We start from the raw sequence: 57,671 nt of genomic DNA on the forward strand, positions 1-57,671 counted from the left end.
CAGCCGGTCATATTCAAAGCCCGGCACCGCATCGCGCAGCCCGTCCAGAATCGCCCCGAGAATCGCGGCGGCATCGTGTACCAGGGTGTTTGCTTCCTGCCCGCTGACGGTCTGCTCCACCATCGCCACTAAGTAATTAGTGATTTTCGCCGGTGCGGAAAGCACCATGGCGAGCTGTCCCTGTGCGAGTTTTTTCTCCGCGATTCCTGCGATGTTCAGTATACGATCCGCGTTTGCCACGGATGTGCCGCCAAATTTAAGTACACGCATGTGTCACCTGCTCCTGCCGTTTTTAGTCCAAAAAAAAAGCCCGCACAGTCATTGTGCGGGCTTTTTTCGTGATTTCAGATATGCGTCAGCCCGCACCGCCGGTGGTAATGGTGGTGGTGGTGGTAATAATAATCATGGTCAGGCTGTGATTACGCATGGGGTTCCTGTCTGTCATTTGTCTGGTTAACCCTATTACGGTTAAAGGAAAGGCAGGTTGATGTCAAATTATTCTTCAGATTTGCCCGCAGAATCAGACAATTTGAATCTGATCACATATCAGTATAAAAAGAAATTACGGCAAATTAACGCCGTTATCATATCATCAACCGGCATTTAATTTTACAGAACCAGGAGTTTCTGTATTTTTTCACTTTTATCATACAGGTTGCGTTTTTCGCTGTTTACCCGGCAGAAAAATGTACAATAATCAGACAAGTCAGATATAATGCTTAACATTGTATTTCTATTTATTTGACAATCATTAAAACCGGCAATTAACAATTGAAAATTGTGTTAACGTGCTACAATTGATTTTGATATGTATCAACAAAGGTTAGATTTCCGGATGGTAAATGATTGGGTTGCTGTTATATTGGTGTTAATAGACTAATATTGGTACGAATCGTTTCAATTCCTTACGTTCTGAGTTGAGTGATTGTTAAAATGCGGTCTGAACAAGATTTTTTTCTGTCTGTGGTGATGTGCCGGACATAACCACAACGATACCGGCACAGGTTACACAGGCAGATAATCAGATTTCTTATTATTCTAAGTAATTTAGGTAGCGACTATGCAAACCCCGCATATTTTAATTGTTGAAGATGAGATCGTCACCCGTAACACCCTGAAAAGTATTTTCGAAGCAGAGGGTTACGTGGTACATGAAGCCACTGATGGTGCAGAGATGCACAATGTGCTGTCAGACCATGATATCAATTTGGTTATCATGGACATCAACCTCCCGGGAAAAAATGGTCTGTTGCTGGCGCGTGAGCTCCGCGAACAGGCAAACGTGGCACTGATGTTCTTAACCGGCCGTGATAATGAAGTGGATAAAATCCTCGGTCTGGAAATCGGTGCTGATGACTACATCACCAAGCCGTTTAACCCGCGTGAACTGACTATCCGCGCACGCAACTTACTGTCACGGACCATGAATCTGGCCGGTGGCAGCGAAGAGCGCCGCAGTGTGGAAAGTTACAAGTTCAACGGCTGGGAACTGGATATCAACAGCCGCTCATTAATCGGACCAACCGGCGAACAGTACAAGCTGCCGCGCAGTGAGTTCCGTGCAATGCTGCACTTCTGTGAGAATCCGGGCAAAATTCAGACCCGTGCTGAACTGCTCAAGAAAATGACCGGCCGTGAACTGAAACCGCATGACCGTACCGTGGATGTCACCATCCGCCGTATCCGTAAGCATTTCGAGTCCACACCGGATACGCCGGAAATCATCGCCACCATTCACGGCGAAGGTTACCGGTTCTGCGGCGACCTCGAAGAGTAATCTTCCGCTGCGGTAACGTATATACGAAATCCCCGGTGATGCCGAGCACCACCGGGGATTTGTTGTTGCTATTATCCGGTTATTTGTTCCACGGTATAATCGGCACCGCACTCAGCGCATTCTTCGGCGAGCCATCGACCACTTTGTCTGAATAAGTCAGATAAATCAGCGCATGACGTTTCTCATCATAGAAACGAACCACTTGTAACTTTTTGAATACCATGGATGTCCGTTTCTGGAACACCACCTGGCCTTTATCTTTACGGCCTTTTTTCACTTTATCACTGACTGTAACCGGCCCGACCTGCTGACAGGAAATCGCGGCATCAGAGGTATCCTCCGCCAGACCCAGCCCGCCTTTTATCCCGCCGGTTTTTGCCCGGCTCAGGTAGCAGGTAATATTTTCCACATCCGGATCATCAAAGGCTTCCACCACAATCTTGTGATCCGGCCCCAGAATTTTGAATACGGTGTCCACAGAGCCGATTTCTTCAGCATGGCTCAAAAAGGATAACGAACTCAATGAAATAGCTGTGATAATTCCCAGTATAGACCGGTGAGTCTGATTCATAATATTAATAGCCCAAGAAAACCATTTGAAAATTGTATGATTTTAAAGATAATCCATCTTACCAGTTTATGACAGTCGCCCTGTTCTTAAAACATTTTTCCGGCCAAAAGTAATAATTGATAAATGATTATCTTGTTGATAATCACTCAGGTTAGAATATAAATTCGTTATATCTCTTTCAGAACTTCATCAATCCAATAAGGGAGATGTATGGATCAGACCAGCATCATTCGCGATTTACTCCGTTGGTTAGATGAGCATTTAGATCAGCCACTTTCCCTCGATAACGTCGCTGCGAAGGCAGGCTACTCCAAGTGGCATTTACAACGTATGTTCAAGGACGTTACCGGTGAAGCCATCGGCGCTTACATCCGCGCCCGCCGTTTATCACGCGCAGCCATTGCACTGCGGCTGACTGCCCGTCCTATTTTAGATATCGCCTTACAGTATCGTTTCGATTCTCAGCAAACCTTTACCCGCGCATTCAAGAAACAGTTTAATAAAACACCGGCACTGTACCGCCGTCTTGATGATTGGTGCTCTGACGGAATTTGTTCCGCGATTCTTCTCGATGATACCCCGATGCCGGAACATGAGTTTGTCACACTGCCGCCGCTTGCCGTTACCGGAATTGAGCACAGCTGTTCCCACCGTCTGGAAGACTGGGCTACCGCTTGTACCCATATGCGTCAGGAGTTCTGGCTGCATCATGTTTCCGTGGCGAAAATCATTCCGGATTATGTGTACGGGCTGTACCGCACCACCCGCAATCCGGATAAAGAAGATGAGCAGACGGTGACATATACCACCGCCGTTGCAAGTGAATTTGCCGCCTTCACAACTGAGGAAAATGTCCGCGAAATGGAGATGCCGGGCGGGGAATATCTCTGCTTTACCTTCAGTGGTATTCCTTACCGCAGCGCCATACAGGATTTCCTGTTCACCATTTATGGTCAGTGTGTGCCGCGCCTGGGGATCACCCGCCGCCGCGGTTATGATATTGAGCGGTATAAGCTGAAGAAAGGTGCCGATATCCGGTATCCGGATGTGGCTGATGTGGATGATACCGATCCGCGCCGTCATATTGAGGAATTTAAGTACTACATTCCTGTCAGACGCGATCCGCAGTAATCACTGCCGCAGAACAAACACCGCCGCCGGTGGTGGTGTCTTGTTCACCCGGGCGGTGTCTGATTTACCGTTTTACTCAGCGCTGTACTTCATCCAGCGCCGGAAGACTCAGATGTGTGGTGTCACCGGCCGTCTCAACCACCCAGCCATCCGCCAGCCACGGGCTTTCCTGATACTCCAGTACGGATAACGAACAGTTACGCAGACGCAGACGGCGTTCCGCATACGCAGGCAGCCCCAGCACAGAGCCAATCAGGCATCCCAGCGCAATACCGTGACTGACCAGCAGGACTTTGCTGCCCTCCGGCAGATCCAGAGTGCTTTCCAGCGCCGCCCGCATACGGCTTTCCAGCTCCGCGAGCGATTCCCCTTCCGGGATCCGCCCGTCTTTCGCGCCGTTAAGCAGGCTTTTACGCCAGCCCTCTTCTTCTTCGGTCAGGGTATGGATCTGACGCTTTTCCAGCACGCCCATATTGAGCTCACGCAGACGCGGATCCGCAATAATCTCACAACCGCAGGCTTCTGCGATCAGTTTCGCGGTCTGCTGTGTGCGGCCCAGATCACTGGCAATAATATGGGTGATCCCTTCATTTTTCAGACGCGCAGCAACCTGCTTCGCCTGATCGATACCATTTTGTGTTAACGGGCTGTCAGAATGACCCTGGATACGGCGCTGAACGTTCCATTCAGTTTCACCGTGACGGACAAGAAATACCTGTGACATAACTATCAATCTCTGTTTTTACTGTGTGAAAGTCTGATTACCCCGCTACCATACCGTAAAAACATTCCTGGGATCACGCTTTATCCCTGAAACGCTTTCACCACACGGCACCGTCTAAAAAAATCTGCGGAAAGCCGTCAATATTCGCTATACTGCGGCAAACATAATTACGTGGATAGTTTAATTATCATGTTTCATATTATCGCAGCAACGACTAATCCGGCTAAAATTCAGGCTATCCGTTCCGCTTTTGAAGTGGTACTGGGTAACGGCAATTTTGATATTGAAGATGTGAATGTGGACAGCAGTGTGCCGCAGCAGCCTATCGGGAACACCGAGACCCGTACCGGCGCCCGCCAGCGCGTCAATGCCGCCCGTCAGGTCAGACCGGAAGCCGATTTCTGGGTTGGTGTTGAGGCAGGTATTGAAGGCGATATGACCTTTGCCTGGATTGTTATCGAGCACCGCCAGCTGCGCGGGGAATCCCGTTCCGCCAGTCTGATGCTGCCGGAAAAAATTCTTGCGGGGATCCGTGAAGGCCGTGAGCTGGGTGATGAAATGGCTGACCTGACCGGGGTCGAAGATATCAAACAAAAAGGCGGGGCGATCGGTTTCTTCACCGGTGGCGCGCTGACCCGGACCAGTGTCTATGAGCAGGCGATTATCCTGGCGCTGGTGCCTATCCAGCACGAAATTTATAAGTCCCTGAACACCAAAGAATCCTGATCTGAAAAACCGGACCGGTAATTACCGGCCCGGCGACCTTCCCGGCACCATTACGGCTGTGCCAGCCACTCTTCCCGCGTAATGCGGCTGATATGTTCAGTCCGGTAATCATTCAGGAACGGATTGAATTTGTTCTCTTCGGTATGATGATGACGGAACCCGCACTTAGCCTGAGCGCGGTGTGACTGCTCATTGTTTTCAAAATAGCCGCACCACAGTGCATCCAGCTCCAGGGTTTCAAATGCATGGCGCATCACCTCTCTGACCGCTTCCGAGATCAGCCCCTGTCCCCAATACGGCACACCAATCCAGTAGGCGATCTCCCCTTCCCGCTGACTGATATCAAAGTTGCTGTTTTCACCGATCAGAATCCCGATGCATCCCACCGCCCGTCCGCTCGCTTTCAGTTCCGTGGCATAAACCTCATCAAGGTTAAAGACGGTGCGGATAATATCCGCACTTTCCGCAACGCAGCTGTGCGGCGGCCAGCCGGCTATCGGGCCGACGCGGTCATCTTTCGCCACGTCATATAAATCGGCGGCATCGGTTTCTGCCCACGGGCGCAAAATCATACGTTCTGTTTCTAATGTCATACGGCTTACCTTACTTCAGTTATACATTCAGCCTCAGCGGCTCTCTCTGTGATGACGGGAAGTGTAGCCTGACGTCAGACCGGCGGTAAGCAACAAACCTCCGCACTTTCGGTACTTTTGAAAACTATTGTGATAAATTTCCTCTGATATCTGCTTTTGGATGGCAAAAATGGCAACTCACGATATTACACTGACAGACCAGATTCCGGTGCTGACGGAAGAAACAGACACATTGCTGACAGGGGAAAGCACACTGGCCGATCACAACGGCGTACCGCTGACCTTCGGAAATGCGTATCTCACCCTGATGATCTGCCGGGCGGGATACGCGCATATGACGCTGAATTTTAAATCTCAGGCTGTGCGGGCAGGGGATATTCTGGTGCTGGCGGAAGATACGATCGCACTGCTGAAAAGGCGCTCGCGGGGATTCCGTGTGTTTTTTTGCCTGATCCCGGCCTCCTTCTCTGCCGAAATCGCTTATGTCCTGCCGAATCCGCTGTTTCTGTTTCTGCATGAATATCCCCGCTGCATCCCGCTGCCGGAGGAAAAACCGCTGCTGACAATGTGGCTGGCACAAATGCAGGATATCACCCGCAACAGCCCGGTTTACCGGCATATTATGCAGCGTAATCATTTACAGAATCTGTTTTTGCGGATAGCGGAAAGAATGCCGCCGGATGCCCCGGCAACCACACAAAAATACAGCCGGAAAGAGACGCTGTGCTGGCGGTTCTGGGAACTTATCTGCCGCCACAGCCGGGAATACAGGGATGTGCAGTACTATGCGCGGCAGTTAAATATTACGCCGTTTTATCTGTCACAGCTGACCGGAACGTTTTTCAATCATTCACCCAAGTCACTGATCAACCGCCGGGTTATCCCTGAAATCAAGACACTCCTGCGTTACAGCACGCTGTCAGTGGAGCAAATCGCAGACAAACTGCACTTTGATGATCCGTCCTACCTGTGCCGCTATTTCAGACGGGAGACCGGCATTTCCCTGACAACGTACCGGCGGCAGAACCGCTGAGTTATTTTTTGCTGCTGAGGAGTTCCTGCTCCAGCCAGGCTTTCACCTCTTCCGGAGCATATTTCAGGCTGTTGGAGCCGCGGGTGATGGTCGCAATGCCGACCCCCAGCTCACTTTTCAGCTCACGCTGACTCATCTTACCGCGCAGCAGTTCCTCGACGATCCGCACACGTGTGCCCAGCGCTGTGCGCTCATCCGGGGTAAAAAGCAGCTGAAAAAGGTGGGATTCAATATCCTGTGAATAGGCATTGCGCAGCAGGCTGACAAAGCGCTGCCAGTCGCTGTCCTGAAGTTGGTCTGTCGTCATGTGTCACCCCATAGGATCGGGAGTACAAAAAGTACCCGTTAACTAGTACACCTAGGATAACACAAGCCCGGTGCAGCTGTCTTCTGCTGAACCGGGCCGGATGGGAAGGATCAGTAACGCATTGATTGTTCGGAAGGTGTCAGCACATCTGCCGGGCGCTGCCCCTTCAGGAAGTTCTGATAAAAGACATCAAACGCCAGCACATTCTTCACATAACCCCGGGTTTCTGCAAACGGAATTGTTTCCACAAAGGCAACCGCATCGAGCCGTCCGCCGCTGTTGCTCAGCCAGCGGGTCACCCGGTTCGGGCCTGCATTATACGCGGCACTCGCCAGGATCCGGTTCTGGCCGAACTGGTTATACACGCCGTTGAGATACGCGGTGCCTATCTCAATATTTTTACGCGGATTAACCAACTGCGCAGTATTGCTGTAATCCGTAATACCGTTATCGCGGACAGTCTGGGTTGCGGTTGCCGGCATCAGCTGCATCAGCCCGGTCGCGCCGACCGGTGAACGCGCCTGCGGGTTCCAGGCACTTTCCTGACGGGCTATCGCCATCGCATAGCTTTTGCTGATATTTTTATTCTGCGTGAACTCATCAAACTCATTCTGCCAGGCCAGCGGGAAGCGCTCTTCCAGATGGTTCCACAGCTTGCCGTTGATCGTCGCCTGCACACTCAGATCCGCCCAGCCCTGTTCCAGCGCATAACGCGCCAGCTGTGCTTTACGTGCCGGTGTCTGGCTGTCCACCAGATTCAGCCACTCGGTACGGGCCAGCCCTTCCATCTGCCAGTACAGCAGCTCACGGATACGCTGAATTTCCGGCAGATTGCTGATGCTGTTGTCCGGTTTATCCGCCGCATTAATCATCATGATATACGGTTTACCCAGACGCTGTGCCGCCACCATCGGATAGAACCCGCGACCCTGAGTGATTTTTTCCAGAATGGCATCTGCTGCCGCTTTATTGCCGCCTTTTTCCAGCAATACGGCGCGCCAGTACTGCCATTCCTCTTTCTGCTGAGCGTCCGCCGGTAACCGGGTCAGCCAGCGATCCAGATCACGGTCATCAGCGTTACTCAGCGCCAGACGCACACGGCGCTCGCGCAGAGTGACAGAATCGGTTTCCTGAATCACCTCATCACGCCAGGCCGCCTGTTCATCTGTCACGTCACTCCCCATATATTGCCACGCAACGGCGTCTTTCAGTTGCTGACGCTCGCTGTCATTCATTTTCTGGGCCCGCGCCACACTGTTCAGATCAGCCCGCGCCGCATCCGGTGATTTGCGGGCATAGGCGGAGAAAGCAGAAATCGTGGCCTGGCGGGTGAAATCCGTCGGGCTCAGTTGGGCAAATGTCACCACCGATGCCGGATTTTTCTGTAAATTAATCAGGCCATTGCTGATAGTCTGATAAGAAGCGGGCAGGCGTTTTGCCAGATAACTGACCAGAGAGGAATTGCCGTTTTTCAGTGCCAGGCTGATACGTTCAAGAACGCGCTCCGGTGTCAGTCCGCCGGACTGATCCCAGACATCAAATAACTTATCGCAGGAGGACGGCAGAGAATTTCCCGCCAGCCAGACAGATTTCGCTCCGTCCAGTGCCACCTGACGGTTTCCGGTCTGCCAGTTGGCATAATAATAGTCGCACTTCGCACTGACCGGTTTTGGTACAGTGGTGCTGTAGCTGACCAGCCCAGCCCAGTCATTACGTTTGGCCAGTTCACTGATAAATTTATTTTTCAGGCTTGCCGCTGACGGCAGGTTCGGATGGGTATCCGTAAAGTGTTTCACCTGACCGGCTGTCAGCAGGCTCATGTCCTGTGTCAATTCACGGTATTCCAGATAAGGATAGAGCGGATAGTCCCGCAGTGACGGCATCAGGCGTTCCACTTCCGCCATATTATTGGCATCCCGGGCAGATTTGACATCCTGATAGCGCTGACGCTGCTCACTCAGTGAATCCGCTGACGCCAGTGCTGAAAACATCAGCATGCTGAGGGCTGCCACGCCCGGCCATATACATTTCCTCATGATCTGCTCCAGTCTCCTAAATTCCCGTTTATCTGCACAATACCTCAGACCCTGATGCACAGTGTAAGTGCCCTGTCATGCAGACACAAATCATACTGTGGTGCCGGATAACCCGATACCCAAAATCGGATTATTCAGAATATATGTCTGATTATTCTTATTGTGTATTCCCTTTGCCGTAAATGATGGTTTATCCACTATTTCATAGTGATATCATCTGGCATTGCTGACATTTTTACTATATAGTAAAATTTAATTCAAAATTAAAATGATAACAACTCAGGATCCCGGTTACCGCCGTAAACGGGATTTTGAACACTACCAATAACTCTATAAGTAGTGAATGTATTTCAGACGACTCCGGTCGTCTTTTTTTTTAAACCGGGTAAATACCCCCGGATAATACAACGACGATCGGGTGTCCGCTGCTTTTTCCGGACGGGAATATCTGCCGCCGGCGTATCCCGCAGCCGGAGTCACTTTAACTAAACGAAAAACTCAGTCATAATGCCACTCAGATGCCCCATAAACGAAAAGTTGTTAAATAATTTTCTTATTTTTCAAAAGGTATACTACATTGGCTCAATACGTTTATTCGATGCACCGTGTCGGCAAAATTGTGCCGCCGAAGCGTCATATACTGAAAAATATCTCTCTGAGTTTCTTCCCGGGCGCCAAAATCGGTGTTCTCGGCCTGAATGGTGCCGGTAAATCAACCCTGCTGCGCATCATGGCTGGTGTGGATACCGACATTGAGGGTGAAGCACGTCCGCAGCCCGGCCTGAACATCGGCTATCTGCCGCAGGAACCGAAACTGAATCCGGAACACACTGTCCGTGAAGCGGTTGAAGAAGCCGTTGCTGAAGTAAAACAAGCCCTGACCCGTCTGGATGAAGTGTACGCGCTGTACGCCGATCCGGATGCGGATTTTGACAAACTCGCCAAAGAGCAGGGTGAACTGGAAGCGATTATCCAGTCTCATGACGGTCATAACCTGGATAACCAGCTGGAACGTGCGGCAGATGCCCTGCGTTTACCGGCCTGGGATGCCAAAATCGGTAATCTGTCCGGAGGTGAGCGCCGCCGTGTGGCTATCTGCCGCCTGCTGCTGGAAAAACCGGATATGCTGCTGCTCGACGAACCGACCAACCACCTGGATGCGGAATCGGTCGCCTGGCTGGAACGCTTCCTGCACGACTACGAGGGCACCGTTGTGGCGATCACCCATGACCGTTACTTCCTTGATAACGTCGCCGGCTGGATCCTCGAACTTGACCGCGGTGAAGGTATTCCGTGGGAAGGGAACTACTCCAGCTGGCTGGAGCAGAAAGATGCCCGTCTGGCACAGGAAGCCTCTTCTGAAGCGGCCCGCCGCAAGTCTATCGAGAAAGAGCTGGAGTGGATCCGTCAGAATCCGAAAGGCCGTCAGTCCAAAGGCAAAGCCCGTCTGGCCCGCTTTGAGGAACTGAACAGCGTCGAGTACCAGAAACGTAACGAGACCAACGAACTCTTTATTCCGCCTGGTCCGCGTCTGGGTGACAAAGTACTGGAAGTGGAAAACCTGACCAAATCCTACGATGGCCGCACCCTGATCGATAACCTGAGTTTCTCCCTGCCGAAAGGGGCGATTGTCGGGATTATCGGGCCGAACGGTGCGGGTAAATCCACCCTGTTCCGCATGATCAGCGGCAAAGAACAGCCGGATTCCGGTACTATCACTCTCGGTGATACCGTGACTATCGCGTCTGTTGATCAGTTCCGTGATGCCATGGATGATAAGAAAACCGTCTGGGAAGAAGTGTCCGGCGGGCAGGATATCATGCGTATCGGCACCACTGAGATCCCGAGCCGTGCTTATGTCGGACGCTTTAACTTCAAAGGCGTTGACCAGGGCAAACGTGTCGGTGAGTTATCCGGTGGTGAGCGCGGTCGTCTGCATCTGGCGAAACTGCTGCAGGTCGGCGGCAACATGCTGCTGCTCGATGAACCGACCAACGACCTGGATATCGAAACTCTGCGCGCACTGGAAAACGCCCTGCTGGAATTCCCGGGCTGCGCCATGGTCATTTCCCATGACCGCTGGTTCCTTGACCGTATCGCCACCCATATCATCGACTATCAGGATGAGGGCAAAGTGGAGTTCTTCGAAGGTAACTTCAGTGAATATGAAGATTACAAGAAACGGACTCTCGGCGAGGCCGCACTGGAGCCACACCGCATCAAGTACAAACGTATGACCAAATAGGTCATATAACGGAAAATGCCGCGTGGTGAAAATTACGCGGCATTTTTTGTACCTCCGCACACATTGTACAATAACTTGTACCTGAAAGGCCGGTAAGCTATACTCTTCCTGTACAGAATTCGTACATGAGGAATCAATATGAAAACATTAACATACAGTGAAGTACGCCAAAATCTCACCGCTGCGATGAATGAAACAGTGGATGACCGTATCCCTATTTTAATCACACGGCAGAAAGGTACTGCATGCGTATTATTATCACTTGATGAATATCAGTCTCTGGAAGAGACCGCCTATCTGATGCGTTCGCCGAATAACGCACGGCGTTTAATGGATTCCATTGATGAATTAAATGCCGGAAAGGGGCTCAAAAAGGAAATCAATGAATGACATTGACGTTTTCGTCTCAGGCATGGGAAGACTATCTGTACTGGCAAAATACAGATAAAAAAACGCTCAGACGTATCAATGAACTAATTAAAGCCGCACAGAGAACACCTTTCACGGGCATCGGAAAACCGGAACCACTGAAAAATAATCTTTCCGGCTGGTGGTCGCGGCGGATAACAGAAGAACACCGGCTGGTTTACCGTGTTACTAACCAGGGAGTTGAGGTAGCTGCCTGCCGGTACCATTATTGAAAATGCCGCGTAGTGAGGGACCACGCGGCATTTTTTGGTTGGATGGATAAAAGAGTGTCTTTTGTTACGGGTATGACATTGAACCTGGTACTTAAGGTACAACCGAAGCTGACTAACTACTTCCTGTTTACCGCTTTTATAACACTTAAAACTGACAAACTATCAATCAGTTAACACCATCAGTAAAGGGATCCTTTACTCTTCATCGTTCCTCCCTTTGTTGCCCTGAATTCTGCCGGACGCTGTGTGTTGTCCTTGTTCTTTCAGTATAGAAGAGAAAAATAATTTCTCACGGAAACTACCCGATTATTTTCCGATTCTCACAACATTCTTTATTTTTGCTGATCCCCGTCACGAATTTCAGGGGCATCCAGCATCAGCAGACGCTGAACCAGCCCGACGCACTCAAGAAAACGGGTATCGTAATCTGCCGATGTCACATGGACAAACTTAATGCCGTTTTCCCGCAGCATATCGATCAGCAGATCCTGAAACGCTTTGCGGTCATTGTCACTGCCGAGGCTGCGCAGTCCGTCTGCCACCCACGGTGTATTATTTTCCAGCAGGATCACCAGGTCAAAGCGGTATTCCGCAATCAGCGCCTGCACAAACGGATGTTCTTTGCCCTCATAGCGCTTACAAAATGCCTGGGTCGTGACAAAATCGGTATCCACAAAGGCAACTTTATTGGCATATTTCACTGCAAAATCAATATACTGAGCATGCCCCAGTGCGATTTTGTCATAGTCGGAATATTGCAGCGCCATTTCATCACCGCCCAGATGGGAAAATACATAATCTCGTCCGTATTCCCATGCACTGGTGGTATTGAACATATTCGCCAGTTTATTGACAAGTGTGGATTTGCCGCTGGACTCCCCGCCGAGCACCGCTACCGTCCGCACAAAGAAGGGTTTGACCTCTGTCGGGATATAGTCCCAGTAGCGGAACGGCGCCTGACGGATCTGCCGTCCGCTGATATTCATAAAGGTACGTTCCGGGTCGATAAGCACCGTTTCAATGCCGAACGATTCACGGTAGCGCGGCACATCCGCTTTTTCGCCTGAATAGATAAAATCCGGTGAGATCCCTTTTTCCCGCATAAACTGACACACGCCCTGACTCCAGTGCTCCCAGCCGTGCGGATACGGATCATAAGCGTGTTCATCAAATGAGTGAATGCGGATATTTTTCTGATACTTAAAGGTTTGCAGAAGCCATCGCAGGCGATCACTGACGGTCGGCTGCTGTGACATCGAACTGTTGATAAACAGCGCCTTATCACGCGGTTCATCGTGACAGAGGATCACATGCAGCTCATCCACCTGACTGCACGCCCGCTGGATCAGGTAAATATGCCCGGTATGCAGCGGATAAAACTTGCCGAACACCACTCCGACGCTCTTTTTCTTCAGCGGATAATCCAGACCCAGCGCACTGTGCAGACTGGCCAGTTTCTGACCGCCGGGGCTTTTGATTTTGTTGTTGATCAGCTGGCTGAGATACCCTTTGGTCACCCCGCACTGATCCGCCAGTTGCTGGAGTGTGACACCTGCCTGCTTAATGGCTTGTTTCAGATAGGAAAAATCGGTCATTCTCTGCCTCACTTATTCCAGTTCATCCAGTACAGACAGGGCATCTGACAGTTTTTTCACCCCGAACACCTGCATACCCGGCGGCGGATTTTTCGGGCGGTTGGCATTCGGCACAATCGCCCGCTTAAAGCCGTGTTTGGCTGCTTCCGAGATCCGCTCCTGACCGCTCGGCACCGGACGGATCTCCCCCGCCAGCCCGACTTCGCCGAAGATCACCACATCACGCGGGATCGGCCGGTCACGAAAACTGGACACCAGCGAGAGCAGCAGCGCCAGATCCGCACTGGTTTCGGTCACTTTCACCCCGCCGACCACGTTGACGAACACATCCTGATCCGACATCTGCAATCCGCCGTGACGATGCAGTACCGCCAGCAGGATCGCCAGCCGGTTTTGCTCCAGCCCGACCGCCACTCGGCGCGGGTTCGACATCATCGAATGATCCACCAGCGCCTGGATTTCCACCAGCAGCGGACGTGTGCCTTCCCAGACCACCATCACCGAACTGCCGGACGTGATTTCATCCCCGCGGCTCAGGAAAATGGCGGACGGGTTGCTCACCTCGCGCAGCCCCTGCTCCGTCATGGCAAACACGCCCAGCTCATTCACCGCACCAAAGCGGTTTTTATGGCTGCGCAGTGTGCGGAAACGGGAATCGGCCTCGCCGTCGAGCATGACCGAACAGTCAATACAGTGTTCGAGTACTTTCGGCCCTGCCAGAGAGCCGTCTTTGGTGACGTGGCCGACCATAATGATCGCCACACCCCGGGTTTTGGCAAAGCGGGTCAGATAGGCGGCGGTTTCGCGCACCTGTGCCACACTGCCCGGCGAAGACTGAATATCCGCCATGTGCATCACCTGGATGGAGTCAATCACCATCAGCTTCGGCTGTTCCTGCTCTGCGATCAGGCAAATCTGCTCAATCGCTGTTTCCGACAGCATATTGAGGTTATCCATCGGCAACCCGAGGCGGTGGGCCCGCATCGCTACCTGCTGCAAGGATTCCTCCCCCGTGACATACAGGGTTTTCATCTGTGCGGCAAGCTGGCACATGGTCTGTAACAGCAGGGTACTTTTCCCGGCGCCCGGGTTACCGCCGATCAGAATGGCGCTGCCCGGTACCACACCGCCGCCCAGCACACGGTCAAATTCTTTGAAACCGGTGGAGAAACGCGGCAGTTCCTCAAGACTGATTTCCGACAGCTTCTGCACTTTACTGACGCCGCTCTGCCCTGCATAACCGCTGAGGCGATCATTGCGTGCCGCAGAGGATGAGACTGAAGCCAGCCGGACTTCCGTGATGGTATTCCACGCCTGACACGCGGTACACTGCCCCTGCCAGCGGGGGTAATCCGCCCCGCACTCGTTACAGACAAAGGCGCGTTTTGCTGGTTTTGCCACTCGTGACCCCGTAATAACTGATAAATTAACGTTCTTCGTGTTTCAGACCACCGCTGAGGGTACACATTACTCCCATCAGATCGGCGTGGCGGATAGCCACTTTTGCCCGTGCATAGACTTTCGGTTTGGCATGGAAGGCAATGCCGAGACCGGCTTTTTTCAGCATTTTCAGGTCATTAGCACCATCACCGATCGCCACGGTCTGCTCTAAAGGAATATTGAGAAATTCCGCCAGTTTCACCAGCGCCTGCGCTTTGTATTTGGCATCCACCACCGGACCTTTGACTTTGCCGGTCAGTTTGCCGTCTTTAATTTCCAGCTGATTGGCATAGACGGCGATCAGACGCAGAGAATCTTTTAAATGATTGGCGTAGAAAGTAAATCCGCCGGAGGCAATCGCGACATGCCAGTCCATCGCCTGGAGTTTGCGCACCAGGCTGGTCAGCCCCGGCATCAGCGGCAGCGTATCCAGCACCTGCTGTAAAATGGCGGCATCCGCCCCGGCCAGCAGGCCGACACGCGCTTTCAGGCTTTCGCTGAAATCCAGCTCGCCCTGCATCGCTCTTTCTGTCACTTCCGCAACTTCATCACCGACACCCGCCAGCCGGGCGATTTCATCGATACATTCGATTTGGATTGCGGTGGAATCCATATCCATCATCAATAATCCGGGAGAGCGCAATTTCGGAATGTTCCCCAGCGGCACCACATCCATCTGAAACTCATCCGCCACCCGTTTGATGCGGCCGGTCAGGCTGCCTGCGATCCGCACCACCTGATAGTCATCGATCCGCCATGACGAAACCACCACAATAGCCGCACCCAGCCGGTGCTGGAAATCGCTGATCCGCGCCTTATCCAGTCCGCGCCCGTACAGCAGCCAGCCGCTGTCACCCGCCCGGTAGTCCAGCGGCATCACTTCATCACCACTCAGGGAAAGAGGAAGGCCCGGCCACTTATGGATTTCATTCGGCAAATAACAGTAGGTCAGACTCGTCGACATCAACAGATACTCCTATAATCCCTGATAATATTCATGATGGTAGCAGATAAAAATTTCCGCTTCTGGCAATATGGTGACGACAACGGAAAAACGGATAAACAATGGCCAAAACGAAGTTAACATTCCGGCTGCATAAAACAGCCATTATTCTGATTTGTCTCGCCCTGATGGTGTGTCTGTTACAGGGTGTCTCTTATTTCAGCCGCGTCCACCAGCAGTCGTCAATGGATCAGTTTAATGAACTGGCCTATTCGCTGGCACAACAGGTGGCGTTTAACCTTTCCGATGCTATAGACGATAACGGGAAAGTGCTCAATAAGAAACAAATTACGGCAAATTTAGCGCAGCTGACCACCAACAGCCGCATTCTCGATGCCACAGTATATCAGGATGACGGGGTGCAGATAGCCGGTAACGGCGAGAGTATTACGGTCCGCGACCGGCTGGCGCTGGACGGGCAAAAAGCCGGCAGTTATTTTAATCATCAGATTGTCGCCGCCATTCCCGGGAAAAAAGGCCCGAAAGGCTTTCTGCGCCTGACCATCGATACTCACCGGCTGGCCACGGAATCCACTCAGGTGGATAACACCACCAATCTGCTGCGGGTGATGTTACTTCTCGCTCTCGGCATCGGTTTTGTACTGGCTAATAATCTGCTGCAGCTGACCCCGAGCCGCTGGCAGCAATCCCTGTATCTGCTGACTGCCAATCTGAAAAATGAAGATGAGAAGCCGGGGAAGAAAACGGAAGAGAAAGAAAAAGGGGAATAATCTCCCCAAAAGCGGGCGTGAGGGTCGGGGAAGATATGATTGTTCAGTGAGTACGCTGGTATCCGGCGTACTCACTGAGTCTGCGAAATCCGAAAAATAAAATATCGTCCGGAATAATTAAACCACGACAATCCCGCCAGTACGGATCTTTACGGGAATAGTTCAGATAAAACGTCTTTTTTGCTTTTTGTATCCAATAGTTGAAGATCATCTGCAAACTTACTGTTTTTTATATACTCTTCTTTTTCCATTTGATACTTCGGACTCCCCGATAAATACAGAGCCATTATATAATCAATATCTTTTTCTTTCTTTTTGTTTTTTATTTCTATATATGATGTATAACAGTCAGCCACTTCTTTTTTTTCCAGCCTGTCCATTAACATGCACTTTAACAAAAAAAACCGACTTTCTTTATCATCATTACTAATTTCATTTATTTCTGATAATGCGAGATCATATTGTTTTTCACCGACCAGGCCACTAATATAAATATTAGCCACATTCATATCTGCTTTATTTTCTTCTTTTATTTTTTTTATTTCATTTAAAATCTCATTTTTTTTGTCGATGCTATCTGCAAATGTTAACTTCATGATTAAATCAGAGGCAACTTTTACACCATTATTATCATATTCATTTGCCAATGGTTTATTTATGTTCATTGATAATATAAATAATGAGAATACCAGCATCATCCATTTTGATTTTATTAAAATCATATTGTCACCATTTAAATTTATTTAACTTTATCGTTTTTGTTGAACTTCTTGGGAAAGGAACGATACTACCGGTATACCCTGCGTCATAGATGTAACCAAATTCAACTGTTAGTTCCGGTGTTATCGCTGATTTTATGAAATCAAAGTCAACACTATCAATAGGTATATCATCTACACCCATTGCCCATGATTCACCTTTTTTCATTTCCAGAATATACTTATTATGATTTAAGTTATTTGTTATTGCACACCAGAATAATAATTTACCGGAACCTGCTGCTTTCGCCGCATTACTTTTACCTAATGCTGACACTCTTACTCTCTTTCCGTTATTATTATCTTCTTCATTTACTATTAGTGTGATTGCGTAACTGGCATGAATACCAACACCTTCTATTCTTAAGTCGGCGAGCTGCGAGAAATAAAATCTTTTAATAGCCATATAAAATTCTTATTAATGACATAGAAATAGACCATAATAAAATTATAAGTATAAATTAAAATCATTAACAGGGTGATTTATCCTAAACTAAAATAATGATCGTGTTAATAGCAGAGGTGAGATTAAAGGCCGGAAAATCTCTCCCGGCCAACACCTATCTTTGAATATTCCTTTTTACCGCTGCTGCAATACCTGCCAGGTCAGCAGGCCGAGCCAGGTCATCAGCAGGGAGCTGAGTACATGCAGGGCGATCTCTGCCATACCGTGGTGAATGCGTCCGGCCTGGAAAGCCTGCACAATCTCAAGTGAAAAGGTCGAGAATGTCGATAACGCGCCGCAGAACCCGGTGACAATAAACAGCCGCCATTCTGCCGGGAGTGTCGGGTGAGAAGAGAAAAACGCCACTGCCAGCCCGATAATATAACCGGCAATAATATTGGCGAGATACGTCCCCAGCGGCATCATTGTCAGCACCGGGTTGAATTTATTACTCAACACCCAGCGGCCGAGGCCGCCGAGTACTGATCCTGCGGAAATGCTGAGGATCACATTTAACATAGAAAAACCTTACGTCATGTTTGTTTCAATGTTTCTGTGTTTATGCGCATTTCTTTAAAATGTCAATCTGAACCAGTCCGCACACTTCATCCAGCAGTTTGATAACCTCCACACTCATCCCGACCATCATGGCATCCGCCGAATTACTTTCCGGCTGTGCATTGATCTTCTGATGCAGCTCATGTGTACTGGCACGCAGTGCCTGAAGCTTATCCATGGTGTCATCGTCTTTCCCCTGCACAAAGATGTCAGAGAGCAGTTTCATGATCTCACTGTTACTTTTCTGCAGTTGCACAATGTAGGGATTTTCGGTGTTCAGCGCGTGAGCGAAGTAGTTTTTACTGAAGGTATCGGTCAGCAGTTCCAGAATCGCCACCAGCCGCCGGATGCGCCCGTGAATGGCTGTAAAAGTAGCCGCCGGCACATGGGTTTCTTTGACAGCCGGTGCAATGTAGGTATTGCAGGTCAGCAGTGTGGATAACGTGTCTTTCAGCTGATTATCCCACCGCTCCGGGTCGGTACTGCTCAGTTTCATGATGTGCTCATCATATAATCTGGCAATATCACGCAGAATGGTGCTGATATTCATCCGCCAGAACACAAACCCTTTCAGCGGCAGGATCGCCGAGAACACCAGTGCCAGAATCGAGCCGCCCACGGTCTGCGCCGAACGAATAAGCGCGGAGTCCATATCCCCGACCGGTGCGGTGGCAACGATACTGATGGTCATCCCGATCAGCATCCCGACATACATGTTTTTACCCAGCGCGATCAGACCGCAGACAAACATCGCAATCGTCGCCAGCGCCAGCATCAGCGGGAAGGAGTGGGTTTCCGTGTACAGCAGCAGCATCCCTATCAGCGAGCCGATAACGGTGCCGAGGGTGCGCTGCATCGAGCGGATCAGCACATTTCCCCAGTACGGCATCGGCATCAGGATAGAGATAAGTGTCATGATGATATAATCGAGCTTATCACTGTGTAATTCCCGGAACACCAGAAACGTCAGTGTAAATGCCAGCGCAATGCGGATGCCGTGCAGCTGTTTAAACCGGGAATAAAAGAATGACTGAGCCCGGGTGATCCCGTGGCTCAGATTTATTTTTTTTTCTTTATGCTTCACAACCGGCCCTGCTTATGACGCTTTGGCTAATAAGATGTCAGCCATGACGCTATTATTGATGTTCTCGCCGCACAGCATTTTCATCAGCACTTCACTGCCGAGCTGTGACAGAGAGAAGGTCATATCCGCATGCAGCAGGCGCATTTTGTCGCGGTTCTCTTCCTGATTCACCACAGTTACGGTTTTCACCCCTTCACCGGCCAGCTGTTTCACCGCCAGCAGTGCAAAGGTGTTATCCGCGTCATTATCACTGATAGCCATCACACAGCGGGCATCTTTCACATTGGCTTCATTCAGGGTTACGGCATTCGCACTGTCACCGGCAACGGTCACGGTGCCGTCAGGGAAGTGTGCTTTGTCCTCATCAGAACAGATCACCACCACCTGCAAACCGCGTTTTTTCAGTCCCTTATAAATACTGACCGCCAGCGGATTCGCGCCGATAACAACATAATGCTCTTTCATGTGTAACAACCTCTTTTTGACAATCTCGCGTGTGCCGCGCAGGACGACACCCACAATGTACACAATGGATGTGGTGAAAATCGTGATACCGAACACCACCACCGTCAGGGTAAACATCCGTGCTTCCACACTGATCGGAATGATGTCCCCGAAGCCGACGGTGGTCATACAGACCAGGGCAAAATAGAACGCCGCCGAGATATCGGTAACATGCGGCTGGAACTCATTACCGAGATACAGGGTGCCGAAGACGGAATACACCACCAGCAGGATAATACTGCTGACCGCCACCACCCCGGCACTGGTCAGGCTGTGATGCGGGAACTGCCGCCACAGACAGCCGGCCGCAATCAGCAGCGCCAGCGAGAACAGCCCCTGCAGCGAGTATTCCCGGGCCAGCCCCAGATCCATCAGCACCATCGTGAGCAGGATAAACAGGGAGAACAGCCAGGCGATACGTGCGCCGGTCAGCATCAGCAGCGCCAGCAGTGCCAGCAGTAACCCCAGCATAAAGCGGGGAATATCCAGCAGTTTGATAAACCCGAGCGACTGTAACCACGCAGTGAAGCCGCCGTCCTGCCAGGCAATATCCCCGGTATAGGAAAACAGCACCGGCGACAGGATCATCACCCCGTCAATAAACAGCAGTACCGACAGGATCACCCGCAGACTCAGTAATTCATGTAACCCGGTTTTCAGCAGATTAGTCTGCATATTTCTCCCCTTTTACTGACGGTGTTCCGGCATGATGTCCTGATTCGGTACCAGGAACAGCCAGGAAGCCAGAACGAACGGCATGGTCAGTGTCGGAATGCCGAACGGCGATACCACCACATCCAGCGCGCCCTGGACAAACACCGTGAAAATCACACCCACAACGGTATACACCAGCACTTTGAAGCTCGGTTTGTTAAATGTGGAGCCCAGCGCGATCGCGGTTAACACGGCGCTGAAGGAATACAACCCGGTATGCACACTGCCGAAATCCGCTTTCAGGAAAGATGCCACCCCAAAAGCCAGCAGTGAGCCGAGCACCGCAAAGACCGCTGCCCACACCGAGCTGACCGCCAGGCCGATCACAAACAGAATGCCTACCGTGATACTGCTCAGCAGGAAGACCTCTGACACTCCACGGAAAATATCCGGGATCAGATCGGAATACGGGATCCCGGCGATCGGAGCCACATACTGATCCGGCAGTGCCGGTCCCGGCAGGCTGACGCCCTTGATACCGAAGAAACTGTAGCTGGCCAGCAGGATAGTCCAGGTCACCAGCACGAAAGGCGCGGTCAGCGCCGCCACTTTCCAGTTTTTCAGGAAATCGGTCAGTGAAATGGTGGCGATCACCGCCACGATACTGCCGAGCACAATGGCCGCCCACATAAACGGTGTGTTATTCAGAAAGGTCGGCAGCGCCACACCGACCAGACAGCCGTTATAACCGTACAGCCCGGCACGCAGTGAGGTGACATCCATTTTGCTGACATACGCGGTCAGCGTGGATACCACGGTACCGAGCAGACAGCCCCAGCCGACTGCCGGAATGCCTTCACTGTATGCACCAATAAAAATAGCGGCGAAAAAGAACAGCCCGGTCAGCGGGTTGTTCTGAAACATCACCTGTGCACAGCCGCGCAGTGTGATATCAATAAAGTGTATGACAGGATTGGATCCGGCCAGTTTATTCCAGCCGTTCTGACTGACTGTTGAAGTTGCCATCGTCTTTCCCCTGAAGGTAAACCGGATAAAGGGACTGATTATGCTGATAATAACCAGTCCCCTGAGTAACCACCGGTGTTATCCTGCAGCGCATCAGCGCCACAGGAACGGTTTTTGCAATGTGATGCCGAGGATCTCTTCCCGGGCGATTTGCCAGAAATAACGGACAGCTTCTTTGGTTTTCGGGCTGTCGATTCCCAGCACTTTGAAGACCAGACCACATTCGTTCGGCAACTGCGTTGCCCCGAATGCAACCTCTTCATCCGTGTCATAACGGGCTTCCAGGCGCTCGAGGATACGGGCATGATGCTCTTTCGGTGTCAGTAAAATCACATTACCGAAGACATCAAATCCCCCCATCACGCCGACCACATTCAGGGCTTCTTTTTTCGGTTCCAGAATGTATTTTTCAACAAATAATTCTTTCCCCTCATTATCTTCCGCCCTGATCTTTGATGAAAAAATATCAAAACCAAACTGTTCATCCGGATGGTGATATTTCCGTCCCGACATCAGGATCTCGGAATAGATCATCGTGGCCGTCGGATCAATCGTTATCTGTGTGTCCGTTAAAAAACGGGCATTACGGTGCGGGATAATCGGATCCGGCATAAACTCCAGATAACCGCCTGCTTCCACCACCACATTCTGGTACTGCGTGGCGTAATTCGCCTCCATCATGTGGATTTTGGTGGCGGACTGTGTGGTGACATGGGCGCACGCCCCTTCTTCCACAATCAGATCCAGCGCCTGGCGGTCGCCCTGTAACAGGCAGCCGGAGGTGGAAATCATCGTGACACACGGCATTTGCGGCATCATTTCATCCCAGTACAGCGCGCGCTGCACCAGAGAGGGCACACGGCGCTCCATTTCCACCATTTCACTGCGGTATTCCCGTTTGGCAAACCGCAGTTTCAGATAGCCGCTTTTCCCGATGGCACCACTTTGCATCTGTTTTGGCTCATCCTGGTAAGGCGCCATTTCCGGCGCCTTTTCCCCTAAGAGATGAGCCCGGAGACGTGTCGGCGTCCCCGCGATCTCAGCCCTCAGTTGTGTCATGCTTTTGCTCCCGCCTGGTGGGTGAACAGGAATTTATCCATGATCATATCCACCAGCTCCACCACGCCTTCGCCGGTTTTGCAGTTGGTCATGACATACGGACGGTTACCGCGCACCACTTTGGTGTCACTTTCCATAACTTCCAGGCTGGCACCGACATACGGGGCGAGGTCGATTTTGTTGATCACCAGGATATCCGCCTGCACCAGGCCCGGACCGTTTTTACGCGGAATTTTTTCCCCTTCCGCCACATCGATGACGTAGATGTAGAAGTCAGCAAGCGCCGGGCTGAAAGTCAGCGTCAGGTTATCGCCGCCGCTTTCGATCATGATGACATCACTGTCCGGGAAGCGTTCTTCCATATCTTCCACAGCAGCAATGTTCATGCTCGGGTCTTCGCGCACAGCAGTGTGCGGGCAGGCACCGGTTTCAACACCGAGGATTTTCTCTTCGTCGAGGATCCCTTTCAGGGTACGTTTGACCTGTTTTGCATCTTCGGTGGTCACGATGTCATTGGTGATGATTAACGGCTTGATCCCGCGCTCAATCAGGATCGGAGTGATCACTTCGATAATCGCCGTTTTGCCTGAGCCAACAGGGCCGCCGATGCCGATCCGTGTCATTTTTTTCATCAGTATACTCCCGGAAAATAAGTCAGCCGCCGGTCAGTTCATAAACAGGCGGACAAAAGATTTGGTATGAACTGCCGCAAGGACGTCGATCACCGGCACATAGGAAGACATCTGTTCAATGTCGCCGCAGGCTGCGATATCGCAGAAGGTTTCAATGTCGTTGTTCAGTTCAAATAAAATATGCTGTGTTTCAAAGTGCGTAATCCGCATCAGGCGCATGGCAGCGCTGAGGATCGTCATTGCGATCCCGTACTGATGCATAACCACGACTTCACGCTCGCCGATACCCTGTACCGCCATCACAATAGCCTGAGTGACAGGCTGGGTGCCCGGGGTGTCCCCGCTTTTGATTTGTGCCAGCCACCAGGCCACGAGCGGATCGTCAAAAATATGAACGGAAATTTCCGCCAGTTTTTTCCCCATCCGTGTCGCCATCAGGCGGGCTTCTTCATTCAGTTTACGGTTATTCACCGCCCGGTCGACCCGCAGAATGGCATCATTGTCACCGGCAAGTACTGCGCGGTGTGCCGCGACAACGGCAATACCGTCACCGCTCGCCGCCTGCTTCAGTGCGGTGCGGACAAAGCCTTTCAGGGTTTCGGCATCATGTACCACGCCCGTCTGAATCGCCGATTCCACACCGTTTGAGAAAGTAAAGGCGCCGACGGGAAGTGCCGAATCACCAAACTGCATGATCCGGATAAGATCAGCCGCTTTCATCACACGTTCTCCCGTTCCGGTCTGTCAGTGTTTGTGATCATGGTCGTGATCGTGGTGGTGATCATGATTGTGACCGTGGTCGTGACTGTGGTCATGATCATGGCTGTGCCCGTGATCGTGGCCGTGTGCATGTGAGTGCCCGTGGTTATGTGCCACATGCACGTGAGTATCTGTCTCTTCCGCGCCGCCGAACAGCAGACGGGATTCTGAGTTGGTCAGGATCGGCAGAATGGTTTCGCCTTTGACGAAAGCAAACGTATCATTGCCGAAACCGTGAGTGCGCATCACCGATTCCATCACTTTTTCACTGACGGTCAGCGGGACATACACCTTGTTTTCTTTGATAACGGCTTTCCAGTGCTGGTTACCGAGCGCATGGCCCAGTTCAAAACTGATGCGGATCTGCTCTTCCGGCGTGCTGCCCTGAAGACGTTTAAGATCAACAACCATGACATCACGCAGATCGATCTGGACAACAACCATGGTATTGGCGGCGTCATCGGTATGGATCACATCTCCGTCAGACAACAGCACGTTGCGATCCAGCGCGATCCCGATATCCAGCCCGTTTTGGGTGTGTTTACGGCAGCGGCTTTTCTGGGCTTCACGCTGATCGAGGATCAGCATATCCACCGTCATGTCGTTCGCTTTATCAGCCCACGCCTGATCTTTTCTGACGTTGCCGAGAATGTGCTCAATGAGGATCATGGAATTACCTTTTTGTTATGCCCGGCGGGCTGAACAACACCCGCCGGGGAAGTCAGTTAACCCGGGACCTCTCAGCCCCGGATTCTGTTAACCAAAGAAATAACGCTGGTTCATTGCCGCTACCGAGATTGGCTGGCAGGTCGCGTGTTCCCCGTTAACTTTCACCGCGAAGGTTTCCGGATCCACTTCAATATCCGGGGTTTCGCCGTTACGGACCAGGTCGCGTTTGGTGGTGGTGCGCATGCCCTGCACCGCGACAACTTCGCGCTCCAGACCGGCTTTCTCTTTCACACCATCTTCCAGTGCTGCCTGGGAAACGAAGGTCACACAGGTATCCTGCAGGGTTTTACCCATCGCACCAAACATCGGACGATAGAAGACCGGCTGCGGTGTCGGCAGGGAAGCGTTAGGGTCACCCATCGCTGCCCAGTTGATCATGCCGCCTTTGATAACCAGTTTTGGTTTCGCGCCGAAGAAACGCGGATCCCACAGGACCAGGTCCGCCATTTTGCCGACTTCGACTGAGCCGAGAACATGGCTGATACCCTGGGCAATCGCCGGGTTAATGGTGATTTTTGCCACGTAACGCAGAACACGGAAGTTATCGTTACCCGCCGCATCTTCCGGCAGTTTGCCGCGCGCCGCTTTCATGGCGTTAGCGGTCTGGATCACACGCAGCCAGTTCTCACCGACACGGCCCATTGCCTGGGAGTCACTGGAGAACATGGAGATAGCCCCCATATCATGCAGCACGTTTTCTGCCGCAATGGTTTCCGGACGCACACGGCTTTCCGCGAAGGAGACGTCAGCCGGCACATTCGGGTTCAGGTTGTGACATACCATGATCATGTCGAACAGTTCTGCCTGGCTGTTGATACCGTACGGCAGTGTCGGGTTGGTGGAGCTCGGCAGCACGTTCGGCTGGCTGACCACTTTGATGATGTCCGGCGCATGACCACCGCCCGCACCTTCGGTGTGGTAAGTATGGATAGTACGGCCTTCAAAGGCTTCGATGGTATCTTCCACATACCCGCCTTCGTTCAGACTGTCAGTGTGTACCGCAACCTGGATATCATAATCATCTGCCACACGCAGGGCATGACGGATGGCGTTGGAGGTTGCACCCCAGTCTTCGTGGACTTTCAGACCGGCAACACCGGCAATGATCTGTTCAACCAGCGGATCGCGGGCAAAAGAGTTACCTTTACCGAGCATACCGACGTTAACCGGTAAACCTTCCAGTGAACGCAGCATCGCGCGGATGTTCCACGGACCGGCGGTAACGGTTGTCCCGTTAGTACCGTCTGTCGGCCCGATACCACCGCCGAAGAAGGTGGTGACACCGTTGGACAGCGCCGCATAAGCCTGCTGTGGTGAAATCAGGTGAATGTGGGTATCAATACCCGCCGCTGTCAGGATCAGATGCTCACCGGAGATAGCATCAGTCGATACCCCGGCAACCATTCCCGGGGTGATACCGTCCTGGAGATTCGGGTTACCGCTCTTACCGATACCAACAATTTTACCGTCCTTCACACCCACGTCCGCTTTGATGACGCCTAATTTGGCATCCAGAATCGTAACGTTGGTGATCACCAGGTCGAGCACGCCGTTGTCGCTGGTCAGTGTGTTGTTCGCACCCATCCCGTCACGGAGGGATTTCCCGCCGCCGTAAACAGATTCTTCACCGTAACCGCGTAAGTCTTTTTCAATTTCGATATAGAGATCAGTATCACCAAGACGGATTTTGTCTCCGGTGGTCGGCCCGAACAGGCCGCAATATTCTTGTCTGGAAATCTGTGGCATAACGTGTTCCTTATTTCGTTCAGGATGCCTGTGCATCACTGCCGGAAAATCGTGTCAGGACGGAGAATTACTTCTTCGCTTCTGCTTTATGGCTGAAACCGCGGGCAATTGCCTCGTTCAGGGCAATCGCTTTTGCCGGACGTTCGCTGATGGCCACATTATTACCGGCCCAGCCGTCCACTAGGTTGTTAAACCCGTACACTGTCTGTTTGCCGCCGTAAGGAATAAGAGAAACTTCAGTTTCATCGCCCGGCTCAAAACGGATGGCAGTCGTGGATGAAATATTCAGGCGTTTGCCGTAAGCCGCTTCACGATCAAATTCCAAGGCATGGTTCACTTCAAAAAAGTGAAAATGCGAACCGATCTGGATCGGGCGATCCCCGGTATTACGGACTTTAATTTTGGTTTCCGGCTTACCGGTATTAAATTCAATCGGGGTATCCGCAAAAATGACTCCGCCTAACGGCGTGGGTTGTTTTGTATTGCTCATAATCAGAACCTCACCTTTTTGCTGTACGTTTATTTGATTGGGTTATGAACCGTCACCAGACGGCTGCCGTCTGTGAAAATCGCCTCAACCTGCACATTCGGGATTAAATCATCCACCCCTTCCATCACATCGGCTTTGGTCAGCACAGTAGCGGCTTCTTTCATCACATCTTCCACTGTTTTGCCGTCACGGGCGCCTTCCAGTGCTGTTACCGTGATAATCGCGACCGCTTCCGGGTAGTTCAGTTTTACCCCTCTGTCACGGCGTCGCTGCGCGACATCCGCCAGGGTGTATATCATCAGCTTTTCAACTTCTCTCGGGGTTAATTGCATAACGCCTCCACAATTGAATGAAACCAGAGTCATCAGACAGCAATCCGGGAATTTTCGGTTTCCGGGTCACCGTGATTTCAGTTTTTATTTCAGTGACACATCCGCTGAATGCAGACACAATCCGCCACTGACCGCCGGACATGCGCAGGCGCACACCCGGAAATACTAACGTGTGAAAAATGCAGGCTGTTAATCAGCTATAAAAAAATAAATCATGCACCGCTGTTCTCCTGATAAGAAAACGAGGTTCAGATCCCTGTCAGACTATGCGGTACTTCCGTTACCGCCATATAAATGCGTAAATATCTGCCACTGTGTTTAAATATAAAATAAATAACCCTGCAGATTTTCAGCTAATAAATAAAAAATACTCAGATACGGACAAAATAAAGCAGATTATCACCTGTATTCATCCGTCAATTTTATTATCGCCTCATCCCGGTCTGTTTCTGCCCGCCAGAAAACGGTGCTCCGGCAATGCATCCCACAGTGACTGCAGCCACGGACTGCCTTCCCCGTTCAGTAACGCCTGTGATGTCAGTGTTTCCTGTAAAACCCCGTGACGCAGCACCGCAATCCGGTCAGCAAAGCGGGCTGCCATTGCCAGATCATGCGTGACCCACAATACGCCGCGCCCGTCCGCACACAGCACTTTCAGGTGCGCGAGTATCTGCCCCGCGTGTTCATCATCCAGCCAGGAGGTAATTTCATCCGCCAGAATGTACTGCGCCCCGGTCAGGGTCGCGCCACAGGTCAGCACCCGTTTGGCCATCCCGCCTGAGAGCCGGTTCGGAAAGGCGTCCGTCAGCTCAGGCCGGAGGTTATAACGTTGCAGCTGACGCGCCACATCGTGCATCTTCACATGCATACCGCTGAGCGTGGCTGCGCGTTCCAGCTGCGGGCCGACCCGCACCAGCGGATTGAGCGCGCTCACCCCCTGCGGCACATAACACAGGGTGTTGCCCCGGTGCAGCTGCTTGCTCTCATCCGTCAGGGTTTCTCCCGCCAGCGAGATAGCGCCCCGGCAGCGCATATTGTCCGGCAGCAGCCCCAGCGCGCTCTGCAGCAGCAGACTTTTGCCTTCTCCGCTGCTGCCGACCAGCGCCACCAGCTCACCGGGCTGAACCGCCAGGGAAATATCCGTCAGCAGCGGCTGCCAGCGTTTTTTCCGCAGCCAGCTGAACTGCGCGACATCAATGGCAAGCCGGTTAAATTTCAGCATTATGCGATCCTCAGCCAGAGCTGTTGTAAGGCTTTCGCAAACTGATCAAACAGTAACACCAGTCCGACCAGCACCAGTCCCGGGAAAAATGCCAGCCACCAGGCACCGGTACTGAGATAGCGCAGTGCATCTGACAGCAGGATCCCCAGTGATGCCTCATGCGGCGCAAGCCCGAAGCCCAGAAAACTGAGCGCCGCACTGTGCAGTACCGAATGCGGGAACATCAGCAGCGTGCCGACAATCCACTGCGGTAATAACATTGGCAGATAATGATGACGCCAGCAATACAACCGTGAATTTCCCATACGCTGCGCCAGCATCACATAATCCGTTTCCCGTACCCGCAAAATTTCTGAGCGCAGGATCAGCGTCAGTTTCGGCCAGTGTGTCAGCGCTACCGCCCAGATCACGCCGGATTTTCCGCCGCCCAGAGTGAAACAGATTAAAATCAGCAGCAGCAGGTGCGGCAGTGCCAGCAGTGCATCAATCACCCCGCGCACCAGATAATCTGTCCCTTTGTTAATTGTTGATAACCCGGCCATCGTCAGCGCCACCAGTCCGCTGGTCAGGGCGGAAATCAGCCCGATCTGCAGACTGGTTGCCATCCCCTGAAAAGTGCGATCCCACAGATCACGCCCCAGGCTGTCAGTGCCGAACCAGTGCGCGACAGACGGTGCCTGCCGCCGCGCCAGGAAATCCATATCAATATCAGTGTGTGTGATCCAGATGGCATACACGCCCAGCAGGATCAGCATCAGTAATGTGCCCGTCAGTTTTAACAGCGCGCGGTTCGGGTTATGCGTCATGATTCGCGGATCACTCCCTGATTCACGCGGCGCAGTAAAATATCCGCCGTGCTGTTACCGATAAAAATCAGGATCGCGCAAAACATCACAATGCCCATCAGCAGCGGGATATCCCCCCGCAGCCCCGCGTCTATCGTCGCCTGTCCCAGTCCCGGATAGGCGAACACTTTCTCCGCCAGCAGAGAACCGCTCAGCAGTTCCCCCACAGAGGCAAACTGTAAACAGAGTGCCGGGGTAATAGCGTGACGCAACACATGAAATTTAATCATCGGCCAGCCTTTATCCCCCTGCGCTTTCGCATAACGGATAAATTCGGTTCCCATCACTTCCGCCACTTTTGCCCGTGTGTGCAGGGCAATGTTACCGACACCGAGTAAGCCCAGCGCCAGCACCGGCAGAATCAGGTGATGAATTTTCTGCCCGACGGTTGCCGTGTCCGCATCCTCGCCCATCGGCCAGGCACAACAGATGGGTGCCCAGTTCAGGGTGACCGCAAACAGCGACAACAGCAGCAACCCTATCCAGAATGTCGGTATCGAAGCCAGCAGATACGACAGCGCCGAAATCATTTTGTCCGGCCAGCGGTTCAGGTAACGCCCGGCCACCAGTCCCAGCAGCAGCCCGGCAATGCCCGAGAGCAGCCAGGCGCTGATAAGCAGTGCCAGTGACGGTCCGAGCCGCGCCGAAATCACCTCTGACACCGGCGCGTTATACAGCATGGAGTAACCGAGATCGCCCCGCAGCATCTGCGAGAACCAGATCCAGAACCGCTGCCACAGCGGCTGATCCAGTCCCCAGCGGGCTGCAATCGCCGGATACTGCTCCGGCGGAACATGCAGCAGATCATTTCCGATATAGGCTCTGATCGGGTCGATTGGCGAATAACTGAGGAGGATAAATACCCCCGCCGCCGTGACCGTCAGCAGACAAACAAACCGCACGAAAAGGAACAGGGCACTGCGCATTATTTACAGGTCCAGGCCCAATCATCCACACTGTTGAGCAGTGACCATGATCCGTGGATCTCCGGTGCGCCCTTGCCCAAATCAACACAATCACTCACCACATAGGTATGCTGCACATTCAGCAGCCACGCCCAGGCGGCATCCCCTTTAATCCCGGTACCGGTTTTGCCGTTCCAGTCCACCTGCTGCCAGACAGGAATAGCCGCTTCCTGGTCCGGTGCACTCATGGCTTTCTCAAGGATGGCATCCACCTGCGGATTTTTGTAATAGCCCGGGTTGTAGAATTCCACGCCCGCCGCTTTGCTGCTGTAGTGATGGACTAACTCCATCGGATCCAGACTGCCCCAGCCGAACAGCGTCGGGTTGGCGTGCATATGGCGTTCGACGGTTTCCCAGCTGCCGGACTGTAAATCCAGTTCAATACCGATAGGTTTCAGGAAGGCGCGGATAGCCTGAGCCAGGTCACGGCGGGTGGTATCCCCGCTGGTGTACCACAGCGTCAGTTTGGCCACTTTGCCGTCTTTTTCACGCAGCCCGTCTTTATTCAGTTTCCAGCCGGCGTCTTCCAGAATCTGTTTGGCTTTTTCCGCATCACCATCTTTAAAGGCGGCTTCCGGATTGTTCCACGGCAGCCCGTGAACACCGGTAAAGGCCGGTACGGCGTACCCTTCCATCACCTGTTCAGACAGCAGTTTGCGGTCAATCGCGTAGTTGATGGCTTTACGGATGGCGATATCGGCAGTGATATCGTTACCGATCGGATAACCCTGTGCGTCTTTTTCACCGGCTTTCGGAATCGGGAAGACAATACCGCGGTTTTCCACGCTGGCACGCTCCACCAGTTTCATTCCTTTAACATCACCGGCAGTTGCGGCGATCACCGGCGGAATGCGGACAACCTCAAGCTGACGGCTCTGTGCGGCCGCAAAGGCGGCATCTTCATCCAGGAACACAAACACCAGCTTATTAAAGTCGTTTTTCGGCCCGGCGTAATACGGGTTTGCCTCAACAATCAGCTGCTGGCCCGGCTGGAAAGCCACCAGACGGTACGGCCCGGCACCCACCGGTTTTTGGGCATACTGTCTGGCATCATATTTATCAGCAGACACAATCCCGAGAGAGCCGAGCACGTTGATAAACGTACTCTGAGGTTCGGACAGGGTGATTTTCACTGTCAGCGGGTCAATTTCCTCCGCTTTGGCAAAGTTACCCATGTCGATTTTGCCGCCGCCGGCGGCGGCATTGTTATAAGTGAACGCCACATCTTTGGCAGTCAGCGGGGAGCCGTCAGAGAATTTCAGGTCTTTTTTCAGCTTCAGTGTCCACTCTTTGCCGTCGGCATTGTGGTCGTAGCTGTCCAGCAGATAGCTGTGCCAGGAAAGATCGGCCTTTTGTTTGAGCAGCGGGCTGTGCAGTAACAGATAACTGCCGTGGCTCCAGCCGAGCATCGGGTCAAACCCTTCTGTCGGTTCTGCGCCGATGGCCAGCCGCAATGTATGACCGGTATTTTCTGCCGCAGCCAGCGCTGAAGCACTGATTGCTGTACCTAACAGCAGAGAGACGAGTGTTCTTGCAAAAACTGACTTTTTAGTCATTATTCATCCTTACCTAACTAAAATTTTCATTATTTAATTTTAAGTTAATCCGGTATTACGAAAAATCACCTGTAAAAATTAATCTACCAAAGAAAACAGAGTTTATGCCACTAAAATCACGTCCGGAAATGATGCATACTAATGAATCGTGGTAAAAATCGGATTTCTCATATATTAAATTCTTTTATTCAATATTGCTGCTGAATAATAACGCTATTTTATATTTCTCTGATAATTCACAAATGAAATATTTTGTAACAATTACCCCATAAACAGACAAAAAAATGATGATTTGCCAAGATATTATACTTATTACACATGAGCTCCGGGGGAGTATTATCAGCACCACCGCAGCCCCTTTTTTTTGCAGTGTAGCACACTCTTTTTGAGAATAACGGTTGAATTTCTCCGACAAATTGATTAATTAAATTAATTATTTCTGTTTTGAAAATACTATCGGAATACGTCATAACAGCATTTTATCCAGGCCTGAACCGGCCTTACTGTGCTTGTTACAATATGAGTGACTGAAACTCATTCAGATAAATTAAGAAAACCCATATAAAAACCGAAATATTGAACAGGGAAAAGGTCACGTGAGAAATAAAAAAACGGAAAATACAGACAATTCCTGGTAATAAAAATGAAATTTCGGGAATTGTCTGCTGGTTACAGATAAAAACCGATGGGGGTGACTATCTCAATATGGCCGTTTCTGCCACGTTCCTGTGGCGGCAGCGGAAAAGGGGATGCCCGTTGTACGGTGGCAAGTGCTTCTTTATCGAGCAATTTTGTGCCGGATGAATTGACCAGCTCCGCAGAGATAACATTTCCCTGCATGTTCAGTGTCACTTTCACATGAGAAACACCGGTGGACTTATAACGCAGCAGCGCACGCGGATAGCGTTTGTATTTCGCCAGATGCGAATGCACTGCGCTTTCCCAGCCGGTACTGCCGCTGACCGGTTGCAGTGCATGACTGGTAAAATCCGCGCGGCTCGCGGAACTGTCGCCCTGACGCGGCGCGGAAGTGCTTTCTGCCAGTACCGGGGACGGGTTATCCGTTTCCGGCATTTTGATCTCCGTCAGCGGCTTTTTCTCTGCTTTTTTCTTTGGTTTCTCCGCTTTCCGCGTCCAGGTGCCCTGATCAGAAACCGCCAGTTTATCAACCACAGATTCCCGCTCCGGCTCAGCCACCGGCTGTGGTGCCGGTTGTGACATCACCTGTCTGACGCCTTCCGCCTTTTCCGGCGGTGTACTTTCCAGCTGATAAACGCCCGCTGTCAGCACAAACGCCGGGGGCAGCATGCCTTTCGGATCGTCCGCTGAAAAACTCAGCCAGCCCAGAAACAATGCCAGCAACAGCACGTGTGCGCCCACACTGGCAACCGTACCGCCGACTGAATATCGCCTGTTCTGATAACAGGCCGCAGCCATATTCAACATCACTCAACTCACTTTTTTAATCGTTATTCACGTATTTCAATTTGTAAAATTACAGGCATAATGATAACGCAAATGATATTGCTTTTTATTATTAAATAATAATTCAAATAACAACAATGAGATTTTTTGGATTTTTCTAAGCAATGCGTAATGACTCCTTCAATTACGATGACTTCGACACACACCAGAAAAATGACGACTGAAAAATCGGTAAGCAGGCTTATCGCCGGTGCTTATCACTCAACCTACCATCAGCTTGTCCGCTTCTTCCATAAGCGGCTGGGCAACACTCAGGATGCACGGGATTTGTCGCAGGATGTGTTTGCCCGCTGGCTCAAAGGCGGCAACGAGACCTCTGTGCAGGAAACCCGCGCGTTCCTGTTTAAGATCGCCAACAATGTGCTGACCGACCACCGGCGTCACAGCCGGCGGAAGGGACGTGACCGTGTCAGTGAATGGAATGATTCACTGGCGGCGGACGTGGCACAGGAGGAAGCCGATCCTCAGGTACAGCTCGAACACCGGCAGCGCCTGGACCGGCTGTATCAGGTGCTGAATGCACTGCCGCCCCGTCAGCGGGAAGCCTTTGTGCTTTACCGGTTTGACGGACTTTCGCAAAGTGACATTGCAGAACGGATGGATATTTCTGTCAGTATGGTGGAAAAGCATATCGCCCGTGCCCTGCTGCAATGTAAACGCGCCATGAATGCCGCAGAACAGAAGGACGGGGAATGACAGACCGGCGGGAGCAGGACGAACGGGAAGACGCCGCCGCATTATGGTTTACGCGCTGGCACAGCCAGAGCATGACGGCACAGCAGCAGCGGGAATTACAGACATGGCTGGCGGCCTGCCCGGAAAACCGGCAGGCGTTTGATGATATGGCACTGCTGTGGCGGGAGATGTCGGCTCTGCCGCGTCCGGAAATCACAGAGCAGACACCTGTAAGGACTTTTCCGCTCCTGCGCCAGCTGCGTCATACCCTCGCCGGACTGTTTATCCTGGTAATGCTGTTTCTGCCCTACAGTCAGTTACCCGCCCTGCTGATGGATAACCTGACACTCGCCACCGCCGCAGAGAGCAAATCCATGATCCTGCCGGACGGCAGCCGTATTTTTCTCAGCCGTGACAGCGAAGCGGATATTGCCTATGAACAGACACACCGCCGCATCACCCTCGTGCGCGGTACCGCCTTTTTTCAGGTGAAATCCAACCCGTGGCGACCGTTTGTTATCCGCGCGGACGGCAGAGAGATAACCGTTGTCGGCACGGAATTTGATGTCAGCCGCCGGGGAACAGAAGTGGCAGTCTCCGTGGCAAACGGGATTGTCGCTCTGCGGGATACGCCGGATGAAAAACCGGTGTATCTGCGCGCCGGGGATAAAGCCGTCAGCCCCGCGCCGGGAGCTGCACTGCTGCTCAGCCATATCCCGCCGGAACAGGCCGGGGAGTGGCGCAACGGACAAATCACCCTCACCGATACCCCGCTGCGTGATGTTGCTGACCGCCTCGCACCTTACAGCAGCCACTCCGTCTCACTTGCCGCCAATGCGGCGGATCTGACCGTCTCCGGCCGGGTCACCCTTTCCGAAACCGATGCCTTTTTTACCGCACTGCCGCTGCTGTTACCGGTTGAAGTCACAGAACTGCATGACGGCAGCCTGTTGATTGTGAAGAAAAATAAAAATAAATGAAAAAAAGAATAATTATCAGGTGAGGATAATTCTCATTTCCGCGTCTTCTGATACAGGGGATAACGATGACACTTCCGGAAATGATAAAAATGACAATAAAACCATCACCATTCAGCATCAGGGCTGTCAGCTCCGCCATTGTGCTGGCACTCGGGCTGACAGCGGCACCGGCAGGGGCGGCAGATCTCACGCTTGATCTGCCGGAACAGGCACTGAGCCGTTCGCTGAACGCCATCGCGCAGCAGGGACAAATCCAGTTACTGTATGATGCCGGGCAGCTCGGCGCACTGCGGGCACCGGCTCTGCACGGCAGCTATTCCGCGCAGACCGCCATTCAGACACTGCTGGCAGGCTCCGGCCTGACACTGGTACAGCAGGGCAGCAGCTATGTTATCCGCCCGCTGACCACGGAAGCGGAAACCATTTTAATCCCGGAAACACGGGTTCAGGGCGAACTGGCTTACCATCCGGCCACCGATGTCATGTCGGCCCCGCAATACATTACTGCGGAGGAGATCCGCCAGCGCAATACCGGTGACGGCAACGTCACGGAGCTGCTGCGCACCAACCCGGCGGTGCAGTTCGCCGGTAATGACAGCTCGTCCCTCAACCAGGGCGAAATCAAACCGTCACGGATTTCCATTCACGGCGCGTCCAGTTTCCAGAACGCCTATAAACTCGACGGCATCAGTTTTAACAACGATTTCGACCCGGCAAAAGATACCCTGGGCGAAACCTCCACCCGTCTGGACAGCGGCGACCAGGGCATGTATATCGACAGCCGTCTGATCGACAGCGTGACGGTTTACGATAACAACATCCCGGTGGAATTCGGCGGCTTTACCGGCGGCAGTGTGGATGTCACCAGCCGCCGCTGGAACGGCGAAAACAGCGGCCATATGTATTACCGCACCACCCGCTCCGCCTGGAATCATCTGTTTGAGGATTCCTCACAGCCGATTGATTCATCAAAAAATGATATCAGCCATCCGGCCCGTTTCCAGAATGAATATAACAAACACGATTTCGGCGGCTGGTTTGAAGTCGGCGTGACAGAAAACAGCGGCCTGACAGTATCGGCCTCCCGCCGTACCTCCACCATCCCGGCCAATACCTCGGTACTGATGGCGGTGATGGACGGCGACGATCTGGTCGGTTATGAATTTGATAAGCGAAAACGTAACCAGAAACGTACCTCAGACAACCTGTTTGTGAAGTATGCGATGGATCTCTCGCCGGTCACCACGGCGGATATTTCCCTGAATTATTCTGACTACAAGGCGCGTTTATTCGCCTCCAATATTGCCAACTCCGGTTATGACAATAATCACAAAGGGTTAGGCGTAACCGGTGTTCTGAAGCACCAGACCAGTCTGGCTGATCTGGAATTCACCCTGGGTTATCAGAAACTGAAAGATAACCGCGTGAATGATGAGCAGAATTTCTATGAAATGAAGAACCGGTTACCGGACGGAAGAACGATTGTTAACACCAAAATGGGCGGACTGGGTGATCTGCGGACAGAGCAGGACAATGTCACCACCAAAGCCGTTGCCCGTTTCCTGCCGTCAGAAGGCTTCGGGATCACACACCGCCCGACACTCGGGATGGAATCCACCCATACCAAAGGCCGCTATATCCGCGATAAATCGCATTATCACACCAGTGATGACAAAGCCACTTATGCGGATATGGGCATGGAGATGACCAATATCCACCGTTTCCTGCCGGGAACGGCCTCGGTCAGTTATAACAACTACGCGCTGTTTGCCGATGACAATATTGAGATTGGCCGTCTGACACTGCGTCCGGGTATCCGCGTGGATCGGGATGATTTTGTTCAGCGCACCAATGTCGCACCACGCCTGGCCGCCACTTATGATCTGTTCGGCAATAAAGAAACGCTGCTGATCGCCGGTGCCAACCGTTATTACGGTCGCTCCATGCTGACCTACGCCCTGTACGGTGCGCAAAATGCCGGGCTGGAAAAATGCTATATGTGTAACTGGGGAGAAAACTGGATCCCGAGCAATGATTTTGAAGGTCTGGATTCACTGAAAACGCCGTATAACGATGAAATTTCCCTCGGCCTGCAACAGGAAATCCTCAGCACCACCTGGCGTCTGACCTATGTCCACCGCGAAGGTTACGATGAAGTCCGCAGCCGCACCAAATATACCAATCTGACCGGCCCGGACAAATACTCCGACAAAGGCAACATCCGCACCTTTGATAATGCCGGACGCAGCAAGCATGATTCCGTCACCCTGGCAGTCAGTAACAGTCAGCCGTGGGAATGGGGTCAGGCAACTCATGTCTTTACCTCCTCAATCGTCTGGCAGGATACCAAAACCAACTTCCCGTCTGACCAGGGCTATGCCTTCTTTGAGCCGGGCAATGCCATTAACTCCGACAAAGTAATGTACGGCGGCAAGGTGATCGATGTCAGTGATCTGCCTGCCAGCAACTTTAACTCGCCGCTGAAACTGAACGTCGAGCTGACCAGTGACTGGGATAACTACAATATTTCCTGGTACAACCGCCTGCAATGGTGGGGAGCGCGTAATCAGGCTGTCCGTCATGACAACGAAGTGGTCCGTGATCCGCAGTACGGCGAGTTACGTGTCTATCAGAAAGAACATTTCGCATCCAAATTCACCTGGGATACCCGCGTGAACTGGAAACCGGAATTTGCTTACGGCGCATCTGTCTCGCTGGAAGTGAATAACGTCCTGAATAACAAAAATGTCGCGGATACCTTTATCTATGCCGGTAACAAGGTGATTGCCTATGATCCGGGCCGTCAGTTCTGGTTACAGCTGAATTACGATTTTTAATCTGAGCATGTGAGCAATGTCTCTTAACGTTATGAATAATCAATGAAAACAATAAAACACTTTTTCTGGCTGGTGAAACCGTTCTGGGGGCGGCGTGCCGCCCTGTTTTGCTGGTTCCTACTGTTGTTGTCTCTCGGGCTGACACTCTCTTCCGTCTGGTTCAATATCCGCATGAACCAGTGGAACGGGGATTTTTACAATGCACTGCAAAAGCTGGACGGTGCGGCGCTGTATCAGCTGATCAAATTTTTCGTCGTGCTGGTCAGCGGGCTGATCCTGGTGGTGGTGCTCGGTACGTATTTCCGGCAGAAACTGGCTATCCGCTGGCGGGAGGGGATGACAGAGCAGATCCTCAGCCGCTGGCTGTCGCCGCAGAGCCGCCATTATCTGCTGCGCCTGACCGCCCGCGAGCCGGATAACCCAGATCAGCGGATTGCCGAGGATGTCCGCCTGCTGGTGGAATCCACCCTCAGTCTGCTGATCACGTTCCTGCATTCGCTGCTGACCCTGGTGTCCTTTGCCGCCATCCTCTGGCAGCTTTCCGGCAGTATTATGCTCTCTGTCGCCGGTACTGACTGGCGTATCGACGGCTATATGTTCTGGGCCTGTATCGCCTACACCCTCGTGGGTATCGCGCTGACACAACTTATCGGCGGGCCGCTGCGTAAACTGAATATGGAAAAACAGCAGCGTGAGGCGGATTATCGTGCGGCACTGATCACCCGCAGACAGCACGGTGATGCTATCGCCGGACAGCGGGGGGAGTTGCAGGATCAACAGCAATTGCTGGCCCGTTTTGCCCGGGTGGCGGCCAACTGGAATCAGCTGATCCGCTGCGAGCGGAATTTATCATTCTATACCGTGGGTTATCAGCAGGTAACCGCGCTGGCACCGATCCTGTTTGCACTGCCGAAATTCCTCGCCGGGGAACTGATGCTGGGCGGATTAATGCAGCTGCGTCAGGCCTTTACCAGTGTCGCGACGTCACTCGGCTGGTTTATTTTTGCCTATAAAGAGATAGCAGCCTGGCAGGCGACGGTAACCCGTCTGTACCATTTTGTCCGCCTGCTGGAAAATGACGCAGTGTCTGATGTCACCGAAACCTGTCAGTCCGCAGTACGCCTGGATGTTTGCGCCGATATTCTGCTGCCGGATAACCGGCCGCTGCTGGAGAATTTTTCACTCTCTCTGCACGCCGGGGAATTTGCCATTATCAGCGGCCGCTCCGGGCTGGGGAAATCGACCCTGCTGCGCGCGCTCAGCGGCCACTGGCCTTACTACCGCGGCAATATCCGCCGTGAACAGGATGTGATGTGGGTGCCGCAGTCACTTTATCTGCCATCCGGGACACTGAAATCCCTGCTGGCGTATCCGCATGCCGCATCACAGTTCACGCCGGAAGCGTACCGCGAGGTGCTGGACGTTACCGGGCTTGCCGTACTCGCATCACAACTGGATACCGATGCCGACTGGCGTCAGCGTCTGTCCGGCGGTGAACAGCAGCGGTTGCTGATCGCCCGTCTGCTGCTCAGTCAGCCGAAACTGATGCTGCTCGATGAGATTACCTCCGCACTGGATGATGACAATGCGGTCCGCATGATCCGTCTGCTCCGCCAGCGTCTGCCGGACAGCACACTTCTGCTGGTCAGCCACCAGCGCTTTCTTCAACAGGAGACAGATCGCGTGATAGCCCTGTCCGCCCCTGCCGCCACCAGCACATCAGGAGTCCGATATGCATTATAAACTGACCTTTGCCGGTGTGGTGCTGATCCTCATCGGCTGTACCGCTGTCAGCACAACCGGCACAGATAATCGTCCGCTGCCACAGCGCAGTGATTTACAGCACATTCGCCTGGCAAACGGCATGAATGTGTATCTTCTGTCACGCCCGCAGCCCGGCGCAGAGCTGCGGTTGCTGGTGGAAAGCGGCTCATTGCAGGAAACAGAGGAACAGCGCGGCCTCGCACATTTTACCGAGCACATGGCCTTTAAAGGCACCACCCATTTTCCGGACACACAGAGCTTTAAACAGCTGGAAAAACAGGGACTGAACCTCGGCAGCCATGTCAATGCCGCCACCAGCCTCAATTCAACTGTCTATAAACTGTCACTGCCGCAGGCCACGCCGGAACAGATTCAGGCCGGTTTGCAGGTGCTCGCCGACTGGGCACAGGGCATGACCTTTGACCCTGTTGCGTTTGATAAAGAACGCTCCGTGATTATTGAGGAGTGGCGGCTGCGCCAGGGCATCGGCTTCCGCATCAATAATGCCCTTGAGCAGCTGCGCTATACGGGCAGTCTCTATGCGAAGCGTGACCCGATCGGGTTATTGGATGTGATCCGCCATGCGCCGGTCAGCACAGCAAAAGACTATTATCAGACCTGGTACCAGCCACAGCGGATGAGTCTGGTGGTTATCGGACAGTTTAACCGCCATGAGGTCAGTAATCTGGCGGCGGCGTATTTTAATCAGCCCGCCAAGAAAGATGCCGCACAGGATGATCCGGCCCGTCAGCGTTTTTCCCCGCAGCCGGGGCTGCTGGTAAAGCCAATCTTTGATAAGGAGCAGGGACAGCGCATCATGCAGTTCGCGCTGCAGAGAGATATCCGCGCGCCGCTCAATACCCGTGACGGTCAGTATGATGACCTGCTGGATAATCTCTGGGTGACAATCCTTAATCAGCGCCTGACCGCGCTGGTGGATAACGGACAGTTACCGGCTGCCAGTATCAACCCGCAGGGCGCTATGCTGGACAGCCGCCGTCTTCAGCAACTGATGATAGTGCATCCGCAGGGCGCGGATTACCCCGGCAGTATCACCTTATTGTGGACAGAAATTCAGCGCCTGGCGACACAGCCCGTCACACAGGCAGAGCTGGACGATGCCCGGCAGAGTCTGCTGGCGAAACTCAGTCAGCAGGCTGCCGGGGAATCCCGCGACGGCAATGATTATCTCGCCGATACCATCACCACCGCACTGGAATACCGGATGCCGGTTCAGGACAAGCGCCAGCAGCTCACCACGGCATGGGAACTGCTCAAACCGGTCACGCCGGATACGCTGAAAACCCATGTGAACGAATTCCTGAATCAGGCCTCACCACGGCTGGCACTGCTCGGGCCGGACAGCGAACAGACCCGTTTTGATGAAAAAGCGTTCACTGACCGCTGGCAGCAGATCCGGCAGTCCGATCCCGGGCCGTTTTCCCTGACCGTGCGGCAGGTTGCGCTGAATGTTACCCCGGCAGCAGCCGGTACTATTGTTCAGGAGCAGGCACTGCCGCTGCCGTCCACGGAATCGTGGCAGTTATCCAACGGTCTGCGGGTGATTGTGCATCAGGATAAAAGCCTGAAAGATAATATTCAGATCAATCTGCGCATTCCGGGCGGCCGCTCACTGGAGCCTGCCGGACAGGAAGGACTGACCGACTGGGCACTGAAACTGCCGGAAAGCAGCGGCTACGGTGAGCTGAGCGCCCGTGAGCTGGCCTTATTCAGTAAACAGCACAGCCTCAGTCTGCGCCCGTACAGCGAACTGCTGAACCACGGATTCCGGGGTGAGGCACCGCCGGAAGAGCTGGATACCCTGCTGAAACTGCTGCACCTGAAGATCACACAGCCACAGTTCAGCGGCGAAAAATTACGCCGCAATCAGCAGCTGACGCTGGAAAGCCTGAACAGCACCCCGGTGGAGCGCCGCTTCCTGGATGCCATTAACCGCGAAAGCCATACTCACGGCGAACGTCTGGTAATAAATGAAAACGGCGGCTGGCGTCAGTTTACTGCCGCACAGTTACAGCAAAATCACCGTCTCCTGCTAAGCCCGGTACAGGACATGACACTGGTGATCAGTGGTGCAGCAGATAAAAAACAGATAAAACAGGCTGTTGAGAAATGGATTGCCACCCTTCCCGCATCCGGTCAGCGCCTGCAGTGGCGGGATCCGGCTATCGCACCCAAAATGCAATCCTTCAGCCGGACTTACCCGATAGCCAGTTCTGATAAAACCATGGTGAGTATTCAGTATGCCGCCCCGGCACAGTGGTCACAGAAAGAAAGCCTGACACTGCAACTGGCCGACAGCATCATCAGCAAACAGTTGCGTGGTGCATTGCGGGAACAGGCGGGCGGTATTTACGCCCTGAGTTTCTCTTCTATGCTGGCAAAACTACCGTCACCGTATTACAGCGCCCGGCTGAATTTCACCACCGATCCTCAGCGCGCCGCCGAAATGACGGCATTAAGCCGGAATGTGCTGAAAACCCTGAAAACAGACGGTATCAGTGACAATGCCCTGAATGAAGCCAGAGCCAACTGGTTACTGGAAAAACAGCAGGTTTATCAGAGTGCCGCATTCTGGACAGAATCACTGGCTCAGATTGCCGGGGACGATAATGCGTTTACCCGGATAACCGCAGAAGAGGCGTTAATTAATCAGATTACTGCAGAGGATATAAACCGGGCATTATCCCGCTACAGCGGTGAGAATGAAAAATTATTTATGCTCACTCCGCCATAATAAAACAAAGCCGCTTAACAGCGGCTTGATTATTTCCGCTAACTGAAAAAAAATAACAATCATTGTATTAACGGAGAGTGAAAATATATTTTGTGATATATCTCCGTATTATCACCCGAATGGGGTAGAGATAAGGAGAAACACAGTTGTTATATTTTCTGCGGGTGCCTGATTCTGTCCGGATCAGGCTATATTTCCCCTGTTCCGGATAGAAGAAAGCCCCGATTACGTTTTTCAACATAAACCGGGGCCGAATCTCTACCTGAACAATAGGGATTCTGCCTCCTTAAATTAAAGGAGTCAAGAGAAATGACCGGAAGAACAATAACAACATTAGCTATAGTTGCAGTGGTATTAATAACTGCTATTACAATTTCTGATGTTGTAAATTCGTTACTCAATAATCATCGGGTATCCGATTTTTCATTGAAAGGCGGAGATATGATGGTTGACGCAACATTGTCCTGTAGTGATAAATGATGCTGAGGGGGGAGGAATCCCCCCGTTTCTCTCTGTTGCAGGTAGCGGTTAATCAGGCACCTTATTTTACGCTCTTATTAACTTACTTATATACTCTTTCACTATGATAAAAAACAAGAATTACCCGTAATTATGTTTAACTTTATAATATCTGTTATAAGAATAGTTGGCTTATCTTTTATAGCAATATTATTAACATTAATTATATTCACAACCTATACCAAATCCACCGGTAAAATATGTCATTTCAATCTTAAAATGACAACAGGAAACAGTGCTTCAGAAATGTATACCGAACCTGACAACAGTAAATAACAAAAAACCGCTGCCGGAAAATAATACCGGCAGCGGTTTTTATAATGACTGAAATAAATTACTTTTTATCGCCCAGTAAAACAGATTCCAGCGCGATAGTGATCATTTCATTAAAAGTCGTCTGACGTTCTTCTGCCGGTAAGTTTTCACCGGTACGGATATGGTCAGAAACGGTGCAGATAGTCAGTGCTTTCGCACCGAATTCAGCAGCCACGCCATAAATACCGGCGGCTTCCATTTCCACGCCCAGAATGCCGTATTTCTCCATCACGTCAAACATTTGCGGATCAGGTGTATAGAATAAATCCGCAGAGAAGATATTACCGACACGAGCCGGGATCCCGGCGGTTTCTGCCGCTTCAACCGCATTACGTACCAGCCCGAAGTCCGCGATAGCCGCGAAATCGTTATCTTTGAAGCGCAGACGGTTCACTTTGGAATCCGTGCTCGCGCCCATGCCGATAACCACATCACGCAGTTTGACATCAGGGCTGATAGCCCCGCAGGAACCAACGCGGATAATGGTTTTCACGTCAAACTCAGTGATCAGCTCTTTGGCATAAATAGAGCAGGACGGGATCCCCATACCGTGACCCATCACGGAGATACGGCGGCCTTTATAGGTTCCGGTAAAACCCAGCATGCCACGCACATTGTTGACTTGTTTAATGTCTTCCAGAAAATTTTCTGCAATGTATTTCGCACGCAGCGGATCGCCGGGCATCAGAACAACATCAGCAAAATCACCGCGTTCGGCATTAATGTGAGGGGTAGCCATAAAAAAAATCCTTTCAGTCAATCCAAAGGGAAAGGGCAGACTGAAAGTCTGCCCGAAAAAAGAGACACATTACAGCATGTTTTTGCCGTAATCCATCGGGGATAAATTAAAATAGGATGCAACAGTCTGCCCGATGTCCGCGAAGGTTTCACGGTAGCCCAGTGAGCCCGGTTTAACTTTCGGCCCGTAAACCAGCACAGGGATATGTTCGCGGGTGTGATCGGTACCCGGCCAGGTCGGGTCACAGCCGTGGTCTGCGGTCAGGATCAGAATATCGTCCTCTTTCACCAGTTTCAGCATTTCCGGCAGACGGCGGTCAAACAGTTCCAGTGCAGCGGCATAACCCGCCACATCACGGCGGTGACCGTAGGAGGAATCGAAATCAACAAAGTTGGTAAACACAATGGTGTTATCACCCGCCAGTTTCATCTCTTCCAGTGATGCATCAAACAGGGCATCAATACCGGTCGCTTTCACTTTTTTGGTGATACCGACATGGGCATAGATATCCGCGATTTTACCGATGGAGACCACTTCGCCCTGCTTCTCTTCCACCAGCTTTTGCAGCATGGTCGCTGATGGCGGCTCTACCGCGTAGTCGTGACGGTTACCGGTACGTTCAAATGAGCCGGCTTTTTCGCCGGTAAACGGACGCGCAATCACACGGCCGATGTTGTAACCGCCTTTGGTCAGTTCTTCACGGGCGATTTCACACAGCTCATACAGTTTTTCCAGGCCGTACGTTTCTTCGTGGCAGGCAATCTGGAAAACGGAGTCCGCAGAGGTATAGAAAATCGGTTTGCCGGTTTTCATGTGCTCTTCGCCGAGCTGATCCAGAATCACAGTACCGGATGAGTGGCAGTTACCGAGGTATCCCGGCAGATTGGCGCGTTTAACCAGGATATCCAGTAATTCCTGCGGGAAGCTGTTTTCATGATCGCTGAAATAGCCCCAGTCAAACAGAACCGGAACCCCGGCAATTTCCCAGTGACCGGACGGGGTATCTTTACCGGAAGATAACTCACCGGCATAGCCGTATGCGCCGATAATCTCCGCATTCTTATCCAGACCTTCCGGGAAGTGTCCGGTGGATTCCTCAGCGGCTTTACCCAGCCCCAGACGGGACAGATTCGGCAGATGCAGCGGCCCTTTACGGCCTTTGTCTGCTTCACCGCGGGCACAGGCCTGTGCGATATGACCTAACGTGTCAGCACCGGTGTCACCGAAATCAGCGGCATCATGTGCAGCACCGATACCGAATGAATCCAGCACCATAATAAATGTACGTTTCATACTTCTCTCCTGTGTCAGATCACGTCAGGATGCAGGGCTCCGCGTGAATAACAAAATTGTTCTTATTCGCTGATCCGGCGGTAAATCAGCGGGGTATCGGTAACCGGGCTTTCACTGAGTGTGACCGCCTGACGCACTGCCTGAGCCGCTTCATTCCACGCATCTTCATTATTGGCATGGATCATCGCCAGCGGCATCTGTCCGTCAGCCACACTGTTGATCGGGGCAATATCACTTAATCCGACACTGTAGTCGATCGGATCGCTGGCCTTACGACGTCCGCCGCCCAGCGAGACAACCGCCATCCCCAGTGCGCGGGTATCCATCGCGCTCACAATCCCTTCTGTCTCAGCATAGACCGGTTTACTGAGCACTGCCGATGGCAAATAGTGCGGATAACGTTCGATAAAATCAGCCGGTCCGCGCTGTGCGGCAATCATCTGTCCGAAAATTTCCGCTGCTTTACCATTATCCAGCACGCGCTGTAATTTTGCTTCCGCCTCTGTGCGGTCAGCCGCCAGCCCGCCGGAAACCAGCATCTCTTTACACAGCGCCATAGTGACTTCATACAGGCGCGGATTGCGGTACTCACCGGTCAGGAAACGCACCGCCTCACGCACTTCCACCGCATTACCGGCACTGGATGCCAGCACCTGATTCATATCAGTCAGCAGTGCCGTTGTCCGGCAGCCCGCGCCGTTGGCAACCTGCACGATCGCCTGCGCCAGCTGCTCCGATAATTCATAAGTCGGCATAAATGCCCCGGAACCGACTTTCACATCCATCACCAGCGCATCCAGTCCTTCAGCCAGTTTTTTGCCGAGGATAGAGGCAGTGATCAGCGGAATGGAATCCACCGTTGCCGTAATGTCGCGGGTCGCGTAGAAACGTTTGTCCGCCGGTGCCAGTGAGTTGGTCTGGCCGATAATCGCCACACCGGTCTCTTTAATGATACGGCGGAAGGTTTCATCATCCGGGAAAATATCAAAGCCCGGAATCGCTTCCAGTTTGTCGAGCGTGCCGCCGGTATGTCCCAGGCCGCGGCCCGAGATCATCGGGATATAGCCGCCACAGGCAGCCACCATCGGGCCGAGCATCAGGGAGGTCACATCCCCCACGCCGCCGGTGGAGTGTTTATCCACAACCGGGCCCGGTAAATCAAGGTTTTTCCAGTCCAGCACCGAGCCGGAATCGCGCATCGCCAATGTCAGCGAGACACGCTCCTGCGGGTTCATATCATGGAAATATATCGTCATCGCCAGCGCGGCAATTTGTCCCTCAGAGACTGAGTTATCACGCACACCGTTAATAAAGAAACGGATTTCTTCATCAGAGAGCGGGTGTCCGTCCCGTTTTTTGCGAATGATTTCCTGAGCCAGAAACACAGAGATCTCCTTACAATACCGGGTCCGTCCCGGTACCACAGATACCGGGTTAATCAGAAAGCCGGGCGGCAAAAGCAGCCCGGAAAGTGTGATTAATACTTGCTGTCAGATTTGACGTCTGCGTAACCCAGTGCGTTGAGCAGGCTGGCTAACAGGCTGGATGCGCCAAAGCGGAAGTGACGGGAGTCAGCCCAGCCTTCGCCCATGATACGGTCAGCCATCGCCAGATACTGCGCAGCGTCTTCCGCAGTACGGACACCACCGGCCGGTTTGAAACCAACGGTTTTACCAACGCCCATATCACGGATCACGGTCATCATGATTTCCGCGGTTTCCGGCGTGGCGTTGACCGGCACTTTACCGGTGGAGGTTTTAATAAAGTCAGCACCGGCTTTGATGGCGATTTCAGATGCCTGACGAATTAACGCCGGATCTTTCAGCTCACCGCTTTCGATGATCACTTTCAGCAGCACATTGTGTTTCGCACAGGCTTCTTTGCAGGCTTTCACCATATCAAAACCAACCTGTGTATTACCGGCCATCAGTGCGCGGTACGGGAACACCACATCCACATCATCTGCGCCGTAAGCAATCGCCGCATTGGTCTCAGCCAGTGCAATCTCAATGTCATCATTACCGTGCGGGAAGTTGGTAACAGTCGCGATACGCACGTCCGGCGTACCCTGCTCACGCAGAACTTTACGGGCCAGCGGGATAAAACGCGGGTAAATGCAGACAGCCGCAGTCTGGCCGGCCGGGCTTTTCGCCTGATGACACAGCGCGGTGACTTTCGCATCAGTATCATCATCATTCAGGGTGGTTAAATCCATTAAGGACAGCGCGCGCTGCGCTGCGGCGGTTAAATCGGTCATAAAACTCTCCAACGTATGTCTGCGCCGTTACCGGGCAGACGCAATATCTGAACGATGCAAAATGTGTTGGCGAGCGGGACTTGGTTCCGTGAAGACGTTGTTTCTCTTGAGCTAAGAGTTAACGCTGAGATCCTTCTCACCGCGCTGTCATACAGGTGACCTGACAAACAGAATCACCGAATCCGTTATAGGGTATCCATGCCGTATTTGAGCATGTCCCGGCGCTATAATACGTGCCTTTCATCACGTTTATATAACAGCATTTACATCAATACATATGATTATGTGATAAAAATCACGTTAATAGCCCGATATGCGCAAAATGACAGCACATATTCACGGCATAGTATAGCGCAGGAAAGGGATAAACAGGGAGAGACAGAAAGACAAGTACACTGAATCAGTGAATGCACAGGTGAACCGGGTTCACCTGTGCAGGAAGCGCTTTACAGTGCCAGGAAGAAACCGGCGATAGTTGCACTCATCAGGTTGGAGAGAGTACCGGCCATCACCGCTTTCATACCCAGACGTGCCACGTCTTTACGACGGTTAGGTGCCATACCGCCCAGGCCACCCAGCAGGATAGCAACGGAGGACAGGTTAGCAAAACCGCACAGGGCAAAGGAGATAATCGCTTTGGTGTGATCAGACAGCGGCTGTAAACCGGCAGCAATCACCTGCGTATCCGGCTTCAGGTATTCACCGAAATTCATATAGGCGACAAACTCATTCACCACAACTTTCTGCCCGATAAAGGAACCCGCCGTCATTGCCTCATTCCACGGAACACCAATCAGGAAGGCAATAGGTGAGAAGACCCAGCCGAGGATCAGTTCCAGTGATAACTGCGGATAGTCAAGCCAGCCGCCGATCCCGGCCAGGATACCGTTAATTAAGGCGATCAGCGCGATAAATGCCAGCAGCATTGCACCCACGTTCAGCGCCAGCTGCATACCGGAAGATGCACCACTTGCCGCCGCGTCAATGATGTTGGCAGGGCGTTCTTCTTCTGCCATACCGGCCATGGCTTCACGGCGGTCATCGAAATGCTCGGTTTCCGGTACCATCAGTTTCGCAAACAGCAGGCCGCCCGGCGCCGCCATAAAGGATGCCGCGATCAGGTACTCCAGCGGTACCCCCATCTGCGCATACCCGGCGAGAACAGAACCGGCCACGGATGCCAGACCACCACACATCACCGCAAACAGTTCTGAGTTGGTCATTCCTGAAATATACGGACGCACCACCAGCGGGGCTTCCGTTTGTCCCACGAAGATGTTGGCTGTCGCGGACAGGGATTCGGTACGGGAAGTGCCCAGCAGTTTCTGTAAGCCACCGCCGAGAATTTTAATCACAAGCTGCATAATGCCGAGGTAATACAGAACAGCAATCAGCGAGGAGAAGAAAACGATAACCGGCAGAACGCGCAGGGCAAAGACAAAACCACCGCCGCCGAATACCTCGAACATTTTGTCGGATACCAGGCCACCGAAAATAAAGTCCATCCCTTTCTGGCCGTAGCCGATAACACTGGCGACACCGTTAGACATTGCCAGGAGGATTTTGCGTCCCACCGGGACATAAAGAACCAGCGCACCGATCAGCACCTGAATAATAAAGGCACCGGTGACAGTCCGCAGTTTGATTGCCCGGCGATCACTTGAAAACAGCACTGCGATAAAGATCAGCACTGCCATCCCGACCAGACTCATAAGGAGTTGCATGGAAGTATCCCTGTTCACGATAATGTAGAGTAATAGTCCTGTTCCGCATGCAGCTCAGAGCAGGACCCTGTGGCGCTGATTATACCCGGTCAGTCCGGTCAACAATCAACTTGCGTCACAAATAACGACTGAAAAAAGTAACAAAAAATACAAAAACATGATGACAATCACATTATTCAACTGTTTTTATCTGAAAAAAACCTGCCAAACCGGGAATTGGCGGGTATTTAACCAGATGACGACCGTGAAATAATATCCGCTTACAATTGTAAGTGATTTCGGGTGATTTGGCACACAGAATGCAGGCCGTACAGGACAAAATCGCGGGAAAATCGATTCAGGAACCTTAATCAGATGATTACAGCGAAAAAAGTGTACAGCTGTTGCGATAAATCTGAGCAGCAATTTCCTCCGGAGACTCACTGCGCAGTGAACAAAGCACCTCAAAGGTGCGGACAATCCGCTCCGGCCGGTTCGGCTCACCCTGAAAACCGCTGAGCGGCATATCCGGGGCATCGGTTTCCAGTAATAACGCAGAGAGAGGCAGCTGTGCGATTGCCCGCCGGGTCTTCTGCGCCCGGTCGTAAGTAATCGTCCCGCCGACCCCGATGTAATAACCCAGTTTCACAAAGGCATCCGCCTGGGAAAAACTGCCCGAAAAACCGTGAACCACTCCACGGCGGGGAACCGGATGACGGCGCAGAACCGCAGCAAGCGTGTCATGGGTTTTTCGGGAATGCAGAATAACCGGTTTATCTGTCCGCGCGGCCAGTTTCAGCTGAGCAATAAAAAAATCCAGCTGCTTATCCCACTGCGGCTCCGCCATATAGCGATCCAGCCCGATTTCACCTACTGCCACGCATTCTGTTCCGCTTCCGGTGATAAGCAACTCAAGCTGTTCCAGATGTTCAGGGGTGTGTTCTGCAATATAAAGCGGATGCAGACCAAACGCTGCGTGCAGGCGGGGACAGGTATCGCCGGATGACCGGCACAGCCCGGCCACGGTGCTGAGATTCCAGTGACTGACCGCAGGGATAATAATATCAGTCAGCCCGGCCTGTGCCGCTGCAGCTTTGTGGCGGGTAAGATCATCCGTAAAAAACGGGAAATCAAAATGGCAGTGGGTATCAATAAACGGCATTTATTCAGTCCGCCGGTTTTTTTAGTGAATGTTCCGGTGAATGCAATACCGCGGCGGTGCCGTCAGTGACGGGCAACTGAGAGTCGCTGTCGTTGGATGCGGGCGGAACCCTCAGTACGGAACGTCGTACCGGCTGATATGACGCCCAGCGCTCACCGAGTGTTGCCAGAAAATAGCGCCCGCTGCGGCGGCCCAGGCGGTAATCCTGCATCAGGGTTTTAACCCTGCTGCCGAGCGCATTACTCGCCAGTGGGGCATTCGGATAAATTTCAGCAATTTCAACCCCGGGCGGCGGTGACTGAATAAATTTTTGTGTCCGGTAATAACTTTTGGCGTGCTGTTTCATCATGGCAACCATCCGTTTCAGATGGCTTTTTTCCAGCCAGCGTTCCATTCGTTTCACCCATTCCGGGGTGTAATAGAGCTGTGACGGCACTGTCCGGATCACCACAATCCGAGTGGCACCGCGCCGCCATGCCTCAATAACCGGCACTGCATCACTGATGCCGCCATCATGATAGGTGATACCGTCAATCTCCACCCCTTCACGGTAGAATCCCGGGATGGCGCTGGAGGCTTTGATATATTCCAGCCAGTCTTCCGCCTGCGGGCTGAAATACGCGGCATTCAGATTATCCGCCCGGCTGGCGCACATATAAAATTCCTGCCCCTTCTCAAAGCGCCGCAGTGCATGCGCAATATCCAGCGGACATTCTGCAGAGGTTGACGAAATAAGCCAGTCGAGATCGATAAGATTTCCGCCGCGGATAAAACGCAGCGGATTAAAGAATTGTTTGTCCGTGGTGTAACGGGTGATGACATGACGGGCATAGCCGCGCTGACCGCACAGATAGGCTGACAGGTTCTGCGCTCCCGCAGAAGTACCGATCAGTAAATCAAACGGGTTAAACCCGGCTTTGAGAAATTCATCCAGCACCCCGGCGGTAAAAATCCCGCGCTGACCGCCACCTTCACAGACCAGTGCCAGTTTACCGGCTGCCTGAAGCGGATCAGGCAACCAGGCCAGCGGTGCGATTTTCCCGGGCGTTACCGGGATATACGTTCCCATCCTGTCTTCCCCCGGCGCAGATTATCTGCCGGTTATTTATATTGCCCGATACTGACTTCCACCGCACGGACGCCGGGGATGCCTTTGGCAATATCGATGATTTTTGTACGCTGAGCATCAGTGGTGACAAACCCGGAGAGATACACAGTACCGTTAATAGTTTTTACAGCGATATCATTGCTGTCAATATCATTTGCACTTAACAACTGCCCTCGGATTTTCGCGGTGATGGTGCTGTCATCCACCAGCAGTGAGGCATCTTTTACCGCGCCGTCAAATTTCTGCTCTGCCTGCTTACCCAGATCTTCCGCAGACTGAGAAGCACTGTCCCACACCTGCCCGGCTTTCTGACTCAGCGATTCCTCCGCCATGGCGGATGCACTGAACAGTGTGCCGCTGACCAGCAGAACAGCCAGTGATTTCATGGTATTGCGCATTATCGTCCCCTTCTTTATTTTCATGATGAACATCATCTGTCCGTCAGTGTATCTTAACTCCGCCATAAAAAAAACGCGCCCGGCGGCGCGTGAGATTGCTGACAAAGCAGGATAAAACGTGGTTTTTCCTGCTTTGTGTTATCAGCCGAAAATCAATAGATTGATTTTCCTGGTTTATTTTTACAACCTCTGTCGGTCGTCGCCAATCCCTGCGGGTTTGACAACGGCCTGAACGCGCCCGGAGGCGCGTTATTTTTCTGTCAGTGTTCGCGGGTTTTGTGGAAACTCACATCCGGATAGCGTTCTGCGGTGAGATTAAGATTCACCATGGTCGGTGCGATATAAGAGAGGTTATCGCCGCCGTCGAGTGCCAGATGCAGTTCATTTTTACGTTTGAACTCTTCCAGTTTCTTCACATCGTTACACTCCACCCAGCGGGCGGTAGAGACGTTAACCGCCTCATAAATCGCTTCGACGTTGTATTCGCTTTTCAGACGGGCAACCACCACATCAAACTGAAGCACCCCCACCGCGCCGACAATCAGGTCGTTGTTTGCCAGCGGACGGAAAACCTGCACAGCGCCCTCTTCAGATAACTGAACCAGCCCTTTGAGCAGCTGTTTCTGTTTCAGCGGATCACGCAGACGGATACGGCGGAACAGTTCCGGTGCGAAGTTAGGGATGCCGGTGAATTTCAGAATCTCACCCTGAGTGAAGGTATCACCAATCTGAATAGTACCGTGGTTATGCAGCCCGATAATATCGCCGGGATAGGCACAATCCACATGCGCACGGTCACCGGCCATAAAGGTCAGCGCATCGGAAATCACCACGTCTTTTTTGAGACGCACCTGATGCAGTTTCATCCCTTTTTCATACACACCGGACACAATGCGCAGGAAAGCCACGCGGTCACGGTGTTTAGGGTCCATATTGGCCTGAATTTTAAACACAAATCCGGTAAATTTGTCTTCTTTCGCCGTCACTTCACGGATATCGGTCTGACGCGGCATCGGTGCCGGTGCCCAGGAAACCAGGCCGTCCAGCATATGATCCACCCCGAAGTTCCCCAGCGCGGTACCGAAGAAAACCGGCGTCAGTTCACCGGCGAGGAACAGTTCCTCATCGAATTCATGGGATGCGCCCTGCACCAGTTCCAGTTCATCACGCAGCTGCGCCGCCAGCTCTTCACCGACAGCGGCATCCAGATCCGGGTTATTCAGCCCTTTTACAGTGCGGACTTCCTGAATGGTATGCCCCTGACCGGTCTGATACAGATAGGTTTCATCGCGGTACAGGTGATAGACCCCTTTGAACAGCTTACCGCAGCCGATAGGCCAGGTAATCGGCGAGCAGGCAATTTTCAGCTCGTTTTCCACTTCATCCAGTAACTCCATCGGGTCACGGATATCGCGGTCAAGTTTGTTCATAAAGGTCAGGATCGGGGTGTCACGCAGACGGGTCACTTCCATCAGCTTACGGGTACGATCCTCTACCCCTTTTGCCGCATCGATCACCATCAGGCAGCAGTCCACCGCCGTCAGGGTGCGGTAGGTATCTTCGGAGAAGTCTTCGTGCCCCGGGGTATCCAGCAGGTTCACCAGTGCATCGTGATACGGGAATTGCATCACGGATGTGGTGATGGAGATCCCGCGCTGTTTTTCCATCTCCATCCAGTCAGATTTGGCGTGCTGGTTAGAGCCGCGCCCTTTGACTGTCCCGGCTTTCTGGATAGCCTGTCCGAACAGCAGGACTTTTTCGGTAATGGTGGTTTTACCGGCATCGGGGTGCGAAATGATCGCAAAGGTGCGGCGCTTGGCCACTTCCTGTAAAAATGCATTATTTGACATCTGAGCGTTCTTCTGGGGCTGTGAGGCAGAAACACCCGGTTTCCGCCTCTGATTTCTCATTAATAGGGCTTATTTTCGCCCGGTTTGCCCCGTGAAACAACAAAAGCTTGAAAATCAGGCCCTGTCAGTTGTCCAGCAGGCAGATACAGGCGAGTGCATCACTCATCCGGCAACTCTCCATCAGTGCCAGTAAATCCTTATTAATATCACCCATATGCATTTTCAGTGAAAAATACGCTGCCAGCAAAAGCTGAACATCACGTTCCGTCAGAAGCCGTTTTTCCGTTGCCGCCAGTGCTGCCAGATTGGTGCGCAGATAGAAATAATCCATGACCAGCAAACTGAGGTGAGACAATGCATTATCGGTACCGGCAGCATCACCGCCAAAATTATCCGCGTGCGGAAACTGACTGTGATACAGCAGATAAGCAAACAGATTGCGCAGCGTGTACGACTCACTCAGACAACTGTCCTGCTGCTGCACTTTCCATTCTGCCCGCAGGCGTGCCATATTCTCTTCCGTGCGGGCTGTCGTCTGCTGATCGTCCAGCCCCAGCTGGTTCAGCGTGTTGATATAGGTTGAAAGTAAAAAAGGGCCGTTACGGGATAATTTCGGAATAAATTTGCCATACACACTCAATATCCCCGTCTGAAAACTGACCGGATGCGGCAGTGCTCTGCGTTCTGCAGTCAGTTCCCCGTTTTCCGTTGCATTGAGCAGGAATTCATACACACCCTGAATACGATCAAAATTCGTCTCAATATCATAGTTGAGTTTGCTGATAAACGTCAGTAACTGCATGACGGCATAGAGATTATCCTCAAACTCCGGTGACGGTGCCTGCACCAAGTTCATACACCAGAGATACACCAGGTATTTCGGGTCAGTCAGCGCGGCATCCTGTGGTATTTTTTTCAGGAACTGATCTTCTTCCGTTAACTGCATGGCATCGGCGGAAAACAGCAGCTGGCGGACAACCTCCGGACAGGAGAGTGACAGACGTTTAAACGTTGCATTCTGATATTTTACTTCACTGCGCGGGTATTCCCGGCAGGTATGACTCATTGCCGAAGGACCGAGTTTGCTGTAAATTCCGCACAGCCGTTTTTCTGTCAGAAACGGACACAATTTTTTTTCCGTCAGCCGGATATAAGCATATGCCCCCGGGCGGTCTGATTTTAGTACATAATCCTGTGAAATTTGTTTAATTTCAATACTGTCTGCACTGTGATATTTTTTGTAGGTTTTTTTATCAATACTGATAAACCAATCCTGGCAACAGTGTGACAGGCACTCAGAACCAACGCATTCAAAGCGCCGGATAAACATTGGTGTGATAATTTTATGGATAAACATGACGGAGAGCGCCTGTGATAAAAGTATATTATCACGATAGCATGGAAAGAAACCCGGGAAATGGATGAAAAAACACCGTTTTATCTGACTTATCGCGCTATTACATTCCGAAACTCAGATAAAGCGCCATAATCAGTGCATCCTCTTTACCCTGTGCCGCCGGATAATAGTTCTTCCGCACCGAGACCTCATTAAAACCAAGCGATTCATACAGCGCAATCGCCGGGCGGTTTGATGCCCTGACTTCCAGCCAGAGTGTCGCAATCCCTTTTGCTGTCAGGTCTTCAATCACTTTTTCCAGTAACTGACGGCCATAACCTTTCCCCTGGTGCTCAGGCGCAACCGCAATATTAAACAGCGTTGCTTCATCCAGTACGGTCTGGTTGATAGCAAATCCGGCCAGTTCCCCGTCTGCGTCCAGTTTCAGGTTATGGTAGCGTTCGCCGTGATTGCTGCGGAATGTGGCTTCACTCCAGGGATAAGCATGAGCGGCCTGTTCAATACGGAATGCGGCGGCAAAATCAGCGGGAAGCAGCGGTGACAGTCTGGTCATAATGATAAATTTGTGTCCATAACCCGCGTTTTGCCTGCGCATCCTGATACAGATCGGCAATACGGAGGGAGTGTAATGAAGGCAGTGAATCCGGCAGTTCAGCTTCCGTTCCCGGCAGCCAGCACAGGCAGTTTGTCTGCGCCGGGATACTCTGTACATTGTCCGGGGTGATGCAGTACACATCCTCTGCCGTAATATTCAGGCTGCGGAAGATATCGCTGAGTAAATCACAGGTGAGATCTGCCTGCTCATCGGTTATGATCAGCAGACGTGCCGAAGCCGGGATCTGTACAGACAGTTCCCCTTTCAGGCGCTGCGGCTGACGCAGCGTCCATTGGGTGATCCCCATCTGAGCCAGCATTCTGTCTCGTCGCGTCATAATGTATCCCTGAAATAACAAACGACACTATCTTAGCAAAGCGCGCTGCCCGCGCCAATGCTGCCGAATTATGATTTACAGGAGTTAACGGATGTCCATGCTTACCCCGGCCAGTGAAGTGATTTTACGTCATGCAGACGAATTTACCGGGAGCCGTGTCCTGCTTGCCGGAGACATTCAGGACTCCCTCGCTGCACAGCTTTCCGCGCAGTCAGTGTATGTCAGCACCAGCCAGTATCATCAGTGGCAGGCCCTGCGCACTGCGCTGGGTGATCGCGCCGCATTTGCGCTGACCGTCAGCCCGGAAGCTGCCGCACAGTGCGACACCCTGATCTATTTCTGGCCGAAGAGTAAACAGGAAGCCCTGTTCCAGCTGACACAGATTTTTTCCTGCCTGCCGGTTGGCAGTAATATTTTTATTGTCGGTGAAAACCGCAGTGGTGTCCGCAGTGCGGAAAAAATGACAGAACCGTTCACCGCACTGCGCAAAATCGACAGCGCACGCCGCTGCGGCCTCTATTACGGCGAACTGACCACCCCGGCACACTTTGCCCTGCAGGAGTGGATCGGCAATTATACGGCGGAAGACATGCAAATTGTGACGCTGCCGGGGGTATTCAGCCAGGACAATATTGATGCCGGCAGTGCGCTGCTGCTGGAATCACTGAACCAGCCGGTGACCGGCTCACTGCTGGATATTGCCTGCGGCAGTGGCGTTATCGCGACTGTACTGGCAAAACGTAATCCGGGGCTGACCCTGACACTCAGTGATGTCTCTGCCGCCGCTCTTGAGGCCGGACGTGCAACCCTGGCACGGAACCAGCTGGAAGGCCGGGTGATCGCCAGTGACGTGTATTCAGATATCAGTGACCGCTATGACTGGATTGTTGCCAACCCGCCGTTCCATGACGGTCTGAACACCAGCTACAGTGCCGCACAGCGCCTTATCTCCGGTGCCAAAGCCCGCCTGAACCGCGGCGGAAAATTGTGTATCGTGGCCAACGCCTTTTTACCGTATCCGGATCTGCTGGACAGCACGTTCGGTCGGCATCAGGTTCTGGCGCAAACCGGTAAATTTAAGGTCTACCTGGCTACAAATGCCTAATAAGTAAGCGAAGTCACCAATTTTGATAAAAAATTATTGACGGCGCGGATAAAACCGCTAAAATCCGCCTCCATGCTATCAGTGACAAGATAGTTCTGAATTGCGAGGGTGGCGGAATTGGTAGACGCGCTAGCTTCAGGTGTTAGTGTCCTTACGGACGTGGGGGTTCAAGTCCCCCCCTTCGCACCAATCAGATCTTATCACACACAACTGACAGCAGATTGAATGACAGTACCTGCGAGGGTGGCGGAATTGGTAGACGCGCTAGCTTCAGGTGTTAGTGTTCTTACGGACGTGGGGGTTCAAGTCCCCCCCTTCGCACCACTGTTATGACAATCTTCTGCAATAATCTTTACTTCCGGATATCACATCCTCAGATGCTCAAACCAGAGCAGACTTCCCAGAACAAATGCAATACCTGCCGGAATCAGCAGGAAATGACGCAATACGCGGTTATACAGCATCGGCATTGTCAGCAGAATCACCACCGCTAATGCAATGCGGGCAGCATCCTGTTCAT

General features: G+C 52.2%; 56 protein-coding genes, 2 tRNA genes and 1 other annotated feature (2 of these 59 cut by a window edge). Of the genes, 17 read left to right on the forward strand and 41 right to left on the reverse strand.

The window, feature by feature from the left end; translation table 11 throughout:
• Positions 1–270, reverse strand: the start of a protein-coding gene (gene thrA, locus N7387_RS05125) for a bifunctional aspartate kinase/homoserine dehydrogenase I (protein WP_072872029.1). The gene continues 2,190 nt to the left of window position 1, outside the view; 270 of the gene's 2,460 nt are visible here — the first part of the coding sequence; its start codon is at positions 268–270; its stop codon lies off the left edge, out of view.
• Positions 271–299: 29 nt separating this feature from the next.
• Positions 300–414, reverse strand: a sequence feature (Thr leader region).
• Positions 356–445: a thr operon leader peptide gene (gene thrL / locus N7387_RS05130; protein WP_146749693.1), complete on the reverse strand. Its 90-nt coding sequence runs from the start codon at positions 443–445 to the stop codon at positions 356–358. Its footprint overlaps the feature before it by 59 nt.
• 615 nt (positions 446–1,060) lie before the next feature.
• Between thrL and arcA the strand changes: the two genes are divergently transcribed.
• A complete protein-coding gene (gene arcA, locus N7387_RS05135; protein ID WP_004237112.1) occupies positions 1,061–1,777 on the forward strand; it encodes a two-component system response regulator ArcA in 717 nt (238 codons plus the stop codon).
• 79 nt (positions 1,778–1,856) lie between these two features.
• On the opposite strand, the gene creA is transcribed toward arcA, so the two are convergent.
• On the reverse strand, positions 1,857–2,348 hold the full coding sequence (gene creA, locus N7387_RS05140) for a protein CreA (RefSeq protein ID WP_139294275.1): 492 nt from the start codon (positions 2,346–2,348) through the stop codon (positions 1,857–1,859).
• 210 nt (positions 2,349–2,558) lie between these two features.
• On the opposite strand from creA, the gene robA reads away from it, so the two are divergent.
• Positions 2,559–3,479, forward strand: coding sequence for an MDR efflux pump AcrAB transcriptional activator RobA (gene robA, locus N7387_RS05145; RefSeq protein WP_279797425.1), 921 nt, complete (start codon positions 2,559–2,561; stop codon positions 3,477–3,479).
• A 76-nt stretch (positions 3,480–3,555) separates the two neighbouring features.
• Here the strand turns inward: robA and gpmB are convergent, their stop codons facing one another.
• A complete protein-coding gene (gene gpmB, locus N7387_RS05150; protein ID WP_262859014.1) occupies positions 3,556–4,203 on the reverse strand; it encodes a 2,3-diphosphoglycerate-dependent phosphoglycerate mutase GpmB in 648 nt (215 codons plus the stop codon).
• A 189-nt stretch (positions 4,204–4,392) separates the two neighbouring features.
• Here gpmB and yjjX point away from each other — a divergent pair, with 189 nt between their 5' ends.
• Positions 4,393–4,929: an inosine/xanthosine triphosphatase gene (gene yjjX, locus N7387_RS05155; RefSeq protein WP_004237108.1), complete on the forward strand. Its 537-nt coding sequence runs from the start codon at positions 4,393–4,395 to the stop codon at positions 4,927–4,929.
• Between the two features lie 50 nt (positions 4,930–4,979).
• Here the strand turns inward: yjjX and N7387_RS05160 are convergent, their stop codons facing one another.
• Entirely contained in the window at positions 4,980–5,522 is a 543-nt protein-coding gene (locus N7387_RS05160; protein ID WP_279797427.1) for a GNAT family N-acetyltransferase, read from the reverse strand.
• 169 nt (positions 5,523–5,691) lie between these two features.
• Here N7387_RS05160 and N7387_RS05165 point away from each other — a divergent pair, with 169 nt between their 5' ends.
• Positions 5,692–6,555: an AraC family transcriptional regulator gene (locus N7387_RS05165; protein WP_279797429.1), complete on the forward strand. Its 864-nt coding sequence runs from the start codon at positions 5,692–5,694 to the stop codon at positions 6,553–6,555.
• A gap of 1 nt (position 6,556) precedes the next feature.
• Here N7387_RS05165 and trpR read toward each other — a convergent pair whose 3' ends face one another.
• Positions 6,557–6,862 carry a trp operon repressor gene (gene trpR / locus N7387_RS05170; protein ID WP_072872023.1) on the reverse strand — a complete coding sequence of 102 codons (306 nt, stop codon included), beginning with the start codon at positions 6,860–6,862 and terminating at the stop codon, positions 6,557–6,559.
• A 110-nt stretch (positions 6,863–6,972) separates the two neighbouring features.
• The gene (gene sltY / locus N7387_RS05175; protein ID WP_279797433.1) at positions 6,973–8,898 is read right to left on the reverse strand and encodes a murein transglycosylase; all 1,926 of its coding nucleotides are present in this window, start codon (positions 8,896–8,898) and stop codon (positions 6,973–6,975) included.
• Between the two features lie 577 nt (positions 8,899–9,475).
• Between sltY and ettA the strand changes: the two genes are divergently transcribed.
• From ettA to N7387_RS05190, 3 genes are all read left to right on the forward strand, one after another.
• The gene (gene ettA / locus N7387_RS05180; RefSeq protein WP_262859018.1) at positions 9,476–11,143 is read left to right on the forward strand and encodes an energy-dependent translational throttle protein EttA; all 1,668 of its coding nucleotides are present in this window, start codon (positions 9,476–9,478) and stop codon (positions 11,141–11,143) included.
• A gap of 138 nt (positions 11,144–11,281) precedes the next feature.
• On the forward strand, positions 11,282–11,533 hold the full coding sequence (yefM, locus tag N7387_RS05185) for a YoeB-YefM toxin-antitoxin system antitoxin YefM (protein WP_046894052.1): 252 nt from the start codon (positions 11,282–11,284) through the stop codon (positions 11,531–11,533).
• A complete protein-coding gene (locus N7387_RS05190; protein WP_143970178.1) occupies positions 11,530–11,784 on the forward strand; it encodes a Txe/YoeB family addiction module toxin in 255 nt (84 codons plus the stop codon). The genes yefM and N7387_RS05190 overlap by 4 nt, the downstream gene beginning before the upstream one ends.
• Before the next feature lie 332 nt (positions 11,785–12,116).
• Here the strand turns inward: N7387_RS05190 and nadR are convergent, their stop codons facing one another.
• The 3 genes from nadR to serB are packed head-to-tail and all read right to left on the reverse strand — an operon-like array spanning position 12,117 to position 15,783.
• Positions 12,117–13,379, reverse strand: coding sequence for a multifunctional transcriptional regulator/nicotinamide-nucleotide adenylyltransferase/ribosylnicotinamide kinase NadR (gene nadR, locus N7387_RS05195; protein WP_262859019.1), 1,263 nt, complete (start codon positions 13,377–13,379; stop codon positions 12,117–12,119).
• A gap of 12 nt (positions 13,380–13,391) precedes the next feature.
• Positions 13,392–14,780, reverse strand: coding sequence for a DNA repair protein RadA (gene radA / locus N7387_RS05200; protein WP_015422438.1), 1,389 nt, complete (start codon positions 14,778–14,780; stop codon positions 13,392–13,394).
• Between the two features lie 25 nt (positions 14,781–14,805).
• Positions 14,806–15,783 carry a phosphoserine phosphatase gene (gene serB, locus N7387_RS05205; protein WP_004242106.1) on the reverse strand — a complete coding sequence of 326 codons (978 nt, stop codon included), beginning with the start codon at positions 15,781–15,783 and terminating at the stop codon, positions 14,806–14,808.
• A 101-nt stretch (positions 15,784–15,884) separates the two neighbouring features.
• Here serB and N7387_RS05210 point away from each other — a divergent pair, with 101 nt between their 5' ends.
• Positions 15,885–16,553, forward strand: a complete 669-nt coding sequence (locus N7387_RS05210) for a YtjB family periplasmic protein (RefSeq protein ID WP_262859020.1) — start codon at positions 15,885–15,887, stop codon at positions 16,551–16,553.
• Between the two features lie 149 nt (positions 16,554–16,702).
• Here the strand turns inward: N7387_RS05210 and N7387_RS05215 are convergent, their stop codons facing one another.
• The 18 genes from N7387_RS05215 to N7387_RS05300 form a co-directional block, all read right to left on the reverse strand.
• Positions 16,703–17,275: a hypothetical protein gene (locus N7387_RS05215; protein ID WP_279797443.1), complete on the reverse strand. Its 573-nt coding sequence runs from the start codon at positions 17,273–17,275 to the stop codon at positions 16,703–16,705.
• Positions 17,276–17,279: 4 nt separating this feature from the next.
• On the reverse strand, positions 17,280–17,717 hold the full coding sequence (locus tag N7387_RS05220) for a hypothetical protein (RefSeq protein ID WP_279797444.1): 438 nt from the start codon (positions 17,715–17,717) through the stop codon (positions 17,280–17,282).
• Between the two features lie 174 nt (positions 17,718–17,891).
• Positions 17,892–18,275: a fluoride efflux transporter CrcB gene (crcB, locus tag N7387_RS05225; protein WP_279797446.1), complete on the reverse strand. Its 384-nt coding sequence runs from the start codon at positions 18,273–18,275 to the stop codon at positions 17,892–17,894.
• Between the two features lie 40 nt (positions 18,276–18,315).
• Positions 18,316–19,398, reverse strand: a complete 1,083-nt coding sequence (locus N7387_RS05230) for an FUSC family protein (protein WP_262859024.1) — start codon at positions 19,396–19,398, stop codon at positions 18,316–18,318.
• A 12-nt stretch (positions 19,399–19,410) separates the two neighbouring features.
• Positions 19,411–20,577, reverse strand: coding sequence for an NAD-binding protein (locus N7387_RS05235; RefSeq protein WP_279797448.1), 1,167 nt, complete (start codon positions 20,575–20,577; stop codon positions 19,411–19,413).
• Positions 20,578–20,589: 12 nt separating this feature from the next.
• The gene (gene yut, locus N7387_RS05240; protein WP_025153857.1) at positions 20,590–21,582 is read right to left on the reverse strand and encodes an urea transporter; all 993 of its coding nucleotides are present in this window, start codon (positions 21,580–21,582) and stop codon (positions 20,590–20,592) included.
• 93 nt (positions 21,583–21,675) lie between these two features.
• Positions 21,676–22,641 (reverse strand): urease accessory protein UreD, encoded by a 966-nt coding sequence (locus N7387_RS05245; protein ID WP_025153858.1) that lies wholly within the window; start codon positions 22,639–22,641, stop codon positions 21,676–21,678.
• Positions 22,638–23,273: an urease accessory protein UreG gene (gene ureG, locus N7387_RS05250; RefSeq protein ID WP_004237089.1), complete on the reverse strand. Its 636-nt coding sequence runs from the start codon at positions 23,271–23,273 to the stop codon at positions 22,638–22,640. Before ureG ends, N7387_RS05245 begins: the two co-directional genes overlap by 4 nt.
• Positions 23,274–23,306: 33 nt before the next feature.
• Positions 23,307–23,993, reverse strand: coding sequence for an urease accessory protein UreF (locus N7387_RS05255; RefSeq protein WP_004237086.1), 687 nt, complete (start codon positions 23,991–23,993; stop codon positions 23,307–23,309).
• A 24-nt stretch (positions 23,994–24,017) separates the two neighbouring features.
• Positions 24,018–24,701 carry an urease accessory protein UreE gene (gene ureE / locus N7387_RS05260; RefSeq protein ID WP_279797455.1) on the reverse strand — a complete coding sequence of 228 codons (684 nt, stop codon included), beginning with the start codon at positions 24,699–24,701 and terminating at the stop codon, positions 24,018–24,020.
• Between the two features lie 87 nt (positions 24,702–24,788).
• Positions 24,789–26,507 carry an urease subunit alpha gene (locus N7387_RS05265; protein ID WP_004237084.1) on the reverse strand — a complete coding sequence of 573 codons (1,719 nt, stop codon included), beginning with the start codon at positions 26,505–26,507 and terminating at the stop codon, positions 24,789–24,791.
• Between the two features lie 67 nt (positions 26,508–26,574).
• A complete protein-coding gene (locus N7387_RS05270) occupies positions 26,575–26,997 on the reverse strand; it encodes an urease subunit beta (RefSeq protein ID WP_080948011.1) in 423 nt (140 codons plus the stop codon).
• A 29-nt stretch (positions 26,998–27,026) separates the two neighbouring features.
• Positions 27,027–27,329, reverse strand: a complete 303-nt coding sequence (locus tag N7387_RS05275; protein WP_025153862.1) for an urease subunit gamma — start codon at positions 27,327–27,329, stop codon at positions 27,027–27,029.
• Positions 27,330–27,762: 433 nt separating this feature from the next.
• Positions 27,763–28,551, reverse strand: a complete 789-nt coding sequence (locus N7387_RS05280) for an ATP-binding cassette domain-containing protein (RefSeq protein WP_279797460.1) — start codon at positions 28,549–28,551, stop codon at positions 27,763–27,765.
• Positions 28,551–29,357 carry an ABC transporter permease gene (locus tag N7387_RS05285; protein WP_025153864.1) on the reverse strand — a complete coding sequence of 269 codons (807 nt, stop codon included), beginning with the start codon at positions 29,355–29,357 and terminating at the stop codon, positions 28,551–28,553. Before N7387_RS05285 ends, N7387_RS05280 begins: the two co-directional genes overlap by 1 nt.
• Positions 29,354–30,322 (reverse strand): ABC transporter permease, encoded by a 969-nt coding sequence (locus tag N7387_RS05290; RefSeq protein WP_279797461.1) that lies wholly within the window; start codon positions 30,320–30,322, stop codon positions 29,354–29,356. The genes N7387_RS05285 and N7387_RS05290 overlap by 4 nt, the downstream gene beginning before the upstream one ends.
• A complete protein-coding gene (locus N7387_RS05295) occupies positions 30,322–31,917 on the reverse strand; it encodes an ABC transporter substrate-binding protein (protein WP_279797463.1) in 1,596 nt (531 codons plus the stop codon). Before N7387_RS05295 ends, N7387_RS05290 begins: the two co-directional genes overlap by 1 nt.
• Before the next feature lie 669 nt (positions 31,918–32,586).
• Positions 32,587–33,363, reverse strand: coding sequence for an energy transducer TonB (locus N7387_RS05300; protein WP_279797465.1), 777 nt, complete (start codon positions 33,361–33,363; stop codon positions 32,587–32,589).
• 192 nt (positions 33,364–33,555) lie between these two features.
• Between N7387_RS05300 and N7387_RS05305 the strand changes: the two genes are divergently transcribed.
• The 6 genes from N7387_RS05305 to N7387_RS05330 all read left to right on the forward strand — a co-directional run bounded on the left by N7387_RS05305 (position 33,556) and on the right by N7387_RS05330 (position 42,893).
• Entirely contained in the window at positions 33,556–34,098 is a 543-nt protein-coding gene (locus N7387_RS05305) for a sigma-70 family RNA polymerase sigma factor (protein WP_279797509.1), read from the forward strand.
• Positions 34,095–35,057, forward strand: a complete 963-nt coding sequence (locus N7387_RS05310) for a FecR domain-containing protein (RefSeq protein WP_279797467.1) — start codon at positions 34,095–34,097, stop codon at positions 35,055–35,057. Before N7387_RS05305 ends, N7387_RS05310 begins: the two co-directional genes overlap by 4 nt.
• A gap of 65 nt (positions 35,058–35,122) precedes the next feature.
• Positions 35,123–37,894, forward strand: a complete 2,772-nt coding sequence (locus N7387_RS05315) for a secretin and TonB N-terminal domain-containing protein (RefSeq protein WP_279797468.1) — start codon at positions 35,123–35,125, stop codon at positions 37,892–37,894.
• Positions 37,895–37,936: 42 nt separating this feature from the next.
• Positions 37,937–39,637 carry an ABC transporter ATP-binding protein/permease gene (locus N7387_RS05320; RefSeq protein ID WP_279797469.1) on the forward strand — a complete coding sequence of 567 codons (1,701 nt, stop codon included), beginning with the start codon at positions 37,937–37,939 and terminating at the stop codon, positions 39,635–39,637.
• A complete protein-coding gene (locus N7387_RS05325) occupies positions 39,627–42,413 on the forward strand; it encodes an insulinase family protein (protein WP_279797471.1) in 2,787 nt (928 codons plus the stop codon). Before N7387_RS05320 ends, N7387_RS05325 begins: the two co-directional genes overlap by 11 nt.
• A gap of 309 nt (positions 42,414–42,722) precedes the next feature.
• Entirely contained in the window at positions 42,723–42,893 is a 171-nt protein-coding gene (locus N7387_RS05330) for a hypothetical protein (RefSeq protein ID WP_279797473.1), read from the forward strand.
• 373 nt (positions 42,894–43,266) lie between these two features.
• Here the strand turns inward: N7387_RS05330 and deoD are convergent, their stop codons facing one another.
• The 12 genes from deoD to N7387_RS05390 all read right to left on the reverse strand — a co-directional run bounded on the left by deoD (position 43,267) and on the right by N7387_RS05390 (position 56,046).
• Complete coding sequence (gene deoD / locus N7387_RS05335) at positions 43,267–43,986, reverse strand: purine-nucleoside phosphorylase (protein WP_262859035.1); 720 nt, start codon at positions 43,984–43,986, stop codon at positions 43,267–43,269.
• Positions 43,987–44,055: 69 nt separating this feature from the next.
• Positions 44,056–45,279 (reverse strand): phosphopentomutase, encoded by a 1,224-nt coding sequence (gene deoB, locus N7387_RS05340; RefSeq protein ID WP_024475052.1) that lies wholly within the window; start codon positions 45,277–45,279, stop codon positions 44,056–44,058.
• 62 nt (positions 45,280–45,341) lie between these two features.
• Entirely contained in the window at positions 45,342–46,664 is a 1,323-nt protein-coding gene (deoA, locus tag N7387_RS05345; RefSeq protein ID WP_347815228.1) for a thymidine phosphorylase, read from the reverse strand.
• Positions 46,665–46,756: 92 nt separating this feature from the next.
• Positions 46,757–47,536 (reverse strand): deoxyribose-phosphate aldolase, encoded by a 780-nt coding sequence (deoC, locus tag N7387_RS05350; RefSeq protein WP_279797475.1) that lies wholly within the window; start codon positions 47,534–47,536, stop codon positions 46,757–46,759.
• A gap of 446 nt (positions 47,537–47,982) precedes the next feature.
• Positions 47,983–49,260, reverse strand: coding sequence for a NupC/NupG family nucleoside CNT transporter (locus N7387_RS05355; RefSeq protein WP_279797476.1), 1,278 nt, complete (start codon positions 49,258–49,260; stop codon positions 47,983–47,985).
• Between the two features lie 358 nt (positions 49,261–49,618).
• Positions 49,619–50,401 carry a TatD family hydrolase gene (locus tag N7387_RS05360; protein WP_262882652.1) on the reverse strand — a complete coding sequence of 261 codons (783 nt, stop codon included), beginning with the start codon at positions 50,399–50,401 and terminating at the stop codon, positions 49,619–49,621.
• 4 nt (positions 50,402–50,405) lie between these two features.
• Positions 50,406–51,470: a patatin-like phospholipase family protein gene (locus N7387_RS05365; RefSeq protein ID WP_262861535.1), complete on the reverse strand. Its 1,065-nt coding sequence runs from the start codon at positions 51,468–51,470 to the stop codon at positions 50,406–50,408.
• A 32-nt stretch (positions 51,471–51,502) separates the two neighbouring features.
• Positions 51,503–51,907: a BON domain-containing protein gene (locus N7387_RS05370; RefSeq protein ID WP_262861534.1), complete on the reverse strand. Its 405-nt coding sequence runs from the start codon at positions 51,905–51,907 to the stop codon at positions 51,503–51,505.
• 260 nt (positions 51,908–52,167) lie between these two features.
• The gene (prfC, locus tag N7387_RS05375; RefSeq protein ID WP_279797479.1) at positions 52,168–53,757 is read right to left on the reverse strand and encodes a peptide chain release factor 3; all 1,590 of its coding nucleotides are present in this window, start codon (positions 53,755–53,757) and stop codon (positions 52,168–52,170) included.
• A 124-nt stretch (positions 53,758–53,881) separates the two neighbouring features.
• The gene (gene fliB, locus N7387_RS05380; RefSeq protein WP_262882654.1) at positions 53,882–55,114 is read right to left on the reverse strand and encodes a flagellin lysine-N-methylase; all 1,233 of its coding nucleotides are present in this window, start codon (positions 55,112–55,114) and stop codon (positions 53,882–53,884) included.
• A gap of 100 nt (positions 55,115–55,214) precedes the next feature.
• Positions 55,215–55,667 carry a ribosomal protein S18-alanine N-acetyltransferase gene (gene rimI, locus N7387_RS05385; RefSeq protein ID WP_279797482.1) on the reverse strand — a complete coding sequence of 151 codons (453 nt, stop codon included), beginning with the start codon at positions 55,665–55,667 and terminating at the stop codon, positions 55,215–55,217.
• Positions 55,636–56,046, reverse strand: coding sequence for a DNA polymerase III subunit psi (locus N7387_RS05390; RefSeq protein WP_279797484.1), 411 nt, complete (start codon positions 56,044–56,046; stop codon positions 55,636–55,638). The genes rimI and N7387_RS05390 overlap by 32 nt, the downstream gene beginning before the upstream one ends.
• A gap of 91 nt (positions 56,047–56,137) precedes the next feature.
• Here N7387_RS05390 and rsmC point away from each other — a divergent pair, with 91 nt between their 5' ends.
• The 3 genes from rsmC to N7387_RS05405 all read left to right on the forward strand — a co-directional run bounded on the left by rsmC (position 56,138) and on the right by N7387_RS05405 (position 57,475).
• The gene (gene rsmC, locus N7387_RS05395) at positions 56,138–57,151 is read left to right on the forward strand and encodes a 16S rRNA (guanine(1207)-N(2))-methyltransferase RsmC (RefSeq protein WP_279797486.1); all 1,014 of its coding nucleotides are present in this window, start codon (positions 56,138–56,140) and stop codon (positions 57,149–57,151) included.
• A 102-nt stretch (positions 57,152–57,253) separates the two neighbouring features.
• A tRNA-Leu gene (locus N7387_RS05400) sits at positions 57,254–57,340 on the forward strand.
• A 48-nt stretch (positions 57,341–57,388) separates the two neighbouring features.
• Positions 57,389–57,475, forward strand: a tRNA-Leu gene (locus N7387_RS05405).
• A 41-nt stretch (positions 57,476–57,516) separates the two neighbouring features.
• Here N7387_RS05405 and N7387_RS05410 read toward each other — a convergent pair.
• A protein-coding gene (locus tag N7387_RS05410; protein WP_004237051.1) for a DUF1435 family protein crosses the window boundary here: on the reverse strand, positions 57,517–57,671 show its 3' portion. Its footprint extends 106 nt past the window's final position; only the last 155 of its 261 coding nucleotides appear in the window; the start codon falls outside the window, past its right edge — the gene reads right to left on this strand; the stop codon is at positions 57,517–57,519.

It is taken from the genome of Morganella sp. GD04133, from assembly GCF_029835375.1.
GTDB classification, from domain to species: Bacteria; Pseudomonadota; Gammaproteobacteria; order Enterobacterales; family Enterobacteriaceae; genus Morganella; species Morganella morganii_B.

Coding starts and splice junctions, on each gene's coding strand:
- thrL (WP_146749693.1), bottom strand. CDS start 445: ATGACAGACAGGAACCCCATGCGTAATCACAGCCTGACCATGATTATT.
- arcA (WP_004237112.1), top strand. CDS start 1,061: ATGCAAACCCCGCATATTTTAATTGTTGAAGATGAGATCGTCACCCGT.
- creA (WP_139294275.1), bottom strand. CDS start 2,348: ATGAATCAGACTCACCGGTCTATACTGGGAATTATCACAGCTATTTCA.
- robA (WP_279797425.1), top strand. CDS start 2,559: ATGGATCAGACCAGCATCATTCGCGATTTACTCCGTTGGTTAGATGAG.
- gpmB (WP_262859014.1), bottom strand. CDS start 4,203: ATGTCACAGGTATTTCTTGTCCGTCACGGTGAAACTGAATGGAACGTT.
- yjjX (WP_004237108.1), top strand. CDS start 4,393: ATGTTTCATATTATCGCAGCAACGACTAATCCGGCTAAAATTCAGGCT.
- N7387_RS05160 (WP_279797427.1), bottom strand. CDS start 5,522: ATGACATTAGAAACAGAACGTATGATTTTGCGCCCGTGGGCAGAAACC.
- N7387_RS05165 (WP_279797429.1), top strand. CDS start 5,692: ATGGCAACTCACGATATTACACTGACAGACCAGATTCCGGTGCTGACG.
- trpR (WP_072872023.1), bottom strand. CDS start 6,862: ATGACGACAGACCAACTTCAGGACAGCGACTGGCAGCGCTTTGTCAGC.
- sltY (WP_279797433.1), bottom strand. CDS start 8,898: ATGAGGAAATGTATATGGCCGGGCGTGGCAGCCCTCAGCATGCTGATG.
- yefM (WP_046894052.1), top strand. CDS start 11,282: ATGAAAACATTAACATACAGTGAAGTACGCCAAAATCTCACCGCTGCG.
- N7387_RS05190 (WP_143970178.1), top strand. CDS start 11,530: ATGACATTGACGTTTTCGTCTCAGGCATGGGAAGACTATCTGTACTGG.
- nadR (WP_262859019.1), bottom strand. CDS start 13,379: ATGACCGATTTTTCCTATCTGAAACAAGCCATTAAGCAGGCAGGTGTC.
- serB (WP_004242106.1), bottom strand. CDS start 15,783: ATGTCGACGAGTCTGACCTACTGTTATTTGCCGAATGAAATCCATAAG.
- N7387_RS05210 (WP_262859020.1), top strand. CDS start 15,885: ATGGCCAAAACGAAGTTAACATTCCGGCTGCATAAAACAGCCATTATT.
- N7387_RS05215 (WP_279797443.1), bottom strand. CDS start 17,275: ATGATTTTAATAAAATCAAAATGGATGATGCTGGTATTCTCATTATTT.
- N7387_RS05220 (WP_279797444.1), bottom strand. CDS start 17,717: ATGGCTATTAAAAGATTTTATTTCTCGCAGCTCGCCGACTTAAGAATA.
- crcB (WP_279797446.1), bottom strand. CDS start 18,275: ATGTTAAATGTGATCCTCAGCATTTCCGCAGGATCAGTACTCGGCGGC.
- N7387_RS05235 (WP_279797448.1), bottom strand. CDS start 20,577: ATGCAGACTAATCTGCTGAAAACCGGGTTACATGAATTACTGAGTCTG.
- yut (WP_025153857.1), bottom strand. CDS start 21,582: ATGGCAACTTCAACAGTCAGTCAGAACGGCTGGAATAAACTGGCCGGA.
- N7387_RS05245 (WP_025153858.1), bottom strand. CDS start 22,641: ATGACACAACTGAGGGCTGAGATCGCGGGGACGCCGACACGTCTCCGG.
- ureG (WP_004237089.1), bottom strand. CDS start 23,273: ATGAAAAAAATGACACGGATCGGCATCGGCGGCCCTGTTGGCTCAGGC.
- N7387_RS05255 (WP_004237086.1), bottom strand. CDS start 23,993: ATGAAAGCGGCTGATCTTATCCGGATCATGCAGTTTGGTGATTCGGCA.
- ureE (WP_279797455.1), bottom strand. CDS start 24,701: ATGATCCTCATTGAGCACATTCTCGGCAACGTCAGAAAAGATCAGGCG.
- N7387_RS05265 (WP_004237084.1), bottom strand. CDS start 26,507: ATGCCACAGATTTCCAGACAAGAATATTGCGGCCTGTTCGGGCCGACC.
- N7387_RS05270 (WP_080948011.1), bottom strand. CDS start 26,997: ATGAGCAATACAAAACAACCCACGCCGTTAGGCGGAGTCATTTTTGCG.
- N7387_RS05275 (WP_025153862.1), bottom strand. CDS start 27,329: ATGCAATTAACCCCGAGAGAAGTTGAAAAGCTGATGATATACACCCTG.
- N7387_RS05280 (WP_279797460.1), bottom strand. CDS start 28,551: ATGCTGAAATTTAACCGGCTTGCCATTGATGTCGCGCAGTTCAGCTGG.
- N7387_RS05285 (WP_025153864.1), bottom strand. CDS start 29,357: ATGACGCATAACCCGAACCGCGCGCTGTTAAAACTGACGGGCACATTA.
- N7387_RS05290 (WP_279797461.1), bottom strand. CDS start 30,322: ATGCGCAGTGCCCTGTTCCTTTTCGTGCGGTTTGTTTGTCTGCTGACG.
- N7387_RS05295 (WP_279797463.1), bottom strand. CDS start 31,917: ATGACTAAAAAGTCAGTTTTTGCAAGAACACTCGTCTCTCTGCTGTTA.
- N7387_RS05300 (WP_279797465.1), bottom strand. CDS start 33,363: ATGTTGAATATGGCTGCGGCCTGTTATCAGAACAGGCGATATTCAGTC.
- N7387_RS05305 (WP_279797509.1), top strand. CDS start 33,556: ATGACGACTGAAAAATCGGTAAGCAGGCTTATCGCCGGTGCTTATCAC.
- N7387_RS05310 (WP_279797467.1), top strand. CDS start 34,095: ATGACAGACCGGCGGGAGCAGGACGAACGGGAAGACGCCGCCGCATTA.
- N7387_RS05315 (WP_279797468.1), top strand. CDS start 35,123: ATGACACTTCCGGAAATGATAAAAATGACAATAAAACCATCACCATTC.
- N7387_RS05320 (WP_279797469.1), top strand. CDS start 37,937: ATGAAAACAATAAAACACTTTTTCTGGCTGGTGAAACCGTTCTGGGGG.
- N7387_RS05325 (WP_279797471.1), top strand. CDS start 39,627: ATGCATTATAAACTGACCTTTGCCGGTGTGGTGCTGATCCTCATCGGC.
- N7387_RS05330 (WP_279797473.1), top strand. CDS start 42,723: ATGACCGGAAGAACAATAACAACATTAGCTATAGTTGCAGTGGTATTA.
- deoD (WP_262859035.1), bottom strand. CDS start 43,986: ATGGCTACCCCTCACATTAATGCCGAACGCGGTGATTTTGCTGATGTT.
- deoB (WP_024475052.1), bottom strand. CDS start 45,279: ATGAAACGTACATTTATTATGGTGCTGGATTCATTCGGTATCGGTGCT.
- deoC (WP_279797475.1), bottom strand. CDS start 47,536: ATGACCGATTTAACCGCCGCAGCGCAGCGCGCGCTGTCCTTAATGGAT.
- N7387_RS05355 (WP_279797476.1), bottom strand. CDS start 49,260: ATGCAACTCCTTATGAGTCTGGTCGGGATGGCAGTGCTGATCTTTATC.
- N7387_RS05360 (WP_262882652.1), bottom strand. CDS start 50,401: ATGCCGTTTATTGATACCCACTGCCATTTTGATTTCCCGTTTTTTACG.
- N7387_RS05365 (WP_262861535.1), bottom strand. CDS start 51,470: ATGGGAACGTATATCCCGGTAACGCCCGGGAAAATCGCACCGCTGGCC.
- N7387_RS05370 (WP_262861534.1), bottom strand. CDS start 51,907: ATGCGCAATACCATGAAATCACTGGCTGTTCTGCTGGTCAGCGGCACA.
- prfC (WP_279797479.1), bottom strand. CDS start 53,757: ATGTCAAATAATGCATTTTTACAGGAAGTGGCCAAGCGCCGCACCTTT.
- fliB (WP_262882654.1), bottom strand. CDS start 55,114: ATGTTTATCCATAAAATTATCACACCAATGTTTATCCGGCGCTTTGAA.
- rimI (WP_279797482.1), bottom strand. CDS start 55,667: ATGACCAGACTGTCACCGCTGCTTCCCGCTGATTTTGCCGCCGCATTC.
- N7387_RS05390 (WP_279797484.1), bottom strand. CDS start 56,046: ATGACGCGACGAGACAGAATGCTGGCTCAGATGGGGATCACCCAATGG.
- rsmC (WP_279797486.1), top strand. CDS start 56,138: ATGTCCATGCTTACCCCGGCCAGTGAAGTGATTTTACGTCATGCAGAC.